The organism is Roseibium sediminis, from assembly GCF_008711325.1.
In the GTDB taxonomy this organism is placed as follows: Bacteria; Pseudomonadota; Alphaproteobacteria; order Rhizobiales; family Stappiaceae; genus Roseibium; species Roseibium sediminis.
The window spans coordinates 344,506-402,176 of sequence record NZ_VXDB01000001.1; the positions used below are offsets into that span (position 1 = coordinate 344,506).

51 protein-coding genes (1 of these 51 running past the window's edge) are annotated in these 57,671 nt (G+C 57.3%); 22 read left to right on the forward strand and 29 right to left on the reverse strand.

Features of this window, described 5'->3' with window-relative positions; translation table 11 throughout:
• Nucleotides 1-109: 109 nt before the first annotated feature.
• A complete protein-coding gene (locus F0155_RS01545) occupies nucleotides 110-1,177 on the forward strand; it encodes a Glu/Leu/Phe/Val dehydrogenase dimerization domain-containing protein (protein ID WP_150522706.1) in 1,068 nt (355 codons plus the stop codon).
• 68 nt (nucleotides 1,178-1,245) lie between these two features.
• On the opposite strand, the gene F0155_RS01550 is transcribed toward F0155_RS01545, so the two are convergent.
• The 7 genes from F0155_RS01550 to F0155_RS01580 form a co-directional block, all read right to left on the reverse strand.
• Nucleotides 1,246-2,157, reverse strand: coding sequence for a helix-turn-helix domain-containing protein (locus F0155_RS01550; protein ID WP_244303445.1), 912 nt, complete (start codon nucleotides 2,155-2,157; stop codon nucleotides 1,246-1,248).
• 512 nt (nucleotides 2,158-2,669) lie between these two features.
• Nucleotides 2,670-3,494 (reverse strand): helix-turn-helix domain-containing protein, encoded by an 825-nt coding sequence (locus F0155_RS01555; protein ID WP_150522707.1) that lies wholly within the window; start codon nucleotides 3,492-3,494, stop codon nucleotides 2,670-2,672.
• Between the two features lie 548 nt (nucleotides 3,495-4,042).
• Nucleotides 4,043-4,954, reverse strand: coding sequence for a LysR family transcriptional regulator (locus F0155_RS01560; RefSeq protein ID WP_150522708.1), 912 nt, complete (start codon nucleotides 4,952-4,954; stop codon nucleotides 4,043-4,045).
• Nucleotides 4,955-5,121: 167 nt separating this feature from the next.
• Nucleotides 5,122-6,714: a gamma-glutamyltransferase family protein gene (locus F0155_RS01565; RefSeq protein ID WP_150522709.1), complete on the reverse strand. Its 1,593-nt coding sequence runs from the start codon at nucleotides 6,712-6,714 to the stop codon at nucleotides 5,122-5,124.
• Between the two features lie 16 nt (nucleotides 6,715-6,730).
• Nucleotides 6,731-7,228: a DUF2937 family protein gene (locus F0155_RS01570; protein ID WP_150522710.1), complete on the reverse strand. Its 498-nt coding sequence runs from the start codon at nucleotides 7,226-7,228 to the stop codon at nucleotides 6,731-6,733.
• A gap of 117 nt (nucleotides 7,229-7,345) precedes the next feature.
• On the reverse strand, nucleotides 7,346-8,323 hold the full coding sequence (locus F0155_RS01575) for a WD40 repeat domain-containing protein (protein WP_150522711.1): 978 nt from the start codon (nucleotides 8,321-8,323) through the stop codon (nucleotides 7,346-7,348).
• 13 nt (nucleotides 8,324-8,336) lie between these two features.
• Nucleotides 8,337-9,449 (reverse strand): CobW family GTP-binding protein, encoded by a 1,113-nt coding sequence (locus F0155_RS01580; protein ID WP_150522712.1) that lies wholly within the window; start codon nucleotides 9,447-9,449, stop codon nucleotides 8,337-8,339.
• A 210-nt stretch (nucleotides 9,450-9,659) separates the two neighbouring features.
• Here F0155_RS01580 and F0155_RS01585 point away from each other — a divergent pair, with 210 nt between their 5' ends.
• Nucleotides 9,660-10,835: a pyridoxal phosphate-dependent aminotransferase gene (locus F0155_RS01585; protein WP_150522713.1), complete on the forward strand. Its 1,176-nt coding sequence runs from the start codon at nucleotides 9,660-9,662 to the stop codon at nucleotides 10,833-10,835.
• On the opposite strand, the gene F0155_RS01590 is transcribed toward F0155_RS01585, so the two are convergent.
• Nucleotides 10,832-11,809, reverse strand: a complete 978-nt coding sequence (locus F0155_RS01590; RefSeq protein WP_150522714.1) for a 2-hydroxyacid dehydrogenase — start codon at nucleotides 11,807-11,809, stop codon at nucleotides 10,832-10,834. The genes F0155_RS01585 and F0155_RS01590 overlap by 4 nt on opposite strands.
• A 521-nt stretch (nucleotides 11,810-12,330) precedes the next feature.
• Here F0155_RS01590 and F0155_RS01595 point away from each other — a divergent pair.
• Nucleotides 12,331-14,511, forward strand: a complete 2,181-nt coding sequence (locus tag F0155_RS01595) for a diguanylate cyclase (protein WP_150522715.1) — start codon at nucleotides 12,331-12,333, stop codon at nucleotides 14,509-14,511.
• 12 nt (nucleotides 14,512-14,523) lie between these two features.
• Here F0155_RS01595 and F0155_RS01600 read toward each other — a convergent pair whose 3' ends face one another.
• Both F0155_RS01600 and F0155_RS01605 read right to left on the reverse strand, forming a co-directional pair.
• Nucleotides 14,524-15,657 (reverse strand): LacI family DNA-binding transcriptional regulator, encoded by a 1,134-nt coding sequence (locus tag F0155_RS01600; protein WP_208999077.1) that lies wholly within the window; start codon nucleotides 15,655-15,657, stop codon nucleotides 14,524-14,526.
• Between the two features lie 69 nt (nucleotides 15,658-15,726).
• A complete protein-coding gene (locus F0155_RS01605; protein ID WP_208999078.1) occupies nucleotides 15,727-16,254 on the reverse strand; it encodes an OmpA family protein in 528 nt (175 codons plus the stop codon).
• 165 nt (nucleotides 16,255-16,419) lie between these two features.
• On the opposite strand from F0155_RS01605, the gene F0155_RS01610 reads away from it, so the two are divergent.
• A complete protein-coding gene (locus tag F0155_RS01610) occupies nucleotides 16,420-16,878 on the forward strand; it encodes a methylated-DNA--[protein]-cysteine S-methyltransferase (RefSeq protein ID WP_208999079.1) in 459 nt (152 codons plus the stop codon).
• 16 nt (nucleotides 16,879-16,894) lie between these two features.
• On the opposite strand, the gene F0155_RS01615 is transcribed toward F0155_RS01610, so the two are convergent.
• On the reverse strand, nucleotides 16,895-17,416 hold the full coding sequence (locus F0155_RS01615) for a MarR family winged helix-turn-helix transcriptional regulator (RefSeq protein WP_150522716.1): 522 nt from the start codon (nucleotides 17,414-17,416) through the stop codon (nucleotides 16,895-16,897).
• Nucleotides 17,417-17,539: 123 nt separating this feature from the next.
• Nucleotides 17,540-18,343, reverse strand: a complete 804-nt coding sequence (locus F0155_RS01620) for an ABC transporter ATP-binding protein (protein WP_150522717.1) — start codon at nucleotides 18,341-18,343, stop codon at nucleotides 17,540-17,542.
• Nucleotides 18,344-18,553: 210 nt separating this feature from the next.
• Here F0155_RS01620 and F0155_RS01625 point away from each other — a divergent pair, with 210 nt between their 5' ends.
• Nucleotides 18,554-19,897 (forward strand): 8-oxoguanine deaminase, encoded by a 1,344-nt coding sequence (locus tag F0155_RS01625; RefSeq protein ID WP_150522718.1) that lies wholly within the window; start codon nucleotides 18,554-18,556, stop codon nucleotides 19,895-19,897.
• Here F0155_RS01625 and F0155_RS01630 read toward each other — a convergent pair.
• Nucleotides 19,894-21,045 carry an MFS transporter gene (locus F0155_RS01630; RefSeq protein WP_150522719.1) on the reverse strand — a complete coding sequence of 384 codons (1,152 nt, stop codon included), beginning with the start codon at nucleotides 21,043-21,045 and terminating at the stop codon, nucleotides 19,894-19,896. The two genes, F0155_RS01625 and F0155_RS01630, sit on opposite strands and share 4 nt — an antisense overlap.
• Nucleotides 21,046-21,152: 107 nt before the next feature.
• The gene (locus tag F0155_RS01635) at nucleotides 21,153-22,007 is read right to left on the reverse strand and encodes a putative metalloprotease CJM1_0395 family protein (RefSeq protein WP_150522720.1); all 855 of its coding nucleotides are present in this window, start codon (nucleotides 22,005-22,007) and stop codon (nucleotides 21,153-21,155) included.
• A gap of 178 nt (nucleotides 22,008-22,185) precedes the next feature.
• Here F0155_RS01635 and F0155_RS01640 point away from each other — a divergent pair, with 178 nt between their 5' ends.
• Nucleotides 22,186-22,983, forward strand: coding sequence for a creatininase family protein (locus F0155_RS01640; protein WP_150522721.1), 798 nt, complete (start codon nucleotides 22,186-22,188; stop codon nucleotides 22,981-22,983).
• Nucleotides 22,984-23,001: 18 nt separating this feature from the next.
• On the opposite strand, the gene F0155_RS01645 is transcribed toward F0155_RS01640, so the two are convergent.
• The 3 genes from F0155_RS01645 to F0155_RS01655 are packed head-to-tail and all read right to left on the reverse strand — an operon-like array spanning nucleotide 23,002 to nucleotide 25,975.
• Nucleotides 23,002-23,709, reverse strand: a complete 708-nt coding sequence (locus F0155_RS01645) for an SDR family oxidoreductase (RefSeq protein ID WP_150522722.1) — start codon at nucleotides 23,707-23,709, stop codon at nucleotides 23,002-23,004.
• Nucleotides 23,710-23,763: 54 nt separating this feature from the next.
• On the reverse strand, nucleotides 23,764-24,912 hold the full coding sequence (locus F0155_RS01650) for a Gfo/Idh/MocA family protein (protein WP_150522723.1): 1,149 nt from the start codon (nucleotides 24,910-24,912) through the stop codon (nucleotides 23,764-23,766).
• A gap of 10 nt (nucleotides 24,913-24,922) precedes the next feature.
• Nucleotides 24,923-25,975, reverse strand: a complete 1,053-nt coding sequence (locus tag F0155_RS01655) for a sugar phosphate isomerase/epimerase family protein (RefSeq protein WP_150522724.1) — start codon at nucleotides 25,973-25,975, stop codon at nucleotides 24,923-24,925.
• Nucleotides 25,976-26,185: 210 nt separating this feature from the next.
• Between F0155_RS01655 and F0155_RS01660 the strand changes: the two genes are divergently transcribed.
• Genes F0155_RS01660 through F0155_RS01675 form a run of 4 tightly spaced genes read left to right on the forward strand, consistent with a single transcriptional unit; the run spans nucleotide 26,186 to nucleotide 31,052 of the window.
• Nucleotides 26,186-27,187, forward strand: a complete 1,002-nt coding sequence (locus F0155_RS01660; RefSeq protein WP_150522725.1) for a Gfo/Idh/MocA family protein — start codon at nucleotides 26,186-26,188, stop codon at nucleotides 27,185-27,187.
• 4 nt (nucleotides 27,188-27,191) lie between these two features.
• A complete protein-coding gene (locus F0155_RS01665; protein WP_150522726.1) occupies nucleotides 27,192-28,766 on the forward strand; it encodes an acyl CoA:acetate/3-ketoacid CoA transferase in 1,575 nt (524 codons plus the stop codon).
• The gene (locus F0155_RS01670; RefSeq protein WP_150522727.1) at nucleotides 28,763-29,530 is read left to right on the forward strand and encodes an enoyl-CoA hydratase/isomerase family protein; all 768 of its coding nucleotides are present in this window, start codon (nucleotides 28,763-28,765) and stop codon (nucleotides 29,528-29,530) included. Before F0155_RS01665 ends, F0155_RS01670 begins: the two co-directional genes overlap by 4 nt.
• Nucleotide 29,531: 1 nt before the next feature.
• The gene (locus F0155_RS01675; RefSeq protein ID WP_150522728.1) at nucleotides 29,532-31,052 is read left to right on the forward strand and encodes an aldehyde dehydrogenase family protein; all 1,521 of its coding nucleotides are present in this window, start codon (nucleotides 29,532-29,534) and stop codon (nucleotides 31,050-31,052) included.
• Here F0155_RS01675 and F0155_RS01680 read toward each other — a convergent pair.
• On the reverse strand, nucleotides 31,049-32,095 hold the full coding sequence (locus tag F0155_RS01680; protein ID WP_150522729.1) for a substrate-binding domain-containing protein: 1,047 nt from the start codon (nucleotides 32,093-32,095) through the stop codon (nucleotides 31,049-31,051). The two genes, F0155_RS01675 and F0155_RS01680, sit on opposite strands and share 4 nt — an antisense overlap.
• Nucleotides 32,096-32,375: 280 nt before the next feature.
• On the opposite strand from F0155_RS01680, the gene F0155_RS01685 reads away from it, so the two are divergent.
• The 10 genes from F0155_RS01685 (at nucleotide 32,376) to F0155_RS01730 (ending at nucleotide 43,009) form a co-directional block, all read left to right on the forward strand.
• Entirely contained in the window at nucleotides 32,376-33,614 is a 1,239-nt protein-coding gene (locus F0155_RS01685) for an ABC transporter substrate-binding protein (protein ID WP_150522771.1), read from the forward strand.
• Between the two features lie 57 nt (nucleotides 33,615-33,671).
• A complete protein-coding gene (locus tag F0155_RS01690) occupies nucleotides 33,672-34,577 on the forward strand; it encodes a carbohydrate ABC transporter permease (RefSeq protein WP_150522730.1) in 906 nt (301 codons plus the stop codon).
• Nucleotides 34,574-35,449, forward strand: coding sequence for a carbohydrate ABC transporter permease (locus tag F0155_RS01695; RefSeq protein ID WP_150522731.1), 876 nt, complete (start codon nucleotides 34,574-34,576; stop codon nucleotides 35,447-35,449). The genes F0155_RS01690 and F0155_RS01695 overlap by 4 nt, the downstream gene beginning before the upstream one ends.
• A gap of 4 nt (nucleotides 35,450-35,453) precedes the next feature.
• Nucleotides 35,454-36,563 (forward strand): ABC transporter ATP-binding protein, encoded by a 1,110-nt coding sequence (locus F0155_RS01700; RefSeq protein ID WP_150522732.1) that lies wholly within the window; start codon nucleotides 35,454-35,456, stop codon nucleotides 36,561-36,563.
• 98 nt (nucleotides 36,564-36,661) lie between these two features.
• Complete coding sequence (locus tag F0155_RS01705) at nucleotides 36,662-38,140, forward strand: FAD-dependent oxidoreductase (protein WP_150522733.1); 1,479 nt, start codon at nucleotides 36,662-36,664, stop codon at nucleotides 38,138-38,140.
• Nucleotides 38,137-38,895, forward strand: a complete 759-nt coding sequence (locus F0155_RS01710) for a 3-ketoacyl-ACP reductase (protein WP_150522734.1) — start codon at nucleotides 38,137-38,139, stop codon at nucleotides 38,893-38,895. The genes F0155_RS01705 and F0155_RS01710 overlap by 4 nt, the downstream gene beginning before the upstream one ends.
• Nucleotides 38,896-38,904: 9 nt before the next feature.
• Entirely contained in the window at nucleotides 38,905-40,494 is a 1,590-nt protein-coding gene (locus F0155_RS01715) for a GMC family oxidoreductase (protein WP_150522735.1), read from the forward strand.
• Nucleotides 40,495-40,505: 11 nt separating this feature from the next.
• Nucleotides 40,506-40,820 carry a Dabb family protein gene (locus F0155_RS01720; RefSeq protein ID WP_150522736.1) on the forward strand — a complete coding sequence of 105 codons (315 nt, stop codon included), beginning with the start codon at nucleotides 40,506-40,508 and terminating at the stop codon, nucleotides 40,818-40,820.
• Between the two features lie 12 nt (nucleotides 40,821-40,832).
• A complete protein-coding gene (locus F0155_RS01725; protein WP_150522737.1) occupies nucleotides 40,833-41,996 on the forward strand; it encodes a dihydrodipicolinate synthase family protein in 1,164 nt (387 codons plus the stop codon).
• Between the two features lie 5 nt (nucleotides 41,997-42,001).
• Nucleotides 42,002-43,009 carry a LacI family DNA-binding transcriptional regulator gene (locus F0155_RS01730; protein ID WP_150522738.1) on the forward strand — a complete coding sequence of 336 codons (1,008 nt, stop codon included), beginning with the start codon at nucleotides 42,002-42,004 and terminating at the stop codon, nucleotides 43,007-43,009.
• A gap of 9 nt (nucleotides 43,010-43,018) precedes the next feature.
• Here F0155_RS01730 and F0155_RS01735 read toward each other — a convergent pair whose 3' ends face one another.
• The 5 genes from F0155_RS01735 to F0155_RS01755 all read right to left on the reverse strand — a co-directional run bounded on the left by F0155_RS01735 (nucleotide 43,019) and on the right by F0155_RS01755 (nucleotide 49,453).
• Entirely contained in the window at nucleotides 43,019-43,855 is an 837-nt protein-coding gene (locus F0155_RS01735) for an inositol monophosphatase family protein (RefSeq protein ID WP_150522739.1), read from the reverse strand.
• Between the two features lie 3 nt (nucleotides 43,856-43,858).
• Nucleotides 43,859-44,920 carry an ABC transporter ATP-binding protein gene (locus F0155_RS01740; protein WP_150522740.1) on the reverse strand — a complete coding sequence of 354 codons (1,062 nt, stop codon included), beginning with the start codon at nucleotides 44,918-44,920 and terminating at the stop codon, nucleotides 43,859-43,861.
• Nucleotides 44,917-47,148, reverse strand: a complete 2,232-nt coding sequence (locus tag F0155_RS01745) for an ABC transporter permease (RefSeq protein ID WP_150522741.1) — start codon at nucleotides 47,146-47,148, stop codon at nucleotides 44,917-44,919. The genes F0155_RS01740 and F0155_RS01745 overlap by 4 nt, the downstream gene beginning before the upstream one ends.
• Nucleotides 47,149-47,226: 78 nt before the next feature.
• Entirely contained in the window at nucleotides 47,227-48,255 is a 1,029-nt protein-coding gene (locus F0155_RS01750; RefSeq protein WP_150522742.1) for an ABC transporter substrate-binding protein, read from the reverse strand.
• 157 nt (nucleotides 48,256-48,412) lie between these two features.
• The gene (locus F0155_RS01755) at nucleotides 48,413-49,453 is read right to left on the reverse strand and encodes an ABC transporter substrate-binding protein (RefSeq protein WP_150522743.1); all 1,041 of its coding nucleotides are present in this window, start codon (nucleotides 49,451-49,453) and stop codon (nucleotides 48,413-48,415) included.
• A 260-nt stretch (nucleotides 49,454-49,713) separates the two neighbouring features.
• Here F0155_RS01755 and F0155_RS01760 point away from each other — a divergent pair, with 260 nt between their 5' ends.
• Together F0155_RS01760 and F0155_RS01765 are read left to right on the forward strand one after the other, a co-directional pair.
• Nucleotides 49,714-50,406, forward strand: a complete 693-nt coding sequence (locus F0155_RS01760; RefSeq protein ID WP_425299908.1) for a winged helix-turn-helix domain-containing protein — start codon at nucleotides 49,714-49,716, stop codon at nucleotides 50,404-50,406.
• Entirely contained in the window at nucleotides 50,407-52,488 is a 2,082-nt protein-coding gene (locus tag F0155_RS01765; protein ID WP_150522745.1) for a sensor histidine kinase, read from the forward strand. It begins immediately after the preceding gene.
• Nucleotides 52,489-52,491: 3 nt separating this feature from the next.
• On the opposite strand, the gene F0155_RS01770 is transcribed toward F0155_RS01765, so the two are convergent.
• The 6 genes from F0155_RS01770 to F0155_RS01795 all read right to left on the reverse strand — a co-directional run.
• A complete protein-coding gene (locus F0155_RS01770) occupies nucleotides 52,492-53,538 on the reverse strand; it encodes an L-idonate 5-dehydrogenase (protein ID WP_150522746.1) in 1,047 nt (348 codons plus the stop codon).
• A 23-nt stretch (nucleotides 53,539-53,561) separates the two neighbouring features.
• Nucleotides 53,562-54,647 (reverse strand): Ldh family oxidoreductase, encoded by a 1,086-nt coding sequence (locus F0155_RS01775; RefSeq protein WP_150522747.1) that lies wholly within the window; start codon nucleotides 54,645-54,647, stop codon nucleotides 53,562-53,564.
• 22 nt (nucleotides 54,648-54,669) lie between these two features.
• On the reverse strand, nucleotides 54,670-55,947 hold the full coding sequence (locus tag F0155_RS01780; protein ID WP_150522748.1) for a TRAP transporter large permease: 1,278 nt from the start codon (nucleotides 55,945-55,947) through the stop codon (nucleotides 54,670-54,672).
• Nucleotides 55,948-55,949: 2 nt separating this feature from the next.
• Nucleotides 55,950-56,453 (reverse strand): TRAP transporter small permease, encoded by a 504-nt coding sequence (locus F0155_RS01785; RefSeq protein ID WP_150522749.1) that lies wholly within the window; start codon nucleotides 56,451-56,453, stop codon nucleotides 55,950-55,952.
• A gap of 62 nt (nucleotides 56,454-56,515) precedes the next feature.
• Nucleotides 56,516-57,487: a TRAP transporter substrate-binding protein gene (locus F0155_RS01790; RefSeq protein WP_150522750.1), complete on the reverse strand. Its 972-nt coding sequence runs from the start codon at nucleotides 57,485-57,487 to the stop codon at nucleotides 56,516-56,518.
• Nucleotides 57,484-57,671: the final stretch of a GntR family transcriptional regulator gene (locus F0155_RS01795; RefSeq protein ID WP_150522751.1), read on the reverse strand. It continues 556 nt past the right edge of the window; 188 of the gene's 744 nt are visible here — the last part of the coding sequence; the start codon falls outside the window, past its right edge; its stop codon occupies nucleotides 57,484-57,486. The genes F0155_RS01790 and F0155_RS01795 overlap by 4 nt, the downstream gene beginning before the upstream one ends.

Here is a 57,671-nt window from a genome sequence, read left to right on the forward strand (position 1 = left end):
CTCCAAGCTTCACCCAATATGCGGAATATAGACCACGTTTTTCCGCGACAAATCGACATATTGATCCTTAAGGAACCACCTTCCAGAGACAAGCCCAGAGATTCAGACAATGAATGCCTTCACCCCATCACTGGCCACAAGCGCGGTATTCAACCATATCGAATATGATGATCATGAGGATGTGGTTTTTGTCCGTGACAAGAAACATGGCCTGTTCGCCATCATTGCCGTGCACGACACCACTTTGGGCCCGGCACTTGGCGGTTGCAGGATCTGGCCGTATGCGACACCCGAAGAAGCTCTGACGGACGCCCTGCGCCTGTCCCGTGGCATGACTTACAAGAACGCCGTAGCGGACTTGCCATTGGGCGGCGGCAAGGCAGTGATCATTGCGGATCCGAAAAAGGACAAGACCCCGGAGCTGATGCAAGCCTTTGGGCGTCACGTGGAACGTCTCAGCGGGACCTACATCACCGCAGAAGATGTTGGCGTTTCCCCCGATGATATGGAACAGGTTGCCAAGGAAACCGGCCACGTTCGCGGCACACAGGCAACCGGTCTGGGCGACCCCTCTCCCTACACCGCCCTTGGGGTTTTCTGCGGCATTCAGGCCGCTGCGGAACATGTCTTCGGCTCGGCGGATCTGACCGGCAAATCCGTCAGCGTGCAAGGTCTCGGCCATGTCGGTTACGATCTTGCCGCCCAGCTGCACCGGGCTGGAGCAAAGCTTGTTGTTTCCGACATCAATGAAGCAGCCGTTGCCAGGGCAGTCACTGAGCTCGGCGCAACGGCCATCGAAACCGCAAATGCACATGCGGCCGATGTCGACATCTTTGCACCCTGCGCGCTTGGTGCGGGCCTCAATGCACAAACAGTGCCTGGCATCCGTGCTCGCATTATCGCCGGTGCTGCCAACAATCAGCTGAAGACCCCGGATGATGGCGTCGCTCTGCGCAAGCGCGGGGTCCTCTACGCTCCCGATTATGTGATCAATGCTGGCGGCGTTATTTCGATTGCATTGGCAAAACCGGGCGGCAATGACACCGAGGTTCGCGCCAAGACCGAGGCCATTCGCGCCACTCTTGGCAATATCTTCCGCCGCAGCGAACAGGAAAACTCGACACCTGAAGCGATTGCAGATCGCCTCGCCCATGAACGGCTGCAGGCTCATAAATAACAAACAAAATCGAGCCGGAAGCCTGCTCACGGCAAGCTCCCGGCTCATGCATCAGGCCGTCCGCATGCTCAGGTTTCAGAACCGTTCGTGCGGCCCCTGTCTTCATCCATGAGCACACCCATCGCGATCTGGATATCGTCGGGCAACTGATCGACAGTGTACCAGACAGGGCTTCTTGCGGCTTCCAGTATCACATTCGCCGAGCTCGGCAAGCGCTCAAGCAAAGTTGGCCCTTTGAAATGATGCCGCGTGCGGTTAAAGACAAGCGAACTGAGCTTGTATCCAGGATAGAGGCCTTCATTTTCAAAGAAGCCGTTCCGAAACACGGACATCGCAATGGCCTTGTGCCCACGCCCTTGATCCACCATCGCAAATCCTCGCGGCTGAGCCACCACAGCTCCGATATGCTCGATGAGCGGAAGTGAAAATCTGTTTCCTTCGGGCCCTTTCTGAACCCGAACATGCTGCTTCAGTTTGGTTTTACGAGTTCCACCATCCGTATAAACGAGCATCAGCTGCTTGGTGAAATAGCCCTCATTGATCCATGAACTTTTCCACTCGATGTAAAAGCCATCCGGTAGCACAGACTGGCTGACCGGCTCGAAATCTAATTCGGAAAAGGGGCCGATAGCGGGCGCCGCTTCTCCTTCGTCAAGCGTGATGCTCTCAAGTGGATCGGTCAATATCCGGGCATCAACATCGAAATGCACACAGATACGATGCAACACATCCGGCCTTGGAAAGGCTTCGCCATACAGGTAACGACTCAACTGCGTCCGATTGATACCAATGTCCCTCGCGACTTCCGAAACCGATACGCCGTTTCCAATCAACCGCCGAAGATTTCGGCCAAATATTGCATGAATGTCGGCAGCGCCCCCAGCCATACGCCCTCCCCTAGCCAGACCGCCTGAATGACTTATTTTAGGAACAACATAATTTACCTTCGTAATTTTCACAATAGTTCGATGAATAAACAAATAATTACGAAATATACTCTACGTAATTTTGGAGACTTAAGAAGTTTGTTTACGTTGCTATAAATAGAATAAAATTGTTTTTGATTACATGTCGCATACACAGACGCTAATTATAGTCATGCTGCATATAATAGAAATACAATATTGGAATAAATATGAATAAATACGCATTATGCGTAATTTGCCAAGATGAAAATAGTAATATTAAAGAAAAATAAAAATTGAATTATAGTGATATAAGGAAATTTTAAAAAATAACGCGACATAGTGAGCATTAATAAGATGATGTTTTGGTGAATTTTGCAAACAAACGCAACTATACTTACAAATTTTAACACACACTCATCAAAATCAGCTGATTTGATCAAATCTTTCGTAATATCATGCGAAATACAGTTCTGCATACTGACTTCACACAGCGCGATAAACGAAGGCAGAAATTGGATCCATAAAACCCAGAGGCCTTCCCCAAACGCTGATTTGCCGACCTCGAGTGACAAGAGGCCCTGTCATTACCTGTAGGAAGGGACAGGTAACAGTCCCCGGTCCTCGGTCTCCATGACCTCCAGAATAGCGTAGATATCACGTGGCACATTATCCGGCTTATGCCAGATCGTTTGCCGGGCCACCCTCAGCACCTTCCCATAGTTATGACCAATGTACTGCAATACCGTCGGCCCCCGGAACTGGTGTCTTTGCCTGTTAAAGACAAGCGCACTCAGTTTGTATCCCGGATATACATTTTCGACATTTAGGAAACCGCGCCGAAACGCGGTCATGGCAACGCCGTGGGACCCTTGCCCCTGGTCAAAAACGACAAACCCATCCGTTTGTGAAACTGCAACTCCGACATAATCAATCAACGGCCGCTGAAACCGACGAGCCTTCAGGTCGGGGCGCAAGCCGCCGGGTACGCGAACCCGCGTCAAGCGCCTGCCATCAACGGTCGACGCAAGCAAGAGATGTTGGGTATAAAGTCCTTCGTAAATCCAAGATGGTTTCCACTCGACATAAAACCCGTCCGGAAAGACTGATCGATCAACAGGCTCGAAGCCCATTCTCGGAATAACATCGGCGTGAGCAGGTCCCGCCTGCTGCTGATCAGCGTCAATCTCTGCAAGGCTTTGTGTCAGAATGCGTGCATCTACTCCGAAATAGGTGCAGATCCGATGCAGAACGTCCGGCCGTGGAAACGCCTCACCATAAAGATAGCGGTTTAATTGGGTCCGATTGACCCCAACATGGCGCGCGACTTCGGTAATCGGCGTATCTTCTCCGACCAATTTCCGAAGATTTTTTCCAAATATCGATTTGATATCAATGGAGATACTAGTCATTGGGCTGAACCAGTGCTTTCCTGCGCAATTTTAACCAAAAGTACTGTACGCACAAGACAGACCGCTTTCCATTAGCGCCTTCGGCATCTGCGTCACTTGTGACGCTATTATGCATCAGTTTTGACGCCAGTTTGGTAAAACTAACGAAAAATCGTTGCTGAAACGCACAATGCTTTCTACTAGCATCAATCCAGTGAGAGTTGGAAGTGAGTTCTTTCAAAAGCGTCGTTCTGATCGAGATTTGGATCGCACCGCTGCCCCATCGCCCCGTCCGACAAAGACGCGGACCGAGAGAATTCAGGACGTTCGCCAACGAGCCCCGTCTCGATGGTCCGGCACAAGAAAAAAACCGCCGGAACATCGATGATTGGCTTCGCTTTCACACTGTGAGGCGCCCGTTCAGAGGCGCAAGAGGAGAGCGGCAAACATCGGTGATTTCCTCCCAACACCGGTTGCCCTTAAGCTCTTGACCGCGCAATGTGTGTGGAGTGCACCAGCGTTCCACACACATCAGCGCGCGCAGTTCATTCATCAGCATTGCGATTGGATCAGCGCCCACGGCAGGGGTCGTAGGAATGCGTCCCGAACCATTCCACCAGAAAATCGACGAATGCCCGGACCTTCCCGGTCAGGTGCCGTCGGTGGGGATAGACCGCATAGATGCCCCGCATCGGCTGTTCGAATTCCTCCAGCACGATTTCGAGTTTTCCTGCGGCAATTTCATCAGCCACGAAGATCAACGGCGTGCGAACAAAACCAAGGTCGCACAAGGCGGCATCTCTGACAGCTGACGGGCTGTTCACTTCGACCGGGCCCTTGACGCTCACCGAGACCCGCTCACCGTTTTGTTGAAAAGCCCAGTTCTGCTTGAAGCGATAGTTGGTATCGATCAGGCAAGGCCGGGTGCCAAGGTCCGCGGGCACCAAAGGCCTGCCGTATTTTTCCAATACCTGCGGCGTGGCACAGACAACCGTGCGAAACGGCGCAATCTGCCGCGCAATCAGGCTGGAATCTTCCAGTTCCGATACCCGAATTGCAAGATCGAACCCCTCCTCTACAAGATCGACAAACCTGTCTTCCAACCGCAGATCAACAGTCACATCTGGATTGGCCGCCAGAAACTCCATCACAGCCTGATTGAAGAGATGGTCTCCCATCGATCGCGGAGCAGAGATCCTGAGACGCCCGCGAACCGCTTGCTGGCTCGACTGAACAGACACCTGTAACTCATCAAGACGCTGCAGGATTTCGGACGCCTCCTTGTAGTAGGCCTCACCCACCTCGGTCAGGGAAACCTGCCGGGTTGTCCTGTTCAGGAGACGAACACCAAGCTCATCTTCCAGTTCGCCGATATATTTGGAAACCAGTGCCTTGGAGCGCCCCATGTCCCGGGCTGCTGCCGAAAATCCCTTGTGGTCGGCAACCTTCAGAAAGCAACGCATCCGCGTGATCTGGTCCATGTCCGTCAAAACCCTCCAGATGGCAACCAAAGGGCAGCCGGTTTGCATTTGGTGGGTGCGAACACTGTGTCACCCATGGCAGCTAAGAAAACAGGATCGACGCGGAGTTTCAAGAAATCAGGGATTATCCGGGTGGGGTGGGGTTAAACTGAGCTGAGCTGAACTGATCAGGCCACGGCAGCACCACCATCTGCCCGAGGATCATGCGCCCCTTCAAGTCCGCCGCGGGAATTGCGGACAATCATGCCAGCATGCCCCATGGTGTCAGAGTAGCCTTCATCGATCTGGACGATGTCATGTCCCATCCGCTCCAGATCACGAACGCTATCGGGATCGAACCGGTTCTCCAGCCGTAGAGCCGTGGTTTCATCCCCCCAGGTCCGACCAAGCAACCATCGCGGAGCATCCACGGCTTCTCCAACTGGCACCTGATTGAAAACATGGCGCGCGAAGATCGCAGCCTGCGTTTGCGGCTGACCTTCTCCGCCCATTGTTCCATAGGTGACGGTTCGTCCATCATGAAGGCGGGCCATGGCCGGATTGAGCGTATGGAACGGCAGCCGTCCTGGTGCAAGCTGATTGAGGGCTTCTGGCCGCAGCGAGAAACTCGCCCCCCGGTTTTGCCAGGTAATACCTGTCTTGGGCAGAACGCAGCCGGACCCGAATTCCCAGTAAATTGACTGAATGAACGAGACCGACACACCGTTCCGGTCCACCGCCCCCATCCAGATTGTGTCCCCGGCCGAGGGATTTGTTGGCCACTCAAGGGCCCGCTTCATGCTGATTGAAGCTGCCGTCTTGGACAGCCAATCGTCTGCCAGAAAGGTTTTTGCAGGCTCGGGCGTATGAAGCGGATCACAGACAACCCGATCCCGCACGAGAAAAGCCTGCTTTGTCGCCTCGACGAGACCATGCACCAGACCGGCCCCTTCCCGGTTCGGCAAGTTCAATCGATCAGCCAGACCAAGGATCAGGAGGGAAGCAAGCCCTTGAGTTGGAAGAGGTGTATTGAAAACCGTGCCGCAGGACAGCTGAACTTTCAAAGGGTCCCTGAAACGGGCTTCAAACTTTTCCAGATCCTGTCGGGTCACCGGCGCACCGATCCGCTCAAGATCATCAGCAATCGCAGCTCCCACGTCCCCCTTGTAAAACTCCTGGAATCCCTCGTGGGCAAGGTGTTGCAGCGTATCGGCAAGACGCTCCTGTTTGAGAATGCTACCTTCCGCCGGAACCTCTCCATCGACAAGAAAGACATTGGCAAACCCTGGCTGGTCTTTCAGTTCGGCCAGCTTCTCTCTTGTCAGACGCGCCTGACTGCGAGTGACCGAAATCCCCTCCTTGGCATGTCGAATGGCGGCAGACAGAAGGTCCGTCCGTGGCATTCTCCCCGCGCCGAGAGACTGTGCTGCTTCCAGTGCCTTGGCCCAGCCCCCGACTGTTCCTGCAACCGTCAGGGCGGCCAGCGGTCCGCGAGTCGGAATGGCGCCATATCCAGCCTTGTTATAGGCCTCGATCGTTGCCTTGCTTCCGGCTCCACCACAGGCCATCAATGCCTTCGGGTCTTTGCCCTTTTCCGCGATCAACCAGAACCCGTCGCCACCAATCGCATTCATATGCGGATAGACAACGGCAATAGTCGCTGCAGCAGCAATCATGGCCTCGATGGCAGACCCACCATCAGCGAGAATGTCCGCGCCGGCCCGTGCAGCCTCCATATGAGGAGCGACGACCATGCCGCCGTTGGAGGTGATTGTATCCATAGTGTCTTCTAATCTCTCAAGCAGGGCGCGGCTTGCGACGTCCCAGACGCCCAACACCCAGTAACAGGCGACCGAGGACAAGCCCGATCAATCCGCCAATACCTGCGCTGGCAAGCCCTTCTGTGGTCACCGGAACAGCAGGTTCATAATCTTCAGCTGTTGCCCGCGCCAGTTCAGTATCCAGACTGGTCAGAAAGACACCAAGTCGGGCAAATGGACCAGACGACTGAAGCTCCGCCTGTTGCTGTTCCAAATTGGCCAAGCGCGTCCTTGTGTCCTCCATGGTCGTACCGCGGCGTTGAGCGAACTCATCAGGTGTGCCCTTGAGACGCTCAATTGCGGCATCAATTGACATGCCGAACGCTTCGGCATCCCGCTTGAAATCAGCCATCACTTCCTGAAGAGCGTCGATGGCGCCCCCAAGCCGCTGGCGATATTGCTGCGCAAATTCGGGAAGCTGCGACGTGGTCGTCCCGGTCAATAGCATCACGATGACAACAAAGATCCGTCCCATAAGACCCAGTCCTTCCAGAACATTTCCAGGCGAAGCGGATACCGGTTCGCCGTCAGGAAATGCGCCAAAGCAAGTATATAAAGCACGTCGGATGATTCAGTGAATGCAAGACGTGCCCTAGTCCTGTAGCGCAATGACACCTGCTTCCGCTTCCTCGGTTCCGAAAACCAGCCGATTCCCGGCATTGTCCCATGCAAGGCTTGAAACGGGTCCTTTCCCGGGCCGTCTCAACAAGACTTCGGCGTTGTCTTCGAACCGGGCCATCAGGACCATGCCATCTGCATATCCAAGCGCCACAACATCCTCCGCCGGATGGCAGGCTACCGCAGTTACGAGGCTGTCGCCACGCACCCCAAGCTGTAGCGGCGTTTGCCCCATCGGCCCTGTCTTGCCGAAGAAGGGCCAAAGAATTGCGGAATTCGCGCCGGAGGTCGCAAGGTACTTCCCCTTGGCCGACCAACTCCACGACTTGATCTTGGCCGGATAGCCGGTCATCCGCATGTCCTGCATGTCGGACAGACGCCAGCCGTGCAACGCATTCTCCTGCATGGCTGTGACAAGATACTTTCCGTCTGGCGAAAAGCAGACCTCGAGATGAGCCCCTTTCCAGGAAAGCTCGGTGGGTTTGCCGGCCGTGTTCGGCCACCAGAGGGTTGCCCCGTCGTAGCGAGAAACTGCCAGCCGCATGCCCTTGGGGGCAAATGCCAGACCACCAACCGCTCTTTCGTGGGCAAACTCCTTCTCGGTCCCGTCTGCCAATCGCACCCAAGCGGTTCGCCCGGAAGCAAAGGCGACTGATCCACTCGGCCCGGCAGCCAGAAGGTCTATCCATTTGCGTGGCCGCTCAGCCAGTTGTTCAAGCTCGCCTTCCGATCCGACCTTCATGATGCGGCCATCATCACCGGAAGTGATCAGGCAGTCCGCCTTTGATGTGGGCACGGCAGCAAGGATCCCGCCCTGATGCGCAGTCAGAATTCGCGGAGCTGCTCCGAGAAGGACGACCTCCCCGTTGCCGCATGCAAAAAATGGCGTTTCATTCAGGAAGCCGGCGCGAACGACATACCCGCCGACTTCTACAGGAGCTACTGTTGGCACTGTCTCACCTGTCCTATTGTGCCTGACAGGCCGCAAAGCTTTGCTTCAGGACATCCCAGTTAAGGTCCCGGCCAATGAACACGAGGCGGCTTGACCGGTCCTCGCCCTCTTTCCAGTCTCTTTGGTGATCGCCTTCAACGATCATGTGCACACCCTGTATCACATAGCGCTGCGGATCATCCTTGAAGGACAAGATACCTTTCAGGCGAAGTATGTTCGGGCCCTGAACCTGGGTAACCTGATTGATCCACGGGAAGAACATGTCCGGGTTGAGATCTCCGGCCACAAGAGAAATGCTCTTCACGGAATGCGGGTCTTCGTGATGGTGGTGGTCGTGCCCATGGTGATGGTTGTGATGATCGTGGTCATGATCACAGTCCGTGCCACACTCATGATCGTGGTGGTGATGATGATCATGATCGTGATCGCATTCCGGGCCGCATTCATGGGCATGATGACCATGCTCAAGGAAATGTGGATCAAGCGACAGGATGCGATCCAGATCGAATGCTCCGCGATCCAGAACAGTCTTCAAATCCACTGCGCACCGTTCACTCCGATGCAGCACGGCATATGGATTGATCTTCCGGATCCGACCTTCAACATTGGCCAGTTCTTCAGCGGATACCAGATCGGTCTTGTTGATCAGGATGACGTCGGCAAAGGCGATCTGGTCTTCGGCTTCGCTTGTATCGGCAAGACGCTGCAGCACATGTCGGGCATCCACGACTGTTACCACCGCATCCAGTCTGGACGCCTTGCGCACATCGTCGTCCATGAAAAAGGTCTGTGCTACCGGAGCCGGGTCGGCAACACCGGTGGTCTCCACGATGATCGCATCAAATGCGCCGCGGCGCTTCATCAGGTTCTGAACCGTGCGGATAAGATCTCCGCGCACGGTGCAGCAGATGCAGCCGTTGTTCATCTCGAAGATTTCCTCGTCGGATTCCACGAGCAGATCATTATCAATGCCCACTTCCCCAAACTCATTGACGATCACCGCATATTTCTGGCCGTGATTTTCCGTCAGGATGCGATTGAGAAGCGTTGTTTTTCCGGCCCCGAGATATCCGGTCAAGACGGTGACCGGGATCTGGGTGCGTTCCGGGGACTGGGTCGCGGACATGGCGAGCCTTTCTGGTTCCTGTGCAGCCGGAGGGTCTCCGGCGAAATTATTTGGCGCGACTATAAGCCGTCCTGATCACGGTCGTGAAGGCCTCCATTCATCGAAATTTCGATGACAGCAGCCAGAACACTTTTGCCCCAAAGCTGCCTTTTCCAGACCTCGTCAAAGCGATACCTGTACCATTCGCGCTGGCCATCTGGGAGGAAGCTCATGCTCAAGACGATTTCAGGTTTCGACCGAATTGGAGAAGAAAACGCCTTTGCCGTTCTGGCACGGGCAACCCAATTGGCCTCAGAAGGGCGGGACATCATCAATCTGGGAATTGGTCAGCCGGATTTCCAGACACCAGGTCATATCGTGGAAGCTGCCATCAAGGCCCTGAGAGACGGTCATCATGGCTACACGCCGGCAACCGGCATCCTGCCCTTGCGCGAAGCAGTGTGTGCAGATCTTCATGCCAGAACCGGAGCAACTGCCTCTCCCGATAATGTTGTCATCGTGCCCGGCGGCAAGGTGACCATGTTTGCGGCCATTTTGATGTTCGGCGAGCCCGGCGCAGAAATCCTCTATCCGGATCCCGGCTTTCCGATTTATCGCTCCATGATCGAGTTTACAGGAGCAAAGCCGGTCCCGGTTCCCATCCGTGAGCAAAACGACTTTGCCTTTTCCGCTGACGAAACCCTTGGTCTTATCAATGAGCGCACGCGGCTGATCATCCTCAACTCACCGGCAAACCCGACAGGCGGCGTTACGCCACGCGCAGAGATCGAGAAGCTGGTCGCAGGTCTTGCCGCCCATCCGAACGTCGCCGTGATGTCGGACGAAATCTATGCCCAGATGACCTATGACGGCATGGAGCACGTATCTCTGGCTTCCTTTGAGGAATTACGGGATCGTCTGATCCTGCTTGATGGCTGGTCGAAGACCTACGCGATGACCGGCTGGCGGATGGGCTATTCGATCTGGCCGGACCAGCTGATCGACAAGGCGCGCAAGCTGGCGGTCAATGCATGGTCCTGCGTCAATGCTCCCGCGCAATATGCCGGACTTGCGGCCCTGACAGGACCGCAAGATGCCGTGCGCGAGATGGTGGCCGAATTCGACGCCCGCCGGAAACTGGTGGTAGACGGCCTGAACGCCCTGCCGAACGTCACCTGCCGGACGCCATTGGGGGCCTTTTATGCCTTCCCGAATATCCGCGAGACCGGTTGGAAATCGAAGCCTCTGGCCTCCGCCCTCCTGGAAAAGGCGGGCGTTGCCGTGATTGGCGGCCCAGACTTCGGCACACTCGGCGAAGGCTACATTCGGCTGTCCTACGCCAACTCACGCGAAAACATCGAACGCGCCCTTCAGCGCATAGGGACCTTTTTGGAGCGCGCGGATTAAACCGCGCGCCGCGTTCCCGGTTTGACATGCCGGGTTTCCGGCACTGGCGTAACCGCCTCTCCGGCGGCAAACCACCTTACGAGATTGTCGACCACCAACTGACCCATGCCATTGCGGGTATGAATGGAGGCGGACCCGATATGCGGGAGCACCACGACATTGTCGCGGTTAAGGAGCGCTGTCGGCACGCGTGGTTCGTCGGCAAAGACATCAAGTCCGGCACCAAGAATTGTGCCCTTATCCAGAGCGGCAATCAGAGCAGGCTCATCCACCACTGACCCGCGGCCGATATTGACGACAACACCGTTGGCGCCAAGCGCTTCCAGCACCTCGGTTGAAACAGCATTTCGGTTTTCCGGCGTACCAGGCGTTGCGATCATCAACGTGTCGCAAGCCTGCGCCAATCCGACCAGCGTATCGTGATAAGCATAGGCAACATCAGACTGCCGGTTTCGTCCGTGGTAGCAGACCTCCATGCCGAAGGCTTCAGCGCGCGCGGCAATCGCCTTGCCAATCCGACCAAGTCCGTAAACCCCGAGCGTGCGCCCACGCAAAGTGCCGGGGCTTAACGGGAACGAGCCATTGCGCTCCCAGTTACCGGACTGAACCCAGCGCTCTGCAGCGCCGAATTGGCGCACGGCTGAAATCATGAGGCCAATTGCGGTATCGGCAACCTCCTCGGTCAAAACATCCGGCGTATTCGTCACCATGATATTGCGAGCAGCGCAGGCCTTTGCATCAACGGCATCATATCCAACGCCGAAATTCGCCACGATCTCCAGATTCGGAAACCGGTCGAGAAAAGCCTCATCGATCCTGGCCTGAAAAACAGAAACACCGCGCACAAGATCCGCCGCCTTTTGAATCTCATCCGTTGAAGCTGTCGCCCCGCGCAGAACCTGAAACTCGCGATCCAGCGCGTCTTCAACAAGTGGCAGAGCGGGATTTGGCAAAAAAATGACTGGCTGACTCACAACTTCCTCCGGCTCGAAAAGCTCGTACGATGCACGCGCGGGACGCTTTCACTGGATTTTCGTTCGCAAGTGACCCCGGCGTGTCTTCTGAACCGCACAATAAAGACACCGTGAAACATATAACAAGCACGAAGAAGCCTGAGCCTGTTTCTTTACGTCAATCACTGCTCAAATATAAAATTCAATCAGATCACCGAAATTCATTAGCTGACTTAATTTTTAATAAAAACAGACAAACAAACATGCAAAATATGCATTTTCATAGAAATAGAAACAAGAATAACCGCGAGAATGTCTTGTTTACGAAAAACTTTTACAAAATTTCCAAATAGAACACCGGGAATAGGCAAATCTTGCAATTTTATTACAAGCGTAACGACTTGTTTGATGATCTGTAATTCATTTTTGCATAACGATTTGGGCGTAGTTTCATCGTCGGAAAGAATTTTAGGTTTTAATCATCGCTATCAAAACGGAATCCTCGGCAATTGCGGAAGTCTCCGTGCGGGAGTTTGCAGTAGATGACGACAGCGCCAAATTTCAGCGTTGATTTGAGCACGTCCTTTCAGGCGTTCCCCGAAGGCGTGATCGCCATCGACGTTGTTGGCCGCATATCGTTCTCCAATCCCGCCGCAGACAAGTTGCTTGGACATTCAGGCTCCAGCCTGTTGGGTCAGCCGATCTCCATGCTGTTTCTCAGCCAGAAGCCGATAGAAGACTTCCTGGCCATGCCTCCCCAACTTCGGGCAGGTCAAACCAGCATCGGCGACTGCTGCCTGCAGCGCGAATGCGGCCAGACCTTCATGTCGGAGGTTCTATCTTCCCCGCTCTATGACTCAGAACGATGCCTTTGCGGGCATCTTTTGATTCTTCGCGACATTACCGAACAATCGACGCTTGAGGCGCTCGCCGGACACGCAGCCAATACACTTGAAGATGCGCTGGAAGCCATCACAGAGGGCTTCGCGCTCTATGATCGGCATGACAGGCTGGTGATTTGCAACAACAACTACCGCGAGATCTACAAGGAATCCGCGGAGGCAATTGTTCCGGGCAACACGTTTGAAGACATCATCCGCTACGGGCTTGAGCGCGGTCAGTACAACACTGGCGGAATGAGCAACGAGGAATGGCTCGCCGAACGTGTTCAACGCCACCAAAACGCGAACGCATCAGTTATCGAGCAAAATCTGAGCGATGGACGCTGGCTGCAGATTGCCGAAAGACGCACTCGCTCGGGCGGAGTAGCCGGCATTCGAACGGACATTACCGCGCTGAAGAACGCTCAGGCCGAGAGCAAACAGGCTTTTGACAGCCTTGAGACGATGGCAAACAGCTTGTCGAGCTCGATCGTCGAATCTGATCCGGATGGCCATTGCCGCTACATCAATGAAGTTGCAGCCCAATGGCTGAACGCAACACGCGACGAATTCATTGGGCAAAACCTGCGAAATTTCCTTCCTGCGGCTGAACGGAAGATTTCAAGCGCCTTGTTCAAGAAGGCTCTGGAGGGCACACCATCAACCTCAGAAATCAACGCCGTGTTCCCGGATGGAGTCTTCCGCTGCGTTCTGCTTGAATACATCCCAAAGCGGAACGAGACCGGAAAAGTCATCGGCGTGGTCACATTTGGCGTCGACATCAGCGAACGCAAGCGCAAGGAAAAAACCCTTGCGGCTCTCTACGCAACGACGGCTTCCCGTGACCTTACCCATGAGGACAAGATCCGGCGGATCGTCGAATTGGGCAGCTCCCATTTCGAACTGCCGATCGGTGTAATCTGGGAAGATGACAAACAAGCCTGTGCGGTAAGCCACTTCAACGAGGCATCTCCGCTGCCCGATCCGGCTCTCATTGCCTCACTTGGTGAGACCTATTGCAGTTTCCAGCTCGCCAGCGGAGAGTTTTTGGCGATCGACAAGGAAGCTTATGCGCATCCGAAGTTAAAGACAGAAGATCCGGACAAACACCTTCAAACGCTTATCGGCGCCCCGATTATCGTGGACGGCAAGACGCTTGGAAAGATTGCCTACATTGCCCCGTTCCAGCGAAGCAAAGCATTTACGGTAACCGATCAGGAACTCATCCGCCGGTTTTCGGACTGGATCAGCTATGAGATCGCCCGCAAGCAGGACCATGACGCCCTGATGGCGATCCAGACACGACTGGAAGCGATTGCCAGCACGGACGATCTGACCGGTTTGCTCAATCGCCGTGCGTTCCTGAAACTGGCGACCCGCGACATCGCCAGATACCGCCGCACCAACACCCCTTTCTCTGTGCTGATGATGGACATCGACCACTTCAAGTCGATCAACGACAATTTTGGTCATGCCGTGGGTGACGCCGTCTTGAAGCGCTTTGCCGAAGTCGCCTCACCTACATTGCGGGCCGTGGACATCTTCGGTCGCGTCGGCGGAGAAGAGTTCTGCATTGTTCTGCACAACACGACAATTCAGGGCGCCTATGTGGTGGCGGAACGTCTTCGCAAGAAAATTGCCGAAGAGTGCCTCGCCGGACCGATGACGAAACCGGTTACCTGCAGTATCGGGATCACGGAAATCGACAAGAGCGATGTGGAAATATCGTCTCTGCTGCAACGTGCTGATTCCGCTCTTTATGAATCAAAGCAGACAGGCAGGAACCGGTCGACCGTTTATGCGAAATCCTCGAAAGCACAGCTGATCGCCAGCGAGCAATAATCGGCACAGCCTTCAGTCAACCAGTCTTGGTCCCAGGCGCTCTCCCGGTGGCGGAGCGCTTTCGCGTATTCTCAGCTCCGGCTCGATCAGGATCGGCTTGTGAGGCACCCTCTCTCCCGCAATTTGGCGCAGAAGCGTTAGCGCTGCGAGACGGCCGATCTTGTCCGCATGGTTGCAAACCGTGGTCAGGGCCGGGGTACGGCTCGCGGCACCATCGACATCGTCATAGCCCGTAATCGCCATGTCCGGCCCCGGCTCCACCCCAACACGTCGCAAAGTGGTCATCATGCCCAGCGCAACGAGATCGTTGAAGCCGATGATGGCAGTCGGGCGATCCTTCATGTTCAGGATCTTCGGAACCGCGGACCGTCCATCAGCCTGGGTCATCAGCTCGGGGATATCCAGTTGTTCATCCGGGTTGATACCGGCATCAACAAGTGCCTGCCGCCATCCCTCATTCCGATCCCGCCCGGTTGAGCTTTGCCGACGCCCGCCGACCATACCGATCTGCCTGTGTCCCTGAGCAAGAACATGCTGCGTCATCCGATAGGTTCCGACAAAGTCATCACCACGGACACACGGAGCCCAGACCCCCGAGACCTCACGCGCCACCAGCGTCACCGGTATCCCCTGATCGACCAGCCGGTTGATTTCTTCCGAGGAGGTTCCAACAGACGGGCACAGGATAAGACCATCCGCGCGATGTTGCAGAAGAGTGCTGACAAAGGCGCGCTGCCGTTTGACGTCATCCCGGTGATTGCAGATGAAGATCATCTGCCCCTGTTCTTCGAGAACAGATTCAAGCGCGGAAAAGACCTCGGCAAAATAGGGGTTCAGGATATCGTGAACTGCCACGCCAACGATCTGGGACCGGGCGGTCCGCAAGGACGCGGCCGAGCGATTGTAGATATAGCCGATTTCCTGGGCAGTCCGCTTGACCTTCTCACGTGTATCTTCGGCAACAAGAGGACTATCGCGCAGGGCAAGTGACACCGTCGCGGTCGATATCCCGAGCTGGTCGGCAATGTGCCCGAGAGTGAGACGTTTTCCGGGTTTTGCAGGCAAAGCCTCGTCCGGGATGCTGTCTTCCGATGCCCCGTCGACGTCCACGTCTTTATTCGGATCGTTCCCGTTTTCGTTGCTCATACGTCTTTCTTGGTCCGAAACGTTGAGTATGGTCTTCCTTCACGAAGGCAGACTTGTCCAGCAGTTTAATCAGTTGCGCAGGGCTTTCGGAGCAGAATCGTCATAGCTGTCCCGCAAGTTCAACACCACCCGCCTGTCCAGACGGGAGCAGGCAGCCGGGTCACAGTCGGTCAGCGGGCGCTCAATCCCGTAACCCTTGGCCCACATCCGCCTTGCCTCGACCCCTCGGCTGACCAGACCGGCAAGCACAATCTCAGCGCGCCTTTGCGACAAGGTCTTGTTCTCGGATTCTGATCCAGGATCATCCGCATGTCCCTGAACCTTCACCAGCCAGGTCGGGTTGTTCTTCAGCCACTCAGCCTGCTTGTCGAGGTGAGCTTCCTCTTCTGCACTCAGCGCAAAGGATGATTCGGAGAACAGGATCGTGCGACCGACAGTCGCTTCAAACTCGTCCTCGCTTCCGGAAACCGCAGAACTTGAGGAAAGACCCGGTCCCGTGCTGCCCGCTCCACCGAAGCCGCCAAGGTTCGCGCAACCGGACAACCCTGCAACAAGTACGAAGACGCAAACCATTCCGATCGCAGCATTTTTTGTCATGTAATCCCCCGTGCCTGATTTGCATCTTAGTGGACTGGCACAATAAACCGAATAGACCATTCGGCGACGCCGGTCGTTGATTTATCGCCATCCGCTTGACACCAAGGAACCCGAAAAGCAGCAATACCTCCCGACAACCCACCTCTTTCACGAAGCGAGACACCTTTGATCTACGGCACAAGCCTTGCCACGCCGGTCGGACATATAAACGTTCAGGCCGAAAACGGCTCGATTGTCCGGCTGTCTTGGACCGGGGGCGGGTTTCAGGAAGAAAATAAACTCACTCGCGAAGCGGCCAGACAGCTGCAGGCCTACTTTTCTGCGGGCCTTAAGGTTTTTGATCTGCCGCTTAACCCGAAAGGCGCAAAGTTCCATCAATCGGTTTTCAAGGCGATGCTGGACATTCCTTATGGAAACACACGCACCTATGGCGAAATCGCCAAGGATCTTGCGACATTCGGTCAGCCAGTTGGCCAGGCCTGCGGCGCAAATCCCATCCCGATCATCATTCCCTGTCACAGGGTTTTGTCGGCAAACGGGTTGGGCGGATATTCGGGAGACGGGGGTCTCGACACCAAAATTGCCCTCCTGAAACTGGAGGGCGGGTATCCGTTCCTTCTCTAGCTTACACCAACGCAAATCAGGCCGTTTCGAGATCCCGGACACTCGAAACAGTCGGGACATCAGGCGTTTCCGGATCTGCTTCTTCGTCTGTATCGTCGTCAAGAGTCGACGAAATCGAGAGATTTTTCTCAACCTGTTTCAGCAGTTTCTTGAGCTTCTTGCGTTCCTTTTCCGCCAATCCCGCCATGGCTTCACGCTCCAGCCTTTTCCAAGCCTTATCGACGGACTGGATCAACTCCCGCCCTGCCTCATTCAGGAATACACGGGCCTGCCGACCATCCTCTGCCGATGTCTCACGACGGACATACCCTTGCGCGGAAAGGCGGGTCACCATTTTTGTAACCGTGGGCGGCTGCACACCCATCGCAAGGGCCAATTGGCTCATGGTCCGGCCATCGGCATCCGAAAGCACTTTCAGAACAAGTTCCTGACCGGGGTGAAGGCCAATGCGCATGAGATGGCTGCCGGACCGGGCCCTCATGGCCTTTGATGCCTGCGCAAGACGAAACGTCACGCTTTTGTTGTGATTGAACCCCATCCGGTATCTCCCGAGGTTAGCGGACCACCCCGATTCGGGTGATCCGGCAACAGAAACTCGTGAAGACACTATCGGGACTGTTTAACCGTCAAATGACAATGGAAAAAATGTCCGTACCAAACTTTACCCACCCATGGCCCGGCGCAAGTCTTCGGACACAAGACCGCAGAGGCGGGAATATTCAGGCTGCAATCTAAGGGCCTCGGTCCTTGGATAGCCCAACGCGATCGCATGGTCGGATGCGATCTTCCCCGGACCAGAAGACATGACGGCAACGCGGCTGGACAGATATACCGCCTCAAAAACGGAGTGGGTGACAAACAGGATGGTCCACCCGAAGCGCTCCCAAAGGGCCAGAAGATCATCATTCAGTTTGGAGCGGGTAATCTCGTCTAGCGCGGCAAATGGTTCGTCGAGCAACAGGACACCGGGACGCGTGACAAGTGCCCGGGCAATCGAAACCCGCATTTTCATCCCTCCCGAGAGCTCGTTCGGGAGGCTTTGCGCATGCTCCTGGAGACCTACTAGCTCCAGACTTTCCATGACACGATCGCGGGCGTCTTTCCGGGACATCCCCTTGAGGCGGAGCGGCAACCAGACATTGGCAAAGACCGTACTCCATGGCATCAGGGTCGGCTCCTGAAAGACATATCCAAGCGGGTGGTCGCCCTTGTCATGCGAGTTCTCTCCCCACAAGACCTTTCCGGTCGTGGGCTGGGCAAGACCGGCGATCAACCGCAGAACCGTCGACTTGCCACAGCCGGAGGCGCCAAGCAGCGAAACGAACTCGCCCTTGTGCAGATCCAGACTGAAATCCTCAAGCGCTGCAGTTCCGTTGTCAAAAACCATCGACACCCAGTCCAGCGACACAACGCTCCCGGTTTTCGTTTTTGCAGACGTCAGAACGTTTGAGGCATGACCCGTCATCAATCTCTCCAAGCCGGATTGCGGCGTCAGGTCTAGCAGATCCCCTTCCCTCTCAAAAGATCATCGGAGCCGGGAGTTTCAGGAGATTGGTCGAACTGTTCCTTGAAAAGCGTGGCTTGATCCCCTTGCGAAATCAGCCAAGACTGCAGCGGTCACGTTGCTGCCCGTCTGTCCGGCAGAGTTTTCCGCCTCAATCAAGGACCCCGTTTCATGCGCCTATGGATCAAGGACCCGATCGCCATCCTCGCCGACAAGGCAGAACGAGGCATTGTGGTGGAGAACGGGCTGATCAGCGAGCTTGTTCCTGCCGGACGCGAACCCATGCTGCCTGTCGACCGGACCTTCGATGCCTCCAAGCATGTCGTCATCCCGGGACTGATCAACACGCATCATCATTTCTATCAAACGCTGACCCGCGCCCATCCGGACGCCATCAACAAGGAACTCTTTCCCTGGCTGAAGGCGCTCTATCCGATCTGGGCCAAAGCCGTTACGCCGGAGACGTTCCGACTGGCAACCCGGCTTGCCTTGACCGAGCTGATGATGTCGGGCTGCACGGCGGCATCCGATCACCATTATCTGTTCCCCGGTGGTCTGGAAGAGGCCATGGATATTCAGGCCGAAGAAGCAGAACGGGTCGGCCTGCGCATGACCATCACGCGCGGATCAATGAACCTGTCCCAGAAAGACGGCGGCCTGCCGCCCGATAGCGTGGTGCAGGATGAGGACACGATCCTCGCCGATTGCGAGCGCGTGCTCTCGCGCTATCATGATAGCACGAAAGGCTCGATGCTGCAGGTGGCGCTGGCGCCCTGTTCCCCCTTCTCGGTCACACGAAACCTGATGAAGGAAACGGCGGTTCTGGCCGAAAAGCATGACTGTCGCCTCCATACCCACCTTGGTGAAACCTATGATGAAGACGCCTTCTGCATCGAGACCTTCGGATGCCGTCCGGTGGACTATCTGGAAGAATGTGGCTGGCTGAACAAGCGGACATGGCTCGCCCATGGCATCCACTTCAATGACGACGAAGTGCGCCGCCTCGGCCACGCCTGCGTGGGCGTCTGCCATTGCCCGACTTCGAACATGGTTCTTGCGTCCGGCCAGTGCCGCACGAAGGAACTGGAAGCTGCGGGAAGTCCGGTCGGACTTGGCGTGGACGGCTCTGCTTCCAACGACAATTCGAACTTGATGGAAGGGGTCCGTCACGCGCTGATGATCAACCGGCTGACCTATGATGCCGCTTCGATCACCCATCTTGACGCATTCCGGTGGGCAACAGAAGGGTCAGCAAAATGCCTTGGCCGCGATGACATTGGGGCCATCCGCCTTGGCATGATGGCCGACCTTGCTTTCTACAGCCTGGACGAACTGCGGTTTTCAGGGGCCGGAGATCCTCTCGCGGCCCTTGTCCTTTGCGGTGCCCATACCGCCGATCGGGTGATGATTGGCGGCAAATGGACCATCGAGGACAGCAAACCGACGACGATCGACATTGGCAGGTTGCGGGCAGAACACGGTGACGCCGCCCGCAAGTTCCTGGAAGCGCTCTAACGCGCGTCTTCCGGCTCGACCCGCAACGACCCGGCGAGCACGGTGATCAGCAGCGCCAAAATCGCAATCCCGGCAAAGGCAAAGCGAAGCGAGAAGGTTTCGCCGATAAACCCGATCAATGGCGGCCCCATAAGGAAGGCACCATAGCCAAGCGTTGCCACGGCAGCCAGCGCGGTTCCTTGCGACATCTCCCGGTCAGCCGCAGCACGTGACATGGCGAGCGGAAAGATTGAGGCATTGCCCAGCCCCATGACGGCGGCTCCAATCCAGATCACCCAGATGGTCGGGCCCCAGACAAAAAGTGCCGTTCCCAAACAGGCAGCAAGACCGCTGGCCCGCGCAACCGCAACAGGGCCATAGCGGGCGATCAGGTGATCGGCCAGAAATCTCATGATCACCATTGAGACGGAGAAAACCGAATAGGCAATGGCGGCCTGTGCACTCGGGAAATCCAGTTCCTGAATCTGGTAGAGTGCAGCCCAATCGGTCACCGAGCCTTCGCCAAGCGCGGCAATGAGAGCCATGATCCCAACGAACAGAAGCGCGCCTTTTGGAAGCGCCAGAAATGGCGCGGGTTGCTCCGGCTTGGGACGAGCAACCGGCGCCCACGGAACCCGGAAAGCCGCAACAACCGGCACAGCCAGCAAGGCTGCCCAGCCCCAGAAATGAACGGCGATAGAAAGGTCGAACTTGAGGGCAAGGGCTCCAGCCCCCGCCCCGACCGCAGCACCAAGACTGAACAGCGCATGGTAGGACGACATCACCGGGCGACCGAGTGCCTTTTCGACATCCGCCCCCCAGCCATTCATCGCCACATCCAGAGCGCCGAAGCTGAAGCCCAGAAAGAACCCGATGGGTGCAATGATCCAGAGTGTCGTTCCGAAGGGCAGCAGCACGAACATGACCATCGTCGCAGTTGCCAGAACCCGTGTGGACGGTGCCGTGCCATACTGGTCGACCCACCTCCCGGCAAAAGGAAACGATACAAACGCACCAATGGCGATGATCAGCAGAACCAGACCGAACTGGGCATCGTTCAGACCCAGTTGCAGCTTGAAATCAGGGATACGGGTTGCCCAGGCACCGGTTACAGCACCGAGCATGAAGAAAATTGCAGCCACGGCATAGCGGGCTTTCACAACAGACATGGAAAGGCTCTTGCAGAAGAGAGGGGGACGGTATGCCCGGATCAAAAAGGAGCCGCACACTAATAGCTAGCGGCGATCAGGCGCAAGATGGCCGTCTCGATTTTGCGTCAGGCAACCCGTATATCAGCAAGCCTGCCAGGTTGGTCAGCGCTTCGTGACTGGCTGGCTCGGTCATACGCTGCAAGGAAATCCGGCGTCAGGACGTTGGATTTATCTTCCCTTGTACCGGTTTCAGGTCCGCTCCCGGTGCCCCGCGTGGCCCCTTGCTCTCCTGTGGAGGAACCCTTGGTTTCAGATGCTGGGCTACTCGAATTGGCGCTGTCATCTTCACCGGTCAGCTCTTCGGTTTTCTGCTGACGAAGCTGCGCCTGCGCCTCGGACAACTGGGCCCGTGCCTGTTGCGCGACCTTCAGGTCCTGAGAGGACGGTTCAGCCGGCGCGGTCGCAGCACGAATAACCACCTGCATCTTGCGAATGGTCGCTTCCGGTGTTCGTTCCGTTGAAGTATCGATCTGGACTTCACCGCCAATAGCGTACCTCTTGCCATCCGGTCCTTGCTGAAACGTATAGGACGGAGCCCCTGCATAAGCACCACCGACACGCGCATGTGCCTGTTCATGGGCCCGCACTTCACGGTCCCGCTGCTTCAGTTTGTCGACCTGCTTTTCTTCCGCGGGATCGAGACCGTCTCCATCCGGGCCCTCCTTGTCCTCCGAAGACTGTTCGGTATCGGATGTGATTGCACTGGTTTCATTGGCAGACTGAAGCGCCAGAACGGCTTCTGCGCTGAGCGGTTGGACATTTCCCTGCCGGCCGGAAACGGCCTTCGGGTCGCTGGAAGATTGGCGCGCGTCATCCTCGCCCCGTTGAAGCTGTTGTTCATCGGGATCATTGCGCCGGTCACCAGCGGATGTTGCACGCAGTTGGCTGACCGGCGAACTGGCAAGGAACGCACTGATCATGATCCAATTTTACAACCAAACCGGCCAGATGAAGTTAACAGCCGGAAACCACGCGTTCAGAAACCCGTGAGCATAAAATTCAACGCCTTATCGGCCGCACATCAGAAAAAGTGCTGACGGGAACCTGCCGAGCGGCTACGCTTTTGTCAGGTAAAGGTAAACAACGGAATACGCGGACATGCTGCCCAAGCACCATTGGCATGAGATGACAACAACGGATTTTGCAGATCCCGATGTTGCGAACTGGATCGCAGTTCTGCCAATTGCAGCCATCGAGCAGCACGGGCCCCATTTGCCGCTCGCAACCGACACGACAATTGCCGAAGGCCAGATCGCTCGGGTTCTGGAAATTCTGCCAGATCACTTGCCCGTCACCTTCCTGCCGGTTCAGGCGGTCGGCAAATCCAACGAGCACCTGACAGCGCCGGGAACCCTGACGCTGTCATGGGAGACCGCAACACGCGCATGGACGGAAATCGGTGAGAGCGTGGCCCGCGCCGGTATTCGCAAGCTGGTGATCATCAATTCCCACGGCGGAAATGTCGCGGTGATGGATACGGTTGCGCTGGAGCTCCGCGTCAAACACGACCTGTTCGTGACCGGGACAAACTGGCTGCGCTTCGGACAACCGGACGGGCTCTATCCAGACACCGAGTACGCCTATGGTATCCATGGTGGCGACATCGAGACGTCAATCATGCTGCATCTGCGCCCGGATCTGGTTCAAATGGACAAGGCAGACGACTTCACCTCGCTCCAGCAGGACTTGCTGAAAGAAGCCAAGCATCTGAGGGCCCATGGCAAGGCGCAGTTCGGCTGGATGGCGAAAGACCTGAATCCAACCGGTGCGCTTGGAAATGCGGCGAATGCCACGGCAGACAAGGGCCGCCAGTCGGTTGATCATGCAGCGCGCGGATTTATCGAACTGCTTGAGGATATTCACGCGTTTGACCCTGCCCGCCTCGTTTCCGATTGAAGCGAAGCCGGGAGCAAATCACCACTCGATCGGCTTGCCCAGATGATCGCGGAAGGTTCCTGTGTCCGCCGCACTCAGCCCGTCGATGACGCCAAGCAGGCGCTCTGCAGCCTGCTCCGGTCGCTGAACCTCCAGACCCGATTTGGCGAAGTCTTCCGATAGATTTGTCGCCACGGTTCCCGGATGAAGAGCGATGCAGATTGCGTCCTTGCGCGCGCGCTTCAATTCGATGGCACTGCATTTGACGAGCTGGTTCAGCGCAGCCTTGGACGCGCGATAGGAATACCAACCGCCCAGCGCATTATCTCCAATTGAACCAACCCGTGCCGACAACGTCGCAAAGACCGCCTTACCTTGGCGCGGAAGAAGCGGCAGGAAGTGTTTCATGATCAGCGCCGGACCAATTGCATTGATGGCGAAAGAGCGGGCCATCGCATCCGCATCCAGCGCACGCCAGCTCTTTTCAAGCAGATGCCCAGGCCAGGTCAGCGCCCCGGTCGCATCAAAGATCAATCGGATATCCTGCCCCCGCTCTTTGAGACTTTGCGCCGCCTGTTCGATGCTGTGCTCATCCAGCAAATCGAGACAGGGGTCGCTGCTGCGGCCCAAACCAATGACCCGATCCGGGCCAAGCGTTCGAACAAGAAGAGCGTGAATCGCCGCGCCGATGCCGCCTGTGGGGCCAATCACCACGGCTAGTCCAGTTTCAAGAAATCCGCTTGTCATCATGATGTCCCAGATAAGGCAGACCCAAGTGATGACAAGCGGCTATCTGGAAATTCAGCCGAGTTTCACCCAGGCCGAGTTTTTGGAAGACGACCTGACACAGGCATCAACGAATTTCATGCCGTCCATGCCCGCCTCAATTCCGGGGACAAGCGTGTCCGCCGTCTTCCCTGCCTGATGGGCACGGATCGCATCGGCGGCGTCAGCATAAAGATTGCCAAAGCCCTCCAGATAGCCTTCCGGATGGCCCGGCGGGATGCGAGTGGCGCTGGCCACATTGGCGTGTTGCCCAGCTCCGCCACGGCTCAGGATCCGTTTGGGCTCACCAAAAGGCGTGTAGTGCAGCTGGTTGGGGTGCTCCTGATGCCACTCAAGACCGCCCTTCTCGCCATAGACCCGGATTTTCAGATTGTTTTCGTTGCCCGGAGCGACCTGCGAACACCAGAGCATGCCGCGCGCGCCCCCTTCAAACCGCAGCATCACGTGGCCATTGTCATCAAGCGCCCGTCCTGACACGAAGGACTGCAGATCGGCAGCGAGGCTTTCCACCTTCAGACCCGTAATGAAACAGGCCAGATTGTGTGCATGGGTTCCGATATCCCCCGTCGAGCCGCCAATGCCGGACCGTGCCGGATCGGTTCGCCAAGCCGCCTGCTTGTTGTCCTGCGCAACGGTCAGCCAGTCCTGCGGATATTCGACCTGCACGACGCGAATGGCACCAAGTTCTCCGGCCTTCACCATTTCGCGGGCCTGCCGCACCATCGGATAACCGGTGTAATTGTGGGTGAGGAAGAACAACGCGTCGGACTTTTCAACCAGCTTTTCCAGCTTGCGGGCATCAGCCATTGTGGACGTCAGCGGCTTGTCGCAGATGACATGAATGCCACGGCTCAAAAACTCTTTCGTTGCCGCATAGTGCACATGGTTTGGCGTGACGATCGCAACAGCCTCAATCCCGTTCTTAAGGCGTGCTTCGCGCTTGGCCATATCGGCAAACGACCCATAGATACGGTCCTTTTCGAGGCCCAGCGCCAAGCCGGAGTCCAGCGCCTTTTCCGGCGTTGAAGAGAGCGCTCCGGCAACCAGCTGATATTTGCCGTCAAGACGAGTAGCGAACCGATGAACGGCGCCGATAAAGGCATCCTTCCCGCCGCCCACCATGCCAAGGCGGATCGGCCGGTTTTCCTGTTGTGCTGAAGTCATGCTGATCCCTTCAAAGTCCTAGCAAACGGCGGTTCGTGGCTTCATCGCCGTCTCCACCTGCAAAATCGTCAAATGCCTTTTCGGTCACCCGGATAATGTGGTCGCGCACAAAGGCAGCCCCTTCCCGCGCGCCGTCTTCGGGATGCTTGAGGCAGCATTCCCATTCCACAACCGCCCAGCCATCAAAGTCATTGGCCGTGAGTTTTGAGAAAATGGCCCCGAAATCCACCTGTCCGTCCCCTGGAGACCGGAACCTGCCCGCACGGTTTACCCAGGACTGAAAGCCGCCATAAACGCCCTGCCGCCCTGTCGGATTGAACTCGGCATCCTTGACGTGGAACATCCTGATCCGGTCCTTGTAGATGTCGAGATGATCAAGATAGTCGAGGCATTGAAGGACATAATGCGAGGGATCGTAGAGCATCTTGCAGCGCGCATGATTGTTCACACGCTCCAGAAACATCTCGAATGTCACACCATCGTGGAGGTCTTCGCCCGGGTGAATCTCGAAACAGATGTCGATCCCCATGTCGTCTGCATGATCAAGGATCGGACGCCAGCGTCTTGCCAGTTCATCAAACGCTGTTTCCACCAATCCGGCAGGTCTTTGTGGCCAAGGATAGAGAAACGGCCACGCAAGGGCACCCGAGAAGGCAGCCTGTGCCGAAAGACCGAGATTCCGGCTGGCAGTCAGCGCCATCTTCACCTGCTCGACAGCCCATTCCTGCCGCGCCTTCGCATTTCCTTTCACATGAGGAGCCGCAAAGGCATCAAAAGCCTCGTCATAGGCCGGGTGAACCGCAACGAGCTGCCCCTGCAAGTGGGTCGAGAGTTCCGTCACCTGAATGCCGTTGGCCGAGGCGATACCGACAAACTCGTCGCAATAGTCTGATGAGCTCGTCGCCTTCTGCAGATCGATCAGGCGCGCATCCCAGCTGGGCACCTGAACCCCGACATAGCCGCAATCAGCCGCCCATTTGGTAATGTCATGCCACGAAGTGAACGGTGCCTCGTCGCCCGCAAACTGGGCTAGAAACAAGGCCGGTCCCTTGATGGTTTTCATTCAAAATCTCCCAAGGGTTGAGGTTTCAAAGGAAGTGAAGGCGCAGCACGCCCCTATCGGGTTCGCCGCCGGCGTTCTTACCCAAGGTTATTCACGAAGAGCTCGCGGGACGCAATGCCCCAACGTGAGACTTGAAATATATGGAACGTTCCAGTATTGTCTGAAAAACAAGATTTGGAACGATCCAAAAAGGCAATCAGGGAGACCTCCATGCGGTGGGGATTGATCGGCGCAAGTCGAATAGCTTCAAGCTTCATGATCGACGCGATCCGGGCCGTTTCTGACGGAGAAATCACCAGCGTCCTGAGCTCTGACGCTGACCGAGGCGCGCACTTCGCCGGTGAAAACGAGATCCCGCAGGCCTTCACGGACCTCTCCGACATGCTCGAGTCCGCCGAAATGGACGCCGTCTACATCTCCACAACAAATGAAAAGCATCACGCTCAGGCTCTGGCTGCCATCGCCGCAGGCAAGCATGTCCTGTGCGAAAAGCCCCTTGCAATGTCGCTGACGGACGCCGTGGAAATGGTGGAAGCAGCGAAAGCCAAAGGCGTTGTCTTCGCCACCAATCATCACCTTCGCAACGCGGGCTCCCATATCGCAATCCGAGACCTGATTGCGACCGGTCGTATCGGCGACGTCCTAAGCGCCCGCGTCTTTCACGCTGTGCATTTGCCCGAACACTTGCAAGGTTGGCGGATCAATGACGCAGCGGCAGGTGGCGGGGTAATCCCGGACATCACCGTGCATGACGCCGACACCATCCGCTTTCATCTGGATGAAGACCCGGTCTCCGTCGTTGCCAAGGCGGGCAGTTCCGGCATGGGCGAAGGCGTGGAAGACAGCGTCATGTCGGTCTGGTCCATGCCATCGGGCACCATGGTTCAAAGCCACGAGAGCTTCACGCACGGGTTTACCGGAACCGGCATCGAGTTCCACGGCACCAAAGGGTCGATCTTTGCGTCAAACGTCATGACCCAAATGCCCGTTGGGGTCATCCGCCTGCAGGATGCATCGGGCAGCCATGAAATCTCCTTCAGCACGCATAATCTCTACGAACGATCGCTTGGCCTCTTCAACAAGGCCGTGGCGGGTGACGGACGCCCCTCAGCGGACGGGGTAGACGGCATCAAATCACTCGCCGTTGCGCTTGCCGTGCGCGACGCCGCCCTGTCGGGCCGTGAGGTCCAGGTCAATTACGAAGGTTACTGACAACATGACGTCCAAACGCGTCTCCTTCGAGGAAGCTGCAAAACGCATATCGGATGGCGACATCGTCACTGTGTCTTCGTCCTCCGGCCTTGGCTGCCCGGACAAGATGCTGGCCGCAATCGGGGCCCGCTTCGAGGCGGAAGGCCATCCAAGGAACCTGACGACCCTGCACCCGATTGCTGCGGGCGACATGTATGGCATCAAGGGCATCGACCACATCGCCAAGGATGGCCTTCTTTCGAAGATCATCGCAGGCTCCTATCCCTCCGGCCCCTCGTCTTTGCCGATGCCGGAGATCTGGCGGATGCTGGTTGAGAACCGCGTTGCGGCCTACAACGTGCCCTCAGGCATCCTGTTCGACATGCACCGCGATGTGGCGGCCCGCAGGCCCGGCGTCCTGACCAAGGTCGGCCTCGACACCTTCGTCGATCCAATCCGTCAGGGATGCGCCATGAACGAGGCAGCCGAACGCGCACCGATCGTGTCACGCGTCGACATGGCAGGCGAAACCTGGCTGCATTTTCCCAACATCGTTCCCAATGTGGCGATCCTCCGCGCCACAACTGCCGATGAGAAAGGCAACCTCACCTATGAACATGAGGGTGCGTATCTCGGCGGACTTGAACAGGCCATCGCAGTCCGAAACCACGGCGGATTGGTGATCGCACAGGTCAAGCGCATGACAGCCAACGGGTCTTTGCGTCCGCATGACGTTCGTGTTCCCGGTCATCTGGTAGATCTGATCGTGGTCGACCCTGATCAGCGCCAGACCACGGAAACCGGCTATGATCCGGCGATCTCCGGCGAAATCATGCGGCCTTGGGACAGCTTCAGTCTGGCAGAGCACGGCATTGAGAAAATCGTTGCCCGCCGTGCTGCCATGGAACTGAAAGCGGGACAGACGGCCAATCTCGGCTTCGGAATTTCGGCAATCGTACCGCGCGTGCTTCTTGAAGCCGGGCAGGAACAGGCCGTTACCTGGGCGATTGAACAAGGCGCGACCGGCGGCATGCCGCTGATGGGATTTGCCTTTGGCTGCGCCTCCAATGCGGATGCCTTCATGCCCTCGCCGCAACAGTTCATCTATTTTCAGGGCGGCGGATTTGACGTTTCTTTCCTGTCCTTCCTCGAGATCGATGTGAACGGCAACGTCAACGTCTCCAAACTGGGCAAGAAGCCTTATTTGACGGCAGGATGCGGCGGATTTGTCGACATCACCGCCCATGCGAGGAAGATCGTTTTTTCAGGTCAGTTCGAGGCTGGCGCAGAGCTGGAGCTGACCGAAGACGCCTTGACCGTGAAGAAGCCCGGCAAGTTCACGAAGATGGTGGACGAGGTGGAACACGTCACGTTCTCCGGAAAGCGGGCTCGGGAAACCGGTCAGGACGTGCTCTACATCACCGAACGCTGCGTGATCCGCTTGACCGAAAAAGGTCTGGTCGCCACGGAAGTCATGCCGGGCATTGATCCGCAGCGCGACATTGTAGACGCCTCCCATGGCCGCGTATCGCTCGCGGACCAGCTGATCGTCATGCCAAAGGCACTGCTTCGGGAAGGCCCGATGGAGCTGGCCCTATGAGCGCAGTTCATCTCATCCGGCACGGCAAGATCGCCGAAATCCAGCTGGACAATCCGGCAAAGCTGAACGCGTTCAATGTTGAGATGCTGGAACAACTAGATGCGCACGCCGACGAACTGGATCGCAACACGGACATTCTTGGCGTGATCATCACCGCGGCAGAAGCGAAGGCTTTTTGCGCCGGGGCGGACATTCTCGCCTGGGGCGATCTGGAGCCTTGGCAATTCGCCCGCGGATGGGTTCGCGACGGCCATCGCATCTTCGACAAGGTGGCCAGATTATCCAAACCGACAATCTGCGCGCTCCATGCCCACGCCTTTGGCGGAGGTCTGGAATTTGCGGCGACGGCTGACCTGCGCGTCATGGCTTCAAGGGCAACGCTCGCCCTGCCAGAAGCTTCCGTCGGCATTGTTCCCGGTTGGTCCGGCACCCAGCGCCTGATCCGCCTCATCGGTGAGCCATTGGTAAAGGAAATGGCGCTGTTTGGCCGCCGAATTTCCGCCGAGCGGGCCGTGGCAAGCGGCTTTGCATCCGAAATTTCCGACACACCACGCGAAACGGCACTGCAAATTGCAGATAGCCTCACTGCCAAATCCCCACGGGCCATTGAAGTGGCCAAATACATGATCCACGCCGCAGTCGGCGAAGACCGGAACGCCATGATCGAGACACTCGGCGCGGGAATGATCTCCCAGTCTGCCGACCGTGTCGAAGGTGTGTCCGCATTTCGCGAAAAACGACCGGCCGATTTTTCCGGAACCTGACATGACAAAGATCACTGTTGTCGCAAACAGCAACACCGCCCTGCCTGCGTCCCCTTTCAAGGGCTGTCACCTGATTGACGGCGCCTGGCAGGAGAGCTCTGATGGCGCTACTTTCGAGCGCATTTCCCCATCTCACGGCGTTGTCGCGTCCAACTCCAGCCGCGGAACAGCCGCAGATGTCGACGCCGCGGTCGCAGCCGCGCGCAAGACATTCGATAAAGGCGACTGGCCCCTGTCTTCCGGCAAGGACCGCGCCACGCTTTTGCTGAAAGTAGCCGACCTCATCGACCGGGACCGCGAGCGGATCGCGCTTCTGGAAGTCCTGGAATCGGGCAAGCCGATCAGTCAGGCAAAGGCCGAAATTGAGGGAGCAGCCGACCTCTGGCGCTTTGCCGCTTCGCTTGCCCGCACCATGCACGGCGAAAGCCACAACACGCTTGGACGGGACATGCTTGGTGTGGTTTTGAAGGAGCCGATTGGCGTTGTCTCCATCATCACACCATGGAATTTCCCGTTCCTGATCGTGTCCCAAAAACTGCCCTTCGCACTGGCCGCTGGTTGCACCTGCGTCATCAAACCTTCGGAAATGACACCGTCCACAACGGTCATTTTGGGTGAGTTGCTGATTGAGGCTGGATGCCCGGCAGGTGTCGTGAACATCGTTCTGGGTTTCGGCGATCCGGTTGGCACCGCCATGACGACCGATCCCCGCGTCGACATGGTCACCTTCACGGGATCGACCCGCGTCGGCAAATCCATCGTGGCAGCAACCTCTGGCACCCTGAAGAAGGTCTCGCTGGAACTCGGCGGCAAGAACCCGCAGGTCATCATGCCGGATGCCGATCTGGACAGCGCGGTCGACGCCGTTGTTTTCGGCGTCTACTTCAATGCCGGTGAGTGCTGCAATTCCGGCTCGCGCATTCTGGTTCACGAGGACATCGCCGAAGATTTCATCGCAAGGACCAAAGATCTGTCAGCGAAGGTCCCCTTCGGCGATCCGCTTGATCCGGCGACGCAGGTTGGAGCGATCATCTCTGCCGATCATCAGGCCAAGATTCACGCCTATGTGCAAGCAGCTGCCAAGAGCGGTGCATCTGTTCGCCTTGGCGGCGAAGCCCTGCCCATAGACGGTCTCGATGGCCGCTTCTATCAGCCGACCATTGTGGCCGATGTCTCCCCCGACATGCCGATTGCACGCGAGGAAGTGTTCGGGCCGGTTCTTTCGGTCCTCACTTTCAAGACGCTTGAAGAAGCGATTTCCATCGTCAACGACGCGGAATACGGGTTGTCGGCAGGTATCTGGAGCGAAAACGTTCACACCTGTCTTGAATTTGCCCGCCGCGCCCGCGCCGGAACCATCTGGACCAACACATGGATGGACGGTTTCCCCGAAATGCCCTTCGGCGGCATGAAGGAGAGCGGACAAGGCCGCGAACTCGGTCGCTACGGTCTGGAAGAGTTTCTGGAAACCAAGACAGTCACGATGCGCATTGGCGCAACACGTTCCCCCTGGGTAGCCTAATGCTTGGACGGCAACGACATGGAGAAATCATGCACAGGCGCGAGCAGCACCTGCATGTCTTCCATGCTTCCGCCGTTCATCCGGTGCAGGAGAACCTGCGCCATCGCCTTTCCGGTCGCATAGACGTCCTCGTGGACCGTTTCGATACGAGGGCGAAAGTGATTGGAGATGGGCGACGCGTGTTTTGCCAGAATGTCCGCCTCGACACCCGGCGTGAGGCCCATGTCCTGCAACGCCGCCAACGTGATCAGCGCCATGATTTCGCCAACGCAGACATATCCGTCAGGCGGATTGTCGGACGCGTGAAGCTGGCGCAGCGCCGCGGAAATGGCATCCGGCGGCGAATCGAAATTCACACCCTCAGGGATCGTGAAATCGATGCCGTGCTGGGTCACCGCCTGCCGCGCGCCAACGCGAAGATGCTGGCCGAACGTGTATCTTTCGTCCGGCATCACCATGCAAATGTGCTTGCGCCCGTTCTCGACAAGACGATCAATAGCCATGCGGGCAAAGCGGGCATTGTCGAAATCGACATAGGGATGCGGTGTAGTGAAATCCGTGCGGCCGTGGGTCGCGAACGGAAAATTGTGTTCCAGCAAATAGCGAACCCGGTCATCGAAACATTCGGTTCGAGTGAAAACCACCGCATCGGCCAGCGAATTGCGATGGATATTGCGGATGACCTCAAGTGCATCTTCGCCCATCCCGCTTGGCGTGATGTTCATGGCATAGCCGGTGCCTCTCAACCCCTCGGTCATGCCACGAAGCAGTTCGGACGAGAAGCTGACGAACTCGTGGTTCGTGTTCAAGAGAAGACTGATAACCTTGGTGCGGCCGGTGCGAAGACGTTGCGCAGCGCGGTTGGGAACATATCCAAGCTCGTCGGCGACAGCCGCCACCTTCTCGCGGGTTGTCTTGGCAATACGCGGGTCATTGGCCAGCGCACGGGACACCGTGGTGATGGCAAATCCGGATTTTTCCGCCACTGTTCGCAAAGTGGCGCGCTTGTCCGGCGCACTCGCCGTTGGACTGCCTTCGCTCATTTGCCTCGCCCTGCTGCCCTCAATTCGGGACCAGTCTAACAATGGAATTTAAATCGTTGCAACACAAATTCACAACGCGTTGTTTTCTCTAAATTTTGCTAAAAACGTCGGGATATCGGGAGAAAAAAGAGAAAAGCATCGTTCAGTTTTGAATTGACAAGAGGGACATTTGCAACGTTACAATAGTCAGGACTGCTGATCGACCATGACGGCTCGACAGTTCGTTTTGCAGGAAACCTGGCAATCACGTCAGGCTCATTCTGGGAGGAATGCTACAATGATGAAGTCTTTCAAGCTGGGCGTCGCGGCCCTCGCTCTGAGCACCGGCCTTGCACAGGCAGGTGACGTTGAGGTTCTGCACTGGTGGACATCCGGCGGCGAAGCTGCTGCGCTGAACGTCCTCAAGGACGATCTGTCCGGTCAGGGCATCGGCTGGCAGGATATGCCGGTTGCAGGTGGCGGCGGCACTCAGGCCATGACCGTTCTGCGCGCCCGCGTAACCTCCGGCAACGCTCCGACCGCCGTCCAGATGCTCGGCTTCGACATCACCGACTGGGCCAAGGAAGGTGCACTCGCCAACCTGAACGACATCGCAGCTGACAAGAACTGGGACGCAGTTGTTCCGGAAGCTCTTCAGAAGTTCGCCAAGTATGACGGCAAGTGGGTTGCTGCTCCGGTGAACGTGCACTCCACCAACTGGGTGTGGGCCAACAAGAAGCTCATGGATGAGCTCGGCATTGCCCAGCCGCAGACCTGGGACGAGTTTGTTGCAGCCCTTCAGAAGGTGAAGGACGCCGGTTATACCGCTCTGGCTCATGGCGGCCAGGCATGGCAGGACGCAACCATTTTTGATGCCGTTGCAATGTCCACCGGTGGTGCAGACTTCTACCAGAAGGCTTTCGTCGATCTTGATGAAGCCGCTCTCGGCTCCGACACCATGAAGGAAGCTTTCGACCGCATGACCACGCTGCGTGGTTTCGTGGACGACAACTTCTCCGGTCGCGACTGGAACCTGGCAACAGCCATGGTCATCAACAACGAAGCCGGCTTCCAGCTGATGGGCGACTGGGCAAAGGGTGAATTCCTGAATGCAGGCAAGACCCCGAACCAGGACTTCCTCTGCTACCGCTTCCCGGGCACCCAGTCTCAGGTGACCTTCAACTCTGACCAGTTCGCCATGTTCGACCAGAACGGCAAGGTTTCCGACGAGCAGGCAGCTCTGGCTGGCGCAATCCTGTCACCGACCTTCCAGATCGCCTTCAACAAGGTGAAGGGCTCCGTTCCGGCTCGTACCGACCTTGATGTTTCCGAACTGGATGCATGTGGTCAGCAGGGCTACGAAGAGTTCAAGGCAGCCTCTGCTTCCGGCAACCTCTACGGCTCCTTCGCACATGGCCATGCCAACAAGGCCGCCATCAAGAACGCGATGTATGACGTGATCACCGCTCACTTCAACGGTGAGTACGACAGCGCAACCGCTGTTCAGGAACTCGTATCCGCAGTTCAGATCAACAAGTGATCCGCTGAGCAGGGAGCGGCATAAGCTGCTCCCTGTTTTTTCATCCGGAGACTCCCCATGTCACATGCAGCGACGGAAAACCGTCCAGCCCTGCTGGACCGGTTACGCGAAGCTTTACCCAAAATCGTGCTGAGCCCGACGGTCGCCATTGTCGCGATCTTCGTCTATGGCTTCATCGCCTTCACGGTTTATCTGTCCTTCACGAACAGCCGGATCCTGCCGACTTTCGATCTTGTCGGCTGGAAGAACTACGAGAACCTGTTCAAGATCCGCGCATGGGACATTGCCGTCTCCAACCTTTTGGTTTTTGGCATTCTGTATATTGTCATTTGCTGCGCACTCGGCCTGTTGCTGGCGATCCTTCTGGATCAGCGCATTCGCGCAGAAGGCTTCATCCGCACGATCTACCTGTACCCGATGGCCCTCAGCTTCATCGTGACCGGTATTGCGTGGAAATGGTTTCTGGATCCCGGAATTGGTCTGGAAGCCGTCGTGCAGGGATGGGGTTTTGAAAACTTCAAGTTCGGCTGGATCAAGGACCGCGACATGGCGATCTATACGATTGTCATCGCAGCCGTCTGGCAAACCTCCGGCTTCGTGATGGCGATGTTCCTCGCAGGCCTGCGCGGCATCGACAGCGAAATGATGAAGGCTGCCCAGATTGATGGCGCGTCCACCTTCGCGCTCTACCGGCGGATCGTGATCCCGCAGCTGCGTCCGGCTTTCATGTCCGCCTTCGTGGTGCTCGCCCACATGGCAATCAAGTCCTATGACCTTGTCATTGCCCTGACCGGCGGCGGGCCAGGAACAGCAACAGAAGTTCCTGCGACCTTCATGTACTCCTATACCTTTACCCGGAACCAGATGGGCATTGGCGCGGCCTCAGCAGTGATCATGCTCATGACCATTGCGGCCATCATCGTGCCCTATCTCTGGTCCGAGCTGAGGGAGAAAAAGCAATGAGCGCTTCCTCCAGTGCATCCACCGGAAACGGTATTGCCCGTTTCATTCTCTACACGCTGTTGGCCCTCTTCTGCGTTTACTACCTGCTGCCACTTTATGTGATGGTCGTGAACTCGCTGAAGCCGCTGTCGGAAATCACATCCGGTGGCATGATGTCCCTGCCCGAGACCCTGACCTTTGCTCCCTGGCAAAGTGCATGGTCACAGGCGCAGGTTGGCGTCGAAGCAACCGGCCTTCGCCCCTATTTCATCAACTCCATCCAGATGGTCGTTCCAGCCGTCGCGCTCTCCACCCTGCTGGGTGCGCTCAACGGATATGTTTTGACCAAGTGGCCTTTCCGCGGCTCAACGATCCTGTTCGGCCTCCTGCTGTTCGGCTGCTTCATTCCGTTCCAGATCGTCCTGATCCCGATGGCACGCATGCTGGGACTGATGGGCCTTGCAGGCAGCGTTCCCGGCCTGATCTTCGTGCACCTCGTCTACGGCATCGGCTTCTCGACGCTCTATTTCCGCAACTACTACGCGGCCTTTCCGACGGAGCTCGTTCGGGCCGCCCAGATCGACGGCGCCGGTTTCTTCACCATCTTCTGGCGTATTCTGCTGCCGTCCTCCGGGCCAATCGCGGTTGTCTGCATCATCTGGCAGTTCACCAACATCTGGAACGACTTCCTGTTCGGGGCGTCCTTCTCCGACTTTGACAGTCAGCCGATGACGGTCGCCCTGAACAATTTGGTGCAGTCGTCCACGGGCGTGAAGGAATACAACGTTCACTTTGCAGGCGCGATCATGGCCGCGCTTCCTACCCTCCTCGTTTACATCGTCGCAGGCCGCTATTTCGTTCGCGGGCTGATGGCCGGCTCGGTTAAAGGATAAGACAATGGGCTTTCTCGACATCAAGAACGCGACCAAGTCCTATGGCGCCGTCAAGGTCCTGCACGAGACCAACATTTCCATCGAGGAAGGTGAGTTTCTGGTTCTCGTTGGCCCGTCCGGCTGCGGAAAGTCGACCCTTCTCAACATGATCGCAGGCCTTGAGGACATCACGTCCGGCGAAATCGCCATCAAGGGCCGCAGCATGAACGGCGTGAAGCCGGCGGAGCGGAACATCGCCATGGTGTTCCAGTCCTACGCGCTCTACCCGAACATGACCGTGAAGGGGAACATCTCCTTCGGCATGGAAATGCATGGCATGCCAAAGGAGCAGCGTGAACCGCGCATTGCGCAGGTTGCCGACCTCCTGCAGATCAGCCATCTGCTGGACCGCAAGCCGGGGCAGCTTTCGGGTGGTCAGCGCCAGCGTGTCGCAATGGGCCGGGCGCTGGTTCGCGAGCCGGATGTTTTCCTGTTCGACGAACCGCTGTCCAACCTTGATGCCAAGCTACGCGTCGACATGCGCACGGAAATCAAGAAGCTGCACCAGAAGCTCGGCACGACAATTGTCTATGTGACCCACGACCAGATCGAGGCGCTGACATTGTCGACACGCATTGCCGTGATGTTTGGCGGTTACGTCCAGCAGCTCGGCACCCCGAAGGAAATCTACGACGATCCGGCCAACATGTTTGTGGCAGGCTTTATGGGCTCTCCGTCCATGAACCTTTTCCCGGCAAAGATCGTTGCAAGTGCAAACGGATCGGCCGCCGAGGTTGCCCTGCATGGCGGTCAGACAGCCCAGATTCCGTTCGCAAACGGAGCAATGTCCGCTCATCAGGGCCGCGAGATCATTCTTGGTCTGCGTCCGGAAGCCATCACCGACAAGGACGGCGCGGACCGCAACTCCCAATCTGTCCATATCGTGGAATGTCCGGTTGAAGTCACCGAACCGGCCGGTTCCGACACCTTTGTTGTCACCCAGATTGGCGGCAAGGACGTAACGGGGCGTTTCCGCGCCGATGTGAACGTCAAGGCAGGCGAAACCTTCCCGTTTGCCTTCAACATGGAAAAGGCTGTCGTCTTTGATCCGAAGACCGAAGATCGCATCCGTTGATAAAAATGAACAGCGCGGCAACTTGTCCGCGCTTTTCTTTTGACAAAAAATTGGAACGTTCCATAAACTGAAAACCAACAAATCAGTCAGGGCGAAAAATGTCACCGGATATCGTGATCATCGGAAGTGGAATGGGAGGGGCGAGCGTCGCAGCAGGCCTCGCACCAACCGGTGCCCGCATCACAATTCTGGAACGTGGGCATCAGATCCCTGACACCGCTCCCGCCCGTGATCCCTGGCGCATCTACACAAACAGTGCCTTCCGCTCGAAGGAGACCTGGCTGGATGAGACCGGCAAACCCTTCGAGCCCGGCAACTATTACAATGTTGGCGGCAACACGAAACTCTATGGTGCAGTGCTCATCCGCTACCGGCAGGAAGACTTTGGGGAGCTGGAACATTTTGACGGCATCTCACCCGCCTGGCCGTTTGCCTATGAAGAGCTGGCCCCATGGTACGAGCGGGCTGAACAGCTGTTTCAGGTGCGCGGAGACCACACATCCGACAAGACCGAACCTCCTCACGACAGCAGCTACCCGTTTCCGCCGGTTCCTGACGAGCCAGCGATTGCAGACGTCCGCGCCCGACTGAAAAAGGCTGGTGTATCGCCCTTCACCCTGCCGCTTGGCGTCGACATCGACACTTGGCTAAAAGCGGGGAAAACCGGGTGGGATGGGTATCCCGATCTCAGATGCGGCAAGATGGATGCCGAAACCTGCGCCTTGGCTGAAGCTCTGAGCCACGAAAACGTGTCTCTGGTCACTGGCGCCCATGTCAAACATCTGTCATGCGACCCTGAAACACACCGCATTTCCCAAGTCACGTTTGAGAAAGACGGCGAAGTGCATACGCTCAAGGCGGGGACGTTTATCCTCTGCGCCGGCGCGGTTCAATCTGCAGCCCTTCTGTTGAAGTCCGGTCTCGCCAATTCGTCTGACTATGTCGGGCGCTGCTTCATGAACCACAATGCAACGGCTGTGATTGGGATAGACCCGCGTTTCCAGAACGACGCTGTCTATCAGAAAACCTTCGGCCTGAATGACTGGTATCTCGATGATGGAGAAACCGGAAAACCACTCGGCAATGTCCAGCTTCTTGGCCGCGTGACGCCGGATATTCTGAAGATACAAGTGCCAAGCCTGCCGATGCTTGCCGCTCGCTGGATCTCAAACCACGCCATCGACATGTATCTCATTTCAGAGGATTTGCCGGACCCCGAAAGCCGGGTGGTTCTCAATGGAGACCAGATCCAGCTGATCTGGCGGCGGTCCAACATGACAGCTCACCACAAGCTTCTGGCCAAGACAAAGGCCACACTTAAGGCTGCCGGTTTTCCGTTGGTGCTGTCTCGCCTGTTTGACGGCAGGGTTCCGTCCCACCAGTGCGGAACCGTGCGAATGGGCCTTGATCCGAAAACCTCGGTTCTCGACCCTACCTGCCGAAGCTGGGACCATCCGAACCTTTATGTGACGGATGCAGGTGCATTGCCGACCTCGGCCGCCGTCAATCCGTCCCTCACCGTGGCTGCCCTCGCGCTGCGAACAGCAAGTACAATTCAAAAGGAACTCGGCGCATGAGCAAGGTCGCCTTGATCACCGGAGGCCAATCCGGCATTGGGCTTGGCATTGCAAAGGCGCTCGCAGGCGCCGGATACCGCGTCGCTCTTGCTGCCGAGCACACACCGGATGACGCGATCGTCAAAGACGCGCTTGCTGAACTGGGAAGTCCAGCCACCTACTTTCAGCATGATCTTGCCCAAATCGAAGCCGTCCCCGCGCTGCTGGACACCGTGGAGGCGCAGCTTGGCCCGGTCACAACATTTGTGTCCAATGCTGGCGTTCCTGCCAAGGTACGAGGTGATCTGCTCGACATGACGCCGGACAGTTTCGACTTCGTCATGGACATCAACCTGCGCGGGGCGTTCTTTCTCGCACAAGAGGTGGCGCGGCGCATGGTCGGCACCCCGTCCCCGGACTATCGCTCCCTTTCTTTCATCACGTCGGTGAGCGCTGAAATGGTGTCGGTCGAGCGCGGTGAATACTGCATGTCCAAGGCAGGCGCCTCCATGATGGCCCGCCTGTTCGCAACCCGCCTGGCACCACATGATATCGGCGTCTTCGAATTGCGGCCCGGCATCATCGAGACCGGCATGACTGCGGCGGTGAAGGACACATACACCGCCCGCATTGAAGACGGCCTCGTCCCTGCCGGTCGCTGGGGCAAACCTGCCGATATCGGCTCAATCATCCTGCCGCTTGCCGAGGGCCAGATGGCCTTTGCCACCGGGTCCGTGATCCCGGTTGATGGCGGCCTCTCCATTCCGCGTCTTTGAGGAAACAAGATGGCTCAAGGCTACGACTACATCATCATTGGCGGCGGCAGCGCCGGGTCCGTTGTTGCGGCGAGGCTGACGGAAAACCCGGATGTAAACGTCCTGCTTCTGGAAGCAGGCGGAAGCGACCGGCACCCCTTTTATCATCTGCCCGCCGGCTTTGCGAAGATGACAAAGGGCATTGGCTCCTGGGGCTGGCACACGGTTCCGCAAAAGAACATGCTGAACCGTGTCTTTCGCTATACGCAGGCCAAGGTGATCGGCGGCGGCTCTTCGATCAACGCCCAGATCTACACCCGTGGCAATGCGCGCGATTATGACGAGTGGCGGCAGATGGGCTGTGAGGGCTGGGGGTATGACGACGTCTTGCCCTATTTCCGCAAAGCCGAGGACAACGATACATTCGACAACAAGTATCATGGCAAGGGAGGTCCGCTCGGCGTCTCGAAACCCTGCGCGCCCCTGCCCATTTGCGAGGCCTATTTTGAAGCGGCCAAGGCGCTCGGCATTCCGTTCAACGAAGATGTCACGGGCGAAAAGCAGGACGGGGCCGCCTATTATCAGCTAACCCAGCGCAATGCCCGCCGGTCCTCCGCTGCCATGGCCTATCTCGCCCCCAACAGGGGCCGCAAGAACCTTCACGTCAAGTTGGGTGCGAATGTCCGCCGGATCATTGTCGAAAGTGGCCGGGCAAATGGCGTCGAGCTGATTGACGGAACAAAACTGATCGCAAGCTCGGAGGTCATTCTCTCCAGCGGAGCCATCGGCTCACCCCGCCTCTTGCAGCTTTCCGGCATTGGTCCGGCAGACGAGCTCAAGGCCCTTGGCATCGATGTTGTTCTGGATCAGCCGCAGGTCGGGGCAAACTTGCAGGATCATCTGGATCTCTACTGCATCTGCGAGGTTAGCGGCCCGCACACCTATGACAGGTTCGCCAAGCCACACATGTCGGTTCTGGCCGGTCTTCAGTACATCTTCACCCGCAAGGGCCCTGTTTCCTCCAGCCTCTTTGAAACGGGAGGCTTCTGGTATGCCGACCCCGAGGCCCGCTCGCCGGACCTGCAGTTCCATCTGGGGCTTGGGACTGGCATCGAAGCCGGTGTGGCCTCCATGCCGGATGGCGGTGTCACGCTGAACTCTTGTTATCTGCGCCCGCGCTCCAGAGGGTCGGTGCGCCTGCAAAGTGCGGATCCGAGTGTCGAACCGCAGATTGACCCGAATTATCTCGACGACCCGCAGGACCGGGAAATGTCCATTCGCGGTCTGAAGCTGACGCAGGAAATCATGGCGCAGGCACCACTCAAGCCTTTCATTCGCGCCGAGCGCCTTCCCGGGCCTGATGTCAAAACCGATGAGGACTATTTCGAGTTCATCTGCGAGCATTCCAAGACATCCCACCACCCGGCAGGTACGTGCCGGATGGGGGTGGATGCGAATGCCGTTGTTGATCCTCGACTGCGGTTCAACGGAATTGCAGGCCTCAGAGTGGCCGACGCTTCCATCATGCCGAATGTCGTCTCGTCAAACACCAACGCAGCCGCGATCATGATCGGTGAAAAAGCCGCCGACCTGATCAAGCAAGACAACGGTCAAAAGTAAGGGACCTGCACATGATCCGCCACATCGTCCTCGTCAAGTTCAAGCCAGATGTCAGTGACGGCACCATCGACAAGATTTTCTCCGAACTCCACGACATCAAGGACAAGCTTCCCGGCGTTCTGTCGATCACATCCGGCAAAAGCGAAAGCCCGGAAAAGATCGAGCGCGGTTACATGCATGGCTTTGTCGCCGACTTTGCCGATTGGGACACGCTTGCCGCCTATCAGACCCATCCGGACCACAAGGCCGTCGGCGCGCAGCTTGTCGCCAATGCCGTTGGCGGCATCGACGGCATTCTTGTTCTCGATATTCCCGTTGCTGATTAAGGCACAAGACCCATGCTCAATCTGCCGACCTATAACAACACGCTGGAACCTTACAAGCTGAGCGGACTAGCGCTTGAGCCCAGAGCCCCGCGTGTTCCGCTCACGCGCACGGCCTTTGCAGCTGCCCATGTGGTCTCGGACCCGCTTGCCGAACGCGCGCCCTGGCAGGGCTCTCCCTCGGTCGATTGGGAAAACACCCTCAAGTTTCGCCACTGGTTATGGGATCAGGGATTGGGACTGGCCGAGGCGATGGACACCGCCCAGCGAGGGATGGGTGTTGACTGGAAAACAGCCAGAGAGCTGATCCAGCGCACCATGAAAGAGGCCAAGGCGCACCCGATGAAGCCTCGGGTTGCCTGTGGGGCCGGGACAGACCAAAAGCCTCTGTCTGAGCTGACAACGGAAGACGACATCATCGAAGCCTACCGGGAGCAGATGGAAGCGATTGAGGACGCAGGCGGACAGATCATCCTGATGGCCTCTCGCGCCTTTCCGGCCATCAAGGCAGGTCCCGACACCTATGCCCGTGTTTATGGAAAGCTCCTCAATGAAGCTTCTTCGCCGGTCATCCTGCATTGGCTTGGGGACATGTTTGACCCTGCCCTGAAAGGGTATTGGGGGGCGGATGACATCCCTGCCGCATCAAATGCCGTTCTGGACATCATCAACGCCAACAAGGCCAAAGTGGATGGCATCAAGATCTCCCTCCTCGATCAGGCCCATGAAGAAGCCTTCAGGACAAGGTTGCCGGAGGGCGTACGGCTCTATACCGGCGATGACTTCAATTATGCCGATCTAATCGCAGGCGATGGCAGCAGGCACAGTCACGCTCTGCTGGGCGCATTTGCGGCGATTGCGCCTGCCGCCTGTCAGGCTCTGGAGGCCTTGGCCGAAGGAGACATGGTCACCTATCACGCCCTTTTTGCCCCGACCGTCCCGCTCTCGCGCGAAATCTTCAAGGCACCGACGCAATATTACAAGGCCGGGATTGCGTTCCTTGCATGGTTGAATGATGCCCAAAGCCACTTCATCATGCCCGCCGGTTTCCAGTCTTCCCGTGAGATTACGCACTATGCGGAGGTTTTCCGCCTTGCAGATCGCGCCGGAATCCTGTCCAAACCGGATATCGCGAGCGAACGCATGGCGCTCCTTCTCAAGCTGCACGGACTGACCTGACCAAGATGAACAAGAGACCGACGATCCTTGATGTTGCCCGCCACGCCGGAGTGTCAAAGTCGACGGTCTCACTGGTCCTGCAAAACTCGGCTGCCGTAAAGGCGTCGACAAGAGCTGCAGTCGAAAAGGCGATGGTCGATATCGGCTATGTCTACAACCGCTCGGCAGCCGGTCTTCGTGGAGCGTCGTCTGGCCTTATCGGCCTCGTGATCAACGACCTGCGCAACCCGTTCTTCACCGAATTTGCTGCCAGCATCCAGATGACCTTTGCCCGCAAGGGATTTTCGACGGTCATTGCCAATACGGACGAGAATCCGGACATCCAGGCGACGGTCATTGCCTCCATGATCGAACATGGCGTTTCCGCCTTTGTTATTTCGCCGACCTACGCACCGGATCTCAGTGCATTCGACCGGCTGGAGAAATCAGGCATTCCAACCATGCAGGTCTTGCGTCAGGTGGATGAGCGAACGGACATATTCCCGTTCGCCTCGCTCGACTACATGGCAGGAAGCCGTCTGGCGACCAAACACCTGCTGGAACTTGGCTGCAAGCGGATTGCCTTCGTCGGCGGACTGGAAGACCGGCCCGTCACGCTGGAACGCGTGTCAGGCTACAACGAACTGATGGATGCGGAAGGGCGGGAGCGCATCTATTACCACGGTCGCCCGTCACGCACCTTTGGCCGCGACATTGCCCGGCGCATGGCAAGGGAAGACACGCGTCCAGACGGCGTCATCTGTTTCAGCGACCTTGTCGCGCTTGGCATGATCAGTGGCTTCGCGGAAACCGACATTCTTCCGGGCAAGGACATCCGTATGGTCGGGTTCGATGACATCGAGGAAAGCTCCCTCTGCTTTCCACGTCTCAGCTCGATCCGTTGCGATGTCTCACGCTTTGGCGAAAACTCCGCACAGGCCTTGCTCAATTGGCTCGAGCAGGGCGACAAGCCGGAAGCCACCAAGCGCTACCCCGTCGAGCTTATTGTCCGCCAGTCCAGCATGCGGCTTTAAGGCGAGCTGCTACCGAAGGTATTTCAGCTCGTTTTTCCGGGCTATCTGATCCAGAGCCTCAAAGGCGCCAGGACCTGCAGCCAGCACCGGACCACCAGCAAGGCGACCCTGTCCTTCCAGCGGAAAGTCCCTGTGAAGTCCGCCCGCTTCTGCAACGATGCAATACGCAGCCAAACAGTCCCAGATATGCATGGAAGGTTCATAGAAGCCCGCAAGACGTCCTGCGGCGACATGGACCAGCATCTGCGCTCCCGAGCCGGTGCGCACATAGTTGCCGCCTGCCGCCATGAGATCGCAGATCACGGATCCGACCATCTCCGGCGGGATGTCATGGTTTGCCCCTATCCCCGTCAAACTGTTCTGCAAGGTCTTGGCGGCATCCAGCATCAACCCGTCGCCATTGAGTGTGGCACCGCCGTCCTTGATGGCAGCGAAGGTCTCGTCATCACAGGGAACACGAACAACCCCCATCACCAACTGGTTGTCCTTCAGCAAGCCGATTGAGACACACCAGTTGGGCATTCCATGCAAAAACGCCGCTGTGCCGTCAATCGGATCAACTACCCAGAGATAACCACTCGTGCCATCCTGAACACCGTGCTCCTCGCCGAGGATGCCGTCTTCCGGGTAGGACTCTCGCAAGAAGTCCCGGATCAGGCTTTCCACATTTCGATCGGCAATCGAGACCAGATCCTGCAAGCCTGTCTTCGTCTCGACCGTCAGCTCTTTACGGCGCATGAAATAGTCCATCGCCATATTGCCGGCCTCTTCCGCCATCACCTGAGCCAGATTGAACCGGGCCTGAAGCGTATCGGACGGAACAGCCGTCAAATTATGTAGCAGCATGTCTTATCCCTCGATCAGGGCCAGACCGCGATTGCGGAAGCCGAGGGAAACGGCCGTCTTCGGCGCGTAGGACTGATCCACGGCGTGATCAATGACGAAGAAATTTCCGACCGATGTTTCGATTTCATACTCCACATGATCTCCAAGATAGGCAGCCGTCACGATTTCACCGCCGAGACCGGACGTATCGGTGGGATTGAGAACAACCGATCCCGGGCGAACCGCAAGTTTGGCCTTGCCCTTTGAAGCCCCGCGCGAGCGGAGCTTGTGGCGGATCCCGCCAATGTCGATGATCGCGTTGTTGCCCTCATGATCGAGAATCTCGCACGAAACCACATTCGCCTCACCCATGAAATCCGCGATGAATTCGGAGACAGGTTCCTCATAGAGCTCACGCGGTGCCCCTTCCTGCGCAATACGCCCGTCCTTCATGACGACAATCCGGTCGGAAACGGCAAGGGCTTCGTCCTGATCATGCGTAACGTAGACGGCGGTAAAACCCAGCCTTTGCTGCAACTCACGAATTTCGGTCCGCACTCGGCGTCGCAAGCGGGCATCAAGGTTGGACAGGGGTTCGTCCAGAAGGAGAACCTGAGGATTGAGAACCAGCGCACGGGCAACGGCAACACGTTGTTGCTGGCCACCTGAAAGCTCTGCGGGAAGACGATGCCCCATTCCGGCCAACCCCACCTGAGCAAGACCTTCCTCCGCCCGCTCATGGGCTTCCTTTTTCTTCAATCCGGAGGATTCCAGTCCATAGGCCACATTGTCGAGCGCACTCATGTGCGGAAACAGCGCGTAGGACTGAAACACCATCGACACATCCCGCTCATGCGCTGGGACCATCGTGACATCCCGCCCCCCGATGAAGATCCGACCGGAGGTGGGATGTTCGAGCCCAGCCAGCATTCGCAAGGTGGTTGTCTTGCCGCAGCCGGAAGGACCGAGAAGGGTAACCAGCGTTCCCGGTTCGATGGTGATGGAAAGATCCGGCACCGCTGTGAAGGAACCAAAGTCCTTGCGCACGTTTTCAAAGACGACCGAACCGGCCTTGAGGTCTGTCATGCAGTTTTCTCCTGCGCAATCTGGAACTTGTTGGATTTGGCGACACCAGCGACCCTGTTTTCACGGCGGAGCTTTCTCTCGCCGACCAGGAGCTGGAAGCCCGTAATCACGGTGATCATCACGAAAATCAGCATCGAGGAATAGGCAATGGCGATACCGTATTCGCCGTTTTCGACGAGGCCGACAATGTAGGAGGTTGCCATGTTGTATTCCGCGCTAACGAGGAAGATCACGGCACTGATAGACGTGATCGCCCGAACGAAAGAGTAGACAAGAGCTGCCGTGATGGCTGGACGCAGCAGCGGCAAGATCACCTTTCGCAGCGTTCTTGCACTGTTCGCCCGCAAGGTGAGCGATGCTTCATCGAGGCTCTTGTCCAACTGGCTCATCGCCGCGATACCGCCGCGCACGCCCACTGGCATGTTGCGGAACACGAAGCAGGCAATCAGGATCAGCGCAGATCCGGTCATTTCGATCGGTGGCAGATTGAAGGCCATGATGTAGCTGATACCGATGACCGTGCCTGGAATGGCGAAGCTCATCATCAGGGCAAATTCGAACGCATTTTTGCCCGCAAATTTCTGCCGCACGATGATGTAGGCCGTCAGCAGGCCAACTGCCGCCGTCAGGGGTGCCGAGATCAGGGCAATTTCCATCGTCGTCCAGAACGAGTTCCACGCCACCCCGGTCCAAACAAGAGCACCATCCTGAAAGCCTATGGAGAAGGCGCGGGCGTAGTGCTCAAGGGTCAAGGAATTGTCGAGGCCCCACGTCTTCACGAAGCCACCGAAGATGATCATGCCATAGACGATGAGAGTGAACCCCATCCAGGGCAGAACGATGCCGTGAACCGTGATGGAGAGGCTTTTCGGCAGGCCCGCATGAACCCCGCTGTCTCCCTTGCCGGTCACCGTCGCGTAGTTCTTGCCCGAGAGCCAAAGCCGCTGGGCCAGAAAGGCCGAGAGGGTAAAACTCAGCAGGATAATGGCCAGAACCGCCGCACGGGAAGGATCGACCTGAGAGCCGACCACCGCGAAGAAAATCTCCGTCGACAGAACACCATGGCTCCCACCAAGAACGAGCGGGTTGCCGAAATCCGCCATACTCTCGATGAACCCGATCAGAAAGGCATTCGCAAGCCCCGGCTTCATGAGCGGAAGCGAGACATGCCAGAATGTCCGCCAGCGATCGGCCCGAAGGGTTTGCGAGGCTTCTTCCATGGACGGGCTGACACCTTCCACCACGCCGATCAGCACAAGGAAGGAAATCGGCGTGAAGGACAGAACCTGGGCAATCCAGATACCTGTCAGACCATAAAGCCAGCGGCTCGGTTCGATACCGAACAGTGTATCCAGCGCTTCTGTCACCACACCCGAGCGGCCAAACAGAAGGGTTAGCGCAAGTCCAATCACGAAGGGTGGCGTGATGATCGGCAACACGGTCAGAAGGCGCAGCCCTCTCTTGAAGGGAAAGCGGGTGCGTGTCGCAGCGAGGGCGAAGGCAAGACCGAGGATGGTAGAGCCAAGGCCCGAAAGAACCGCGAGAAACAGCGTGCGCCAGGCAACGCCACACCGGTTGCCACCGATGACACAGTCAAGGCTCCAGATGGCGGGATCCTGCATGTTGCGGATGAAGCCATCCGGTTTGAAGGATCCGTCAAAATCATGCACTGCGCCGACGAACATGCTGCCTATCGGATAAAAAATGAAAACCGCGACCAGAAAGATCAGCATGGAGATCGACCCGACAACAAAGGCGTCTCCCTTCATGAACCCGCGTTCGGCGAGCCCAAAGGCAATGAAAAGCACAAAAATGAGCGATACAAGGACAGCGCCAGCCCCCATGGCCGGCTGGCCAAGCGACAGGGCACCGAATGCGTTCTCCGGAAATGTCCAGGCCCACCCGGTAAAACTGATCGCAAGTCCCTGCAGAGCCATGAAGATGATCCCTGCAGCTCCGGCGATCACCAGAACCTTGCCCCGCTGATCCTCATTTCCGATCAGCCGGCTCCCGATCCCGACAAGAAACAGGATCAGCGCCACGGCGAGCCATAGGCGCCCTTCGGAAAGGATCTGAAACAGGCCAGGCGCCTGATCGGATGAAAACGGAAAACCGGCTATCCAGTCAAATGAGTAAAACCCGCGCTCCACCCGGTACCAGGGCACGAAAAGAAAGGCAAAAATGCCCAGGCCGAGAAGAACATTCAGCCGTTTGATGCCACTGGTCATGGCCCCCCCGTTTTTTAGCTTGTTGTGTTGATCCACGGGAAGACGAACGCTCTCCCGTGGACCAGTGTCATCGAACGATCAGTTGGCGATTGCGCCGATTTCGCGATCCCAGCGCTCAAGCAATCCCTTGCGCGTGTCCGGGTTGCCGTAGGTTGCGAAATCGTAGTCGATCAGTTTGATGTCTTCGAACTTCGGAGCTTCCGGCGGCACCGCAGCGGCCTTGTTGGACGGCAGCTGGAAGGACTTGGCATCCTTCATGCGGGACTGGACTTCCGGGGTCAGCGCCCAATCGTACCAGACCTTCGCATTGTCCATGTTGCGCGCACCCTTGACGATGGACATGGAGCCGATTTCATACCCCGTGCCTTCGCATGGTGCGATCGGTTTGACCGGGAAACCGGAAGCCGCCTGCGAAATTGCGTCATGCATGAACACGATGCCAAGGCCAGTTTCACCGCGCGCAGCAGCCTTCACCGGGGCGGAGCCGGATTTCGTGTACTGGGACACGTTGCTGTTGAGATCCTTCAGGTAGGCAAAAGCCTTGTCTTCACCCATGATCTGAACCAGCGAGGCAAGCGCCGTATAGGCCGTGCCCGAGGAGTTCGGGTTGGCAACCTGGATCTCGCCTTTCAGCTCCGGCTTCAGAAGGTCTGCCCAGCACAGCGGCTCAGCAAGTCCCTTTTCCTTGAAGATGTCGGTGTTGTAACCCCAACCCAGCGCGCCGGCGTAGATGCCGACAGTCCGGTAGCCCGAGCTTTCTGCCTGCATCTTCGCCCAGTCGTGCAACTCGTCGATCTTCGCGGACTTGTATTCTTCCGTCAGACCTTCGGATGCTGCCTGAAGATGCGGATCCCCGGTGCCGCCCCACCAGATATCCGTCTTCGGATTGCGGGACTCGGCACGGATCTTTGCATAGCTCTCGCCCGATGAGAGGCGAACCATGTTGACCTTGATATCGTGCGCAGCTTCAAAGTCCCCTTGCAGCTGTTCACAGATCACCACATCCGCAGAACAGATAACATTCAGGTCGCCCGCCGCCTTGGCTGACGAAACTGAAAAGGCTGCTGCAGTTGCAAGCAGCATCAGGGAAATACGTTTCATAGACATCGTTTCCTCCACTTTGGCTTTCAGCCATTTCTCTGCCCGGAAGGCAGAATTCCTCGCGCTTTCACGCATTGTTTTTTCGTCATCAGACAAACCCCTCCCGTTCGGAGCCGCGCCACGGTCCGTTCAGGAAAATCAGTATTTGCAGATGCTCACGTCCCTATTGGGTTGCGACAGGGTTCGCCGATGGCAGCACCTCCTTGTCGAAACGATCCAGCAGACGCCTGCGCTGGTCTGGCGACCCGAAGGTCACAAAGTCATAATCCACCATGCGGATGAGCGAGATGTCGGGAGCTGCGGGCGGCAGGGCAACACGGGCATTGGACGGAACCTGATTCTGGCCCGCGCTTGCGCCAGTTTTCTGCCCCTCGGTGCTCAGGGCAAAGTCCACAAACCGCTGCGCGGTTTCCAGACGGCGAGTGCCCTTGATGATGCTGACCGCCCCGATCTCGTAACCGGTTCCCTCACAAGGGGCGACAATGACGAGCGGCGCTCCGGACAGTTTCTGTGTCACCGCATCATGAATGAAAGAGATTCCGATTCCGGTTTCTCCGCGCGCAGCCGCCTTTACAGGCGCAGCACCCGATGTCGTGAACTGGTCAATGTTGCGAGACAATGCGGCCAGATATTGAAAGGCCTCATCCTCTCCCAGAAGCTGAACCAGAGTGGCCAGCATGGTGAAGGCAGTCCCGGACGAATTCGGATTGGGCATCTGCACCAAGCCCTTGTAATCGGGATTGGTAAGATCCTTCCAGCAGGACGGTGCGCGAATGCCCCTAGAATTCACTACCGCGGAATTATAGGCAAAGCCCAACGCTCCAGCGTAAATGCCCGACGCCCTTCCACCGGAAATCTGGGAGAAGTTTTGCGCCCAAGGCAGAGCGTCTTGCAACTCGAGCGACTGATAAGGCTGAAGCAAGTCCTCCGCCGCGGCCTGAAGATGCGTGTCACCAGTCCCGCCCCACCAGACATCTATGTCCGGGGAAGCTTTTTGGGCGCGCACACTTTCCAGAATTTCTCCGGTGCTCTTGCGCGTTACATCAATGGCAAGCCCGCTCTTTTCCTCGAAGGCCTTTTCCATGCTCTCGCACCATTGCACATCGGCTGCGCAAAGGACCTTGAGATCCTGCGCCGAAGTGTCAGCAGAGTGGACGACAAGGCCAAGGCCTGCCACCGCTGCGAGCAACGTTGCGAAATTCATGTAAACCTCCCAGTCCGGAAGCAGCTTCCGAACATTTCCTACCATGGCAGACATGACCGGCTTCGCAACAGGAGTTTGGTTACCGTTGTTTCCACTGGCGAGAATTCAGGTTACATTTGTTACAAGTCTTTCAATAATGACAAAGCATCAAGTAAACCAAGGCTTTGCATGCTCCCTCACATTGCATATGATCATGACCGGGAGGATCGGTATTGCAAAGTGAAAGTATAGATATCCTGATCGTGGAGGACGATCCGGATATGGCAGAACTGATCTCCGATCTCGTCGAAGCGGAGGGCTGGCGTGCGGCGCGCGCGCATTCTGCAGAAGAGGCCATCAGGCGTCTGGCAGACGAAACATTCCATCTGATCCTGGTCGACCATAACCTGCCGGGAATGTCGGGTCGCGTGTTTGCGCAAAAACTCAGATCCCAAACAGATCTCGGCATCATCATGGTAACGGCAGCAGGCAGTGCTGCCGAAAGAGTGCTGGGTCTGGAAACCGCCGCTGACGACTATGTGGTCAAGCCTTTCGAGCCGATCGAACTGACCGCCCGCATCAAGGCCGTGCTGAGACGCATGCACCCTGCGCTGAAGGCCGACCGGGAAACGGTCAGCTTTCAAAATGAGCCCTCTGCCCTTTTACTGGGCGACTGGGTGATAGACCTGCAAAACCGTCGTGCCATCTGCAAGTCGCACCCAGGCAGAACCCTGACTTCTTCCGAGTTTTCGCTTCTCGAGATTCTTGCCGCGACGCCGAACCAACCCGTAAGCCGCACAACGATTCTGGAACAGCTGGGGGCGGAAACAGACCGGCTCATCGACCGCAATGTCGACGTTCTTGTTTTGCGTCTTCGTCGGAAAATCGAGCGAAATCCGGATCTGCCGCAACATATCAAAACGCGGCGCGGAAAGGGCTACATTCTTCATCGGGACGAGGCGGTGCAGTCCTAGATGATCAACCGCCCGCTCCTGTCCTCGATCGCCTTTCGCCTTCCCGCCGCCATCACGCTCATTTGTGCCGTTGCCTTCACCTTGTCGGCCATTGCGATCTACGGCTTGCTCAAGGCGCGGGAAGAAACCGCTGCCTATGGCCTGCAGGTCTTTGCCAGCCTGGCGGATGCCTCTCTCGTGTCACGACAGGTATCGGATCTGGTTTCAAGCGCGCCATTCCTCATGAATGCAACGTCCCCCTACACGATTTCCGGCAAAAGCCGCGCTTTGATTGTTCAGGTGGATGAGCTGCTGCTAAATTTACCCGACACGCGATCGGCCAATCTTGGCAGCCGGATTTCAAGTACCCGTATCCAGAACCTGCTTGAGGGAATACGGACCCAGACCCTTGGCTTGGCGACACGCGCCGAAACGGCACAAGGCTTCAAGGAACAGGTGTCTTCCGCGCTCGGCATGATTGCCGTTGCCGATAACAGCGGCCGGTCGGACACCCGCCAACGCCTTAATGCCATCGCACAGTCTGTTTCCAGTGCCGGCAGTCTGTTCCAACTGGGTGAATTGCGCCGAAGATACGTTTTTGAGACCAGCGCCATTCCAGCTCCGCCGATAAACCTTTCCGCCTATGAGGCGGCCTTTCAGGCACAGAACAGCTATCTGGAGGAAATGTTCGGCGTGCGCGCGGCAGTGGACGGCTTGCACAAGATTGCCAGGGAACTGTCGCTTGCAACGGAAAACCAGTCCGCAATCGTGACCGAAACCCTGAACCGCGAGTTCCAGTCGACCTCGGCCACGCTTCAGCGCCTTCTGGTGATCGTTGCCGTTGCATCGCTGCTGGTCCTCACCGTGGCGATCCTCTCGATCCGCACCGTCACGCGTGTGTCAGGAGGCATTGTCTCGCTCACCAGCGGCATCAATGACCTGGCTCGGGGCAAGAAGGACGTCGGCCCTCCCATCTACAAGGGGGATGAGACCGAACTCCTTGACCTGCAGGAGGCCTTTCAGGCGTTCAAGACGAGCGTTGACCGTGTGAGCCGCCTTCGCAGAACCGCGGAAGCCGCCGCCAGAACCATCAGATCAACGTTCCGAAGCATGAATGAAGGCATTGCGATCTTCGATGCAAATGGCGAACCGGTCACCATGAACCGGCGAGTGATCGAACTGTTTGGCCACGGTGGCGCGGCCCGCAAATACAAGCTGCCCAAATTCCTTGAACCGATTTCCGAGCTGTCGGCAGATCCTCTGCCGATGAGGGACGCCACCACCCCTTTGGTCGAACCGATCACCGTGCGGCACAGGTCTGACAGAGGAACTGTCACCGAGGTGTCCCTTTCGCGGCAAAGCGACAATGGCCTGGTTGTTCTTGCAAGGGATGTCACCCAGCTCGATCAGCAGGAAGCCGAGGCGGCCAAATCTCTTCGGCTGGATGGGATCATGCGACTGACCCATCAGCTCAGCCATGAGATCGGCAACACGATCGGGATCATCACTGGAAGCCTGGGCATGCTGGAGCGGGACGAGGGGTTTGACGAGCGCCAGAGACGCAATATTGCCCGCATCCGCAAGGCAGCCGACCGAGGGAGGTCGCTTGCAAGCAGCATGCTGACAATTGGTCGCCAGCAGCCGGTAAACTTCAGCAAGACCGATATCTCCTCCCTCCTTCGGGGAATGGCGGATATCCTCGAAATCGCAATTGCGGACAAGTGCAGCCTGACGCTCGATCTCGATACCGGGCTGGCCCCACTTTACCTCGACCCGGAGCTTTTTGAGCAATCAATCCTAAACCTTTGCCTCAATTCCTCCGCTGCGATGCCCGATGGAGGAAATGTTGCCATTCGCACGTTTTCACAAAGTGACTTCGTTGTCGTCAGCGTCAGCGACAACGGGATCGGGATGACACGCGACGAGATTGACAAGGCATTCGAGCCCTACTTCACCACCAAGTCCGGCACCGGTGGGGCAGGGCTTGGCCTTGCGGTGGTCTATGGTTTCGTTCGCCAATGCGGCGGCAGTGCCCGGATCCTTTCAGAACCGGGCGAAGGCACCACTGTGGAACTCAGATTTCCGATCGCGCACACATCCTGAGGGTCAGGACATCTCGAACATCAGGTGAACCTTTACTGACCGACTGCGGTCAGACGCGGCTTGAAAGGCATTTACCGCTTGTTCCAAGGGAAACTGCGCGGACATGATGGGGCGCACATCGATGCGCCCTGATGTGATAGCTTCAACGGCTGCAGCAAACTCAGCATCAAAGCGGTGCGTCCCCTGAAACCGGATTTCCTTGGCAACCAGCGCATTGATCGGGATCGGGGTATCCCCGGTGACACCAACCTGAACCAGCACACCGCCGGGGCGCAGCGCTGCAATCGCCCCCCGGATTGCAGGCCCTGCGGCAGAGCATTCAAAGGCAACATGAAAGTGGCCCTTGTCCTGCGCATAGCGATCCAGTTCCTCCGGTTCTTTCGCGACATTGACAACCCGTGTGGCTCCCATTTTTGTTGCAGCAGCAAGAACCGCATCATGCAGATCGGTCACAACCACTTCTGCAGCCCCTGCTGAGGCGGCAGCTGCTGCACACAGGCTCCCAATCGGACCGGCGCCGGTCACAAGAACCCGCTTGCCGCGAACCTCACCGGCCATCTTCAGGGCATGCAAACAAACCGCCAGAGGTTCTGCACATGCGACCGCTGTCAGATCCGCATCGTCCGGAAGGGGCAGGCATTGCGCGGCCTCAACAACCACCCTGTCACGAAACAGCCCCTGCTCATGAGGCAGACGCATGGCTGAGCCGTTGAACCGCATGGTCATGCAATGTATAGGCGCACCTTCATCGCAATACCAGCAATCACCACAGGGACGGCTGGGATTGATCGCAACCTTGTCCCCTTCCTGAAGGCCTTCGACACCGATCCCGACCGAAATCACGCGGCCCGAGGCCTCGTGACCCAGAATGATCGGCTCACGCACACGGATCGTTCCAATTCCTCCATCGGAAAGATAGTGCATATCCGAACCGCAAATACCTCCCGCAGCAATCCCGACGAGAACCTGCCCGGGACCGGGTTCAGGCACCTCGTCATGTTCGATACGAAGATCGTTTTGCCCATAGAGGCGGCACACACGGGTTTTCATCAGGGACTCCAGATAGAACGACCTCAACGAACTGGCATTTCGGGGGATCGAATACCGATAGGTTCAGGAAGCGGCAGGTCAAACTTGGCGGCGGCAGCAGTAACGCGAGCCCATACTTCATCTGGCAGGCGGACACCTTCTTTCTGGCTGTTTGACAGGGCATCATAAGCTCGATCACCGGGGATGCGGACTGCGTCTCCACCCGGAACAGGGCTGCAAGACCGGCAGGCTGTGTTCAGCGTGTCAACTTGGCAAAGAAAGTCCTCGCGCCCAGCAAAGGCATCAGGACATATGATCTGAAGAAATACATTGCCCCCCCAGCGAACCGGAGCGTTGGCGCGCCCGTGGCCTGACAAGGCCTGTGTCAACATCTCAACCATCAGTCCCATGGCGAAACCCTTGTGCCCGTGGTCCTTACCACCGACCGGTAGGATCGAGCCCCTAGGCGTTTGGTTCACGACAGAGGGATCGGTTGTTGCCTTGCCGTCCGCATCCAGCATCCACTGATGGTCAAATTGGGTGCCTTTGTTAATGTGCTCTCGCACCTTGGACACGGTTGTGATCGAAGCACAAGTGTCGATCAACACCGGATGCCCTGCGGCAGGGTATCCAACTGCCCACGGGTTGGGTGTCAGCAGGGGTTCAATGCCACCAAAGGGTGCAACCCATTTGCCTGATGGGTCCGAGGTGGCGATATAACAGATGTACCCCTGCTCGGCAGCCATCTGCGTCAACGTCGATAAGCAACCTATGTGATGGCTTCGACGAATTGCCACGGCCGCCACACCAAAGGTTGCAGCACGGTCAATACAGGTATCGATAGCCTTTGCCATAAGCCAGTGGCCGGGCAGGTAGTGCCCATCCCACACCATGGTCACACTGTTATCTCTCACAACCTCGTGACAGCCACTTGCTGTCATGGTGCCGTTTTCGAGCTCTGGAATGTAGTAAGGAACCATCGAGATCCCATGTGTGGTAACTCCCATCTCGTCCGTGCGGGTCAGGAATTCGGCAACCACCTCAGCCAATTCATTTGCCATGCCGCCCGAAATTAGCAGATCCTTGGCGAGTCCCTTTAGGGCGTCACGTTCAAAGTGCAGGTGCTGCATGAGATCGCTCCGTTTCCACATTTCACTTCGTCAGCAGGGAAGGTAGCCAGGTGGCCAGCGGCGGAAAATACGAGACCGCGAAGAGCACAAGAAGGTTCGTCAGCAGAAACGGCAGGATCGCACGCACCACAGGCGCGAGAGGCACCCTGGCGATATTGGCGCAAAGGAACAGGCAAACCCCCACCGGCGGGGTCGTCAGACCAATCATCAGGTTCAGCACCGCGAAGGTGGCAAAGTGCAGAGGATCGATGCCGACCGCCTGAGCAAGCGACATCAGCGGAACAAACAGGATGATGAGCGCTGCAATCGTCTCCATGAACATCCCGACAAACAGAAGCAGCAGATTGATCAGAAGGATAACGAAGAACCTGTTATCGGTGATCGACAGAACCCCCTCTGCAATGGCCTGCGGAATGCGCTCCGACACAAGAATCCATCCGAAGACATTTGCAAAACCGACAAGGGCGAGAATGCCCGCAGCCGAAACCGCGCTATCGACAAGGATTTTCGGCACGGCGCGAAGTGGCAGTTCCCTGTAGACGAAGGCGCCGACCACAAAGGCATATACGCTGGCAACTACCGCCGTTTCCGTTGGCGTCGCAAGGCCGGACAGCAAACCGTAGATGATCAGAAACGTCATTGCGATTGCCCAGATGGCGCCCCCGAAGGAGCGGCCAACTTCGCCAAATCCCTGCCAAGGCTGGTGTGGGAACCCCTTGCGAACGGAGATGATGTAGCATGTGACCATCATCGCCAACCCCATGAGGATGCCGGGGATCGCGCCGGCAAGGAACATCTTGCCAACGGAAATTCCCGAAAGGGCTCCAACGATGATCATCGGCACCGAGGGGGGGATAATTGGTCCAACGGTGGATGAGGCTGCCGTGACTGCGGCGGAAAAGTCCGCCGGATAACCCGCCTTCTTCATGCCGGGAATGAGCACACTGCCAATCGAGGCTGCGTCGGCAACAGCCGTTCCGGTGATGCCGCCAAAGAGCATGGAAGCGGAAATATTCGTCAGCCCAAGGCCGCCCCTGATCCAGCCGACAAGAGCGTTTGCGAACCGAATGATGCGGTTGGTGATGCCGCCATGGTTCATGAGATTGCCAGCAAGAATGAAGCCGGGGATCGACAGAAGCACGAAGACATCCATCCCCGCATACATCTTCTGGGGCAACACAACAGGCGGAATACCAGCGATCAGCAGATAGGCGAGCGATGAAACGCCGAGCGTTATGGCAACGGGAATACCGATCACCAAGCCCGCAATGAAAACAACAAACAGGACGGCAACGTCCATTTTCAGCTCTCCGTCTCGTCGGCGGTCTTGTCAGGCAAACCATCTTCCTTGCCGCTGAGCATGCCCAATACCCTCATGCCGGCGAACACGGCGAGCCCGGCAAGGAGGAGGAAGACGGTCAGATGCACAAAATCCATCCGCCAACCAAGCGCGGGCGCGGTCTGCATTTTGCCTATGGAAACAAAACGCCAAGCGTGGGGCAGGATGTAGAGCGCCAGACCGCCAGTCACGGCGGCAGAAAAGAGGCGCAACACCCACGGCCATCTGCCGGGAAGCGCCTCGCAGATCACGTCGACATTCACCAGTTCCCCGGAACGAAACGCCAGTCCGGCCCCAAAGGCGATCATGTAAAGCAGCGCGTACCGTGTCAGCTCTTCCGTCCAGACCGGGGACGACCCCATAAGGCGCCCGACAACCTGCACAAGAACCGCCGCCATGAGGATGGCAAAGGCAAGGCCTGCACCAATGCGGGCAACTCCTGTCACGACACTTATGACCCGAGACATGCTCGAACTCCCAAGCCGGGTGCCAACGCCACAAGGCTGCGGCGCTGGCAATAGGTCCCGGTTTAATTCGAGAAAAGGCTTTCGACGATCGGCTTGATCTCGTCATTAACATTGGCGAGAACAGCGTCCTTTGCTGCTGCCTGGAAAGCAGCCGCATCCACCTCGACAAAGATCATGCCTTTTTCCTCAAGGAAGGCACGGTCTTCCTGAAGGCTTTTCGTGAAGAGGTCGCGTTCGTAGGCTTGTGCACGGGCAGCAGCCTCGGTCACGGCAGCCTTGTCCTCGTCAGACAGCTTGTTCCAGGTCGATTCAGCGATGGTCAGATAGATCCAGGACCGCACATGATCTGTGAGGTTCACGTGGCTTTGGACTTCATAGAAGCTGGCCGAGCGGATCAGCGCCAGAGGGTTTTCCTGCGCCTCAATTGTACCGTTCTGCAAGGATGTGAACACTTCGGAAAACGCCATTGGACCGGGGTTGGCGCCAAGGGCGGCCCACACATCCACAAAAAGTGGAACATTCGGTACACGCATTTTCAGGCCATTCAAATCGGCCGGTGTCTTGATCGGTCTGTTGGACGTCAAATCGCGAGCGCCACGAGCGAAGTAGGCAATCGGCCGGATTTGAACCTTCTCGATGATTTGGGCCTTGATTTCGTCTCCCACCTCTCCGGAAGCGAAGGCGTCCATATCCTCAATGGTCTTGAACGCATAGGGAACAGCAAGAAGAGCCGCCTTGGGTGCCCAGTTCTGCAGGGATTCACCGGTGATTGTCATGTCGACCGTCCCGAGTTGCATCCCGTTGATGAGATCAATTTCCTTGCCGAGCGACTCGTTCGGAAAGACCTCCACCGCAATGCGGCCATTCGTTAGCGCGGAAAGTTCTTCACCGAACTTGACCGACGCCTTGTGCCAGGAGTTGTCCTCGTTAGCCAGATGGCCGAGTTTCAGCGTCATCTCCTGCGCAGACACCGGCCCCGCCAACAGTGCGGCTACGGCGACTGCAAGGGCTGTTACTTTCAAATTGATAGTCATGCGTTTGTCCCTCCCATGGGTGCATTGACCGGCGGAGGTATGTCTCCGTCCGGCAGATCAAAAAATCGTTCATTCGCCTTGATGATCTGAGGCAGGTCTTTCAGCACTTCCCGCAAATGCAGGCGTATTTCGGCGTTAACGCCTGCCACATCTCCGGCCTCGATCCGGTCAACGATAGCCCCAT

Excerpts from the sequence above, each read along its gene's own strand:
- F0155_RS01545 (WP_150522706.1), top strand. The coding sequence starts at position 110 with ATGAATGCCTTCACCCCATCACTGGCCACAAGCGCGGTATTCAACCAT.
- F0155_RS01555 (WP_150522707.1), bottom strand. The coding sequence starts at position 3,494 with ATGACTAGTATCTCCATTGATATCAAATCGATATTTGGAAAAAATCTT.
- F0155_RS01560 (WP_150522708.1), bottom strand. The coding sequence starts at position 4,954 with ATGGACCAGATCACGCGGATGCGTTGCTTTCTGAAGGTTGCCGACCAC.
- F0155_RS01565 (WP_150522709.1), bottom strand. The coding sequence starts at position 6,714 with ATGGATACAATCACCTCCAACGGCGGCATGGTCGTCGCTCCTCATATG.
- F0155_RS01570 (WP_150522710.1), bottom strand. The coding sequence starts at position 7,228 with ATGGGACGGATCTTTGTTGTCATCGTGATGCTATTGACCGGGACGACC.
- F0155_RS01580 (WP_150522712.1), bottom strand. The coding sequence starts at position 9,449 with ATGTCCGCGACCCAGTCCCCGGAACGCACCCAGATCCCGGTCACCGTC.
- F0155_RS01585 (WP_150522713.1), top strand. The coding sequence starts at position 9,660 with ATGCTCAAGACGATTTCAGGTTTCGACCGAATTGGAGAAGAAAACGCC.
- F0155_RS01595 (WP_150522715.1), top strand. The coding sequence starts at position 12,331 with ATGACGACAGCGCCAAATTTCAGCGTTGATTTGAGCACGTCCTTTCAG.
- F0155_RS01600 (WP_208999077.1), bottom strand. The coding sequence starts at position 15,657 with ATGAGCAACGAAAACGGGAACGATCCGAATAAAGACGTGGACGTCGAC.
- F0155_RS01605 (WP_208999078.1), bottom strand. The coding sequence starts at position 16,254 with ATGACAAAAAATGCTGCGATCGGAATGGTTTGCGTCTTCGTACTTGTT.
- F0155_RS01615 (WP_150522716.1), bottom strand. The coding sequence starts at position 17,416 with ATGGGGTTCAATCACAACAAAAGCGTGACGTTTCGTCTTGCGCAGGCA.
- F0155_RS01620 (WP_150522717.1), bottom strand. The coding sequence starts at position 18,343 with ATGACGGGTCATGCCTCAAACGTTCTGACGTCTGCAAAAACGAAAACC.
- F0155_RS01625 (WP_150522718.1), top strand. The coding sequence starts at position 18,554 with ATGCGCCTATGGATCAAGGACCCGATCGCCATCCTCGCCGACAAGGCA.
- F0155_RS01630 (WP_150522719.1), bottom strand. The coding sequence starts at position 21,045 with ATGTCTGTTGTGAAAGCCCGCTATGCCGTGGCTGCAATTTTCTTCATG.
- F0155_RS01635 (WP_150522720.1), bottom strand. The coding sequence starts at position 22,007 with ATGATCAGTGCGTTCCTTGCCAGTTCGCCGGTCAGCCAACTGCGTGCA.
- F0155_RS01640 (WP_150522721.1), top strand. The coding sequence starts at position 22,186 with ATGCTGCCCAAGCACCATTGGCATGAGATGACAACAACGGATTTTGCA.
- F0155_RS01645 (WP_150522722.1), bottom strand. The coding sequence starts at position 23,709 with ATGACAAGCGGATTTCTTGAAACTGGACTAGCCGTGGTGATTGGCCCC.
- F0155_RS01650 (WP_150522723.1), bottom strand. The coding sequence starts at position 24,912 with ATGACTTCAGCACAACAGGAAAACCGGCCGATCCGCCTTGGCATGGTG.
- F0155_RS01655 (WP_150522724.1), bottom strand. The coding sequence starts at position 25,975 with ATGAAAACCATCAAGGGACCGGCCTTGTTTCTAGCCCAGTTTGCGGGC.
- F0155_RS01660 (WP_150522725.1), top strand. The coding sequence starts at position 26,186 with ATGCGGTGGGGATTGATCGGCGCAAGTCGAATAGCTTCAAGCTTCATG.
- F0155_RS01665 (WP_150522726.1), top strand. The coding sequence starts at position 27,192 with ATGACGTCCAAACGCGTCTCCTTCGAGGAAGCTGCAAAACGCATATCG.
- F0155_RS01670 (WP_150522727.1), top strand. The coding sequence starts at position 28,763 with ATGAGCGCAGTTCATCTCATCCGGCACGGCAAGATCGCCGAAATCCAG.
- F0155_RS01675 (WP_150522728.1), top strand. The coding sequence starts at position 29,532 with ATGACAAAGATCACTGTTGTCGCAAACAGCAACACCGCCCTGCCTGCG.
- F0155_RS01680 (WP_150522729.1), bottom strand. The coding sequence starts at position 32,095 with ATGAGCGAAGGCAGTCCAACGGCGAGTGCGCCGGACAAGCGCGCCACT.
- F0155_RS01685 (WP_150522771.1), top strand. The coding sequence starts at position 32,376 with ATGAAGTCTTTCAAGCTGGGCGTCGCGGCCCTCGCTCTGAGCACCGGC.
- F0155_RS01690 (WP_150522730.1), top strand. The coding sequence starts at position 33,672 with ATGTCACATGCAGCGACGGAAAACCGTCCAGCCCTGCTGGACCGGTTA.
- F0155_RS01695 (WP_150522731.1), top strand. The coding sequence starts at position 34,574 with ATGAGCGCTTCCTCCAGTGCATCCACCGGAAACGGTATTGCCCGTTTC.
- F0155_RS01700 (WP_150522732.1), top strand. The coding sequence starts at position 35,454 with ATGGGCTTTCTCGACATCAAGAACGCGACCAAGTCCTATGGCGCCGTC.
- F0155_RS01705 (WP_150522733.1), top strand. The coding sequence starts at position 36,662 with ATGTCACCGGATATCGTGATCATCGGAAGTGGAATGGGAGGGGCGAGC.
- F0155_RS01710 (WP_150522734.1), top strand. The coding sequence starts at position 38,137 with ATGAGCAAGGTCGCCTTGATCACCGGAGGCCAATCCGGCATTGGGCTT.
- F0155_RS01715 (WP_150522735.1), top strand. The coding sequence starts at position 38,905 with ATGGCTCAAGGCTACGACTACATCATCATTGGCGGCGGCAGCGCCGGG.
- F0155_RS01720 (WP_150522736.1), top strand. The coding sequence starts at position 40,506 with ATGATCCGCCACATCGTCCTCGTCAAGTTCAAGCCAGATGTCAGTGAC.
- F0155_RS01725 (WP_150522737.1), top strand. The coding sequence starts at position 40,833 with ATGCTCAATCTGCCGACCTATAACAACACGCTGGAACCTTACAAGCTG.
- F0155_RS01730 (WP_150522738.1), top strand. The coding sequence starts at position 42,002 with ATGAACAAGAGACCGACGATCCTTGATGTTGCCCGCCACGCCGGAGTG.
- F0155_RS01735 (WP_150522739.1), bottom strand. The coding sequence starts at position 43,855 with ATGCTGCTACATAATTTGACGGCTGTTCCGTCCGATACGCTTCAGGCC.
- F0155_RS01740 (WP_150522740.1), bottom strand. The coding sequence starts at position 44,920 with ATGACAGACCTCAAGGCCGGTTCGGTCGTCTTTGAAAACGTGCGCAAG.
- F0155_RS01745 (WP_150522741.1), bottom strand. The coding sequence starts at position 47,148 with ATGACCAGTGGCATCAAACGGCTGAATGTTCTTCTCGGCCTGGGCATT.
- F0155_RS01750 (WP_150522742.1), bottom strand. The coding sequence starts at position 48,255 with ATGTCTATGAAACGTATTTCCCTGATGCTGCTTGCAACTGCAGCAGCC.
- F0155_RS01755 (WP_150522743.1), bottom strand. The coding sequence starts at position 49,453 with ATGAATTTCGCAACGTTGCTCGCAGCGGTGGCAGGCCTTGGCCTTGTC.
- F0155_RS01760 (WP_425299908.1), top strand. The coding sequence starts at position 49,714 with ATGGCAGAACTGATCTCCGATCTCGTCGAAGCGGAGGGCTGGCGTGCG.
- F0155_RS01765 (WP_150522745.1), top strand. The coding sequence starts at position 50,407 with ATGATCAACCGCCCGCTCCTGTCCTCGATCGCCTTTCGCCTTCCCGCC.
- F0155_RS01770 (WP_150522746.1), bottom strand. The coding sequence starts at position 53,538 with ATGAAAACCCGTGTGTGCCGCCTCTATGGGCAAAACGATCTTCGTATC.
- F0155_RS01775 (WP_150522747.1), bottom strand. The coding sequence starts at position 54,647 with ATGCAGCACCTGCACTTTGAACGTGACGCCCTAAAGGGACTCGCCAAG.
- F0155_RS01780 (WP_150522748.1), bottom strand. The coding sequence starts at position 55,947 with ATGGACGTTGCCGTCCTGTTTGTTGTTTTCATTGCGGGCTTGGTGATC.
- F0155_RS01785 (WP_150522749.1), bottom strand. The coding sequence starts at position 56,453 with ATGTCTCGGGTCATAAGTGTCGTGACAGGAGTTGCCCGCATTGGTGCA.
- F0155_RS01790 (WP_150522750.1), bottom strand. The coding sequence starts at position 57,487 with ATGACTATCAATTTGAAAGTAACAGCCCTTGCAGTCGCCGTAGCCGCA.